The sequence below is a fragment of the Citrobacter rodentium NBRC 105723 = DSM 16636 genome, assembly GCF_021278985.1.
Taxonomy (GTDB): Bacteria; Pseudomonadota; Gammaproteobacteria; order Enterobacterales; family Enterobacteriaceae; genus Citrobacter_A; species Citrobacter_A rodentium.
The window spans coordinates 2868854-2926524 of sequence record NZ_CP082833.1 but is presented as its reverse complement, the minus strand read 5'-3'; the positions used below and the strand labels follow the sequence as shown (position 1 = coordinate 2926524).

38 protein-coding genes, 1 tRNA gene, 3 rRNA genes, 2 pseudogenes and 1 other annotated feature (2 of these 45 running past the window's edge) are annotated in these 57671 nt (G+C 57.2%); of the genes and pseudogenes, 21 read left to right on the top strand and 23 right to left on the bottom strand.

Annotated features, from left to right (window positions below):
- A protein-coding gene (locus tag K7R23_RS13820; RefSeq protein ID WP_012906708.1) for a YfiM family lipoprotein crosses the window boundary here: on the top strand, positions 1 to 82 show its 3' portion. The gene continues 242 nt to the left of window position 1, outside the view; 82 of the gene's 324 nt are visible here — the last part of the coding sequence; the start codon falls outside the window, past its left edge; its stop codon occupies positions 80 to 82.
- Here the strand turns inward: K7R23_RS13820 and K7R23_RS13815 are convergent.
- From K7R23_RS13815 to rluD, 8 genes are all read right to left on the bottom strand, one after another.
- Positions 79 to 1377 carry an MFS transporter gene (locus K7R23_RS13815; protein WP_012906709.1) on the bottom strand — a complete coding sequence of 433 codons (1299 nt, stop codon included), beginning with the start codon at positions 1375 to 1377 and terminating at the stop codon, positions 79 to 81. The genes K7R23_RS13820 and K7R23_RS13815 overlap by 4 nt on opposite strands.
- Before the next feature lie 337 nt (positions 1378 to 1714).
- Positions 1715 to 1829 (bottom strand): 5S ribosomal RNA (gene rrf, locus K7R23_RS13810).
- A gap of 199 nt (positions 1830 to 2028) precedes the next feature.
- A 23S ribosomal RNA gene (locus K7R23_RS13805) occupies positions 2029 to 5015 on the bottom strand.
- A gap of 317 nt (positions 5016 to 5332) precedes the next feature.
- Positions 5333 to 5408, bottom strand: a tRNA-Glu gene (locus K7R23_RS13800).
- 171 nt (positions 5409 to 5579) lie between these two features.
- A 16S ribosomal RNA gene (locus tag K7R23_RS13795) occupies positions 5580 to 7121 on the bottom strand.
- Together the 16S, 23S and 5S rRNA genes with 1 tRNA gene alongside form the textbook arrangement of a ribosomal RNA operon.
- Before the next feature lie 454 nt (positions 7122 to 7575).
- On the bottom strand, positions 7576 to 10149 hold the full coding sequence (gene clpB, locus K7R23_RS13790) for an ATP-dependent chaperone ClpB (RefSeq protein ID WP_012906710.1): 2574 nt from the start codon (positions 10147 to 10149) through the stop codon (positions 7576 to 7578).
- 129 nt (positions 10150 to 10278) lie between these two features.
- Entirely contained in the window at positions 10279 to 11010 is a 732-nt protein-coding gene (gene yfiH / locus K7R23_RS13785) for a purine nucleoside phosphorylase YfiH (protein WP_012906711.1), read from the bottom strand.
- Entirely contained in the window at positions 11007 to 11987 is a 981-nt protein-coding gene (gene rluD, locus K7R23_RS13780; RefSeq protein ID WP_012906712.1) for a 23S rRNA pseudouridine(1911/1915/1917) synthase RluD, read from the bottom strand. The genes yfiH and rluD overlap by 4 nt, the downstream gene beginning before the upstream one ends.
- Positions 11988 to 12119: 132 nt before the next feature.
- Here rluD and bamD point away from each other — a divergent pair, with 132 nt between their 5' ends.
- The 4 genes from bamD to pheA all read left to right on the top strand — a co-directional run bounded on the left by bamD (position 12120) and on the right by pheA (position 14877).
- Positions 12120 to 12857, top strand: a complete 738-nt coding sequence (bamD, locus tag K7R23_RS13775) for an outer membrane protein assembly factor BamD (RefSeq protein ID WP_012906713.1) — start codon at positions 12120 to 12122, stop codon at positions 12855 to 12857.
- Between the two features lie 271 nt (positions 12858 to 13128).
- Positions 13129 to 13467 carry a ribosome-associated translation inhibitor RaiA gene (gene raiA / locus K7R23_RS13770; protein ID WP_024132779.1) on the top strand — a complete coding sequence of 113 codons (339 nt, stop codon included), beginning with the start codon at positions 13129 to 13131 and terminating at the stop codon, positions 13465 to 13467.
- Between the two features lie 102 nt (positions 13468 to 13569).
- Positions 13570 to 13694 (top strand) — a sequence feature (Phe leader region).
- Positions 13571 to 13618 (top strand): pheA operon leader peptide PheL, encoded by a 48-nt coding sequence (pheL, locus tag K7R23_RS13765; RefSeq protein ID WP_187375663.1) that lies wholly within the window; start codon positions 13571 to 13573, stop codon positions 13616 to 13618. It overlaps the preceding feature by 48 nt.
- A 22-nt stretch (positions 13695 to 13716) precedes the next feature.
- Positions 13717 to 14877, top strand: a complete 1161-nt coding sequence (gene pheA, locus K7R23_RS13760; protein ID WP_012906715.1) for a bifunctional chorismate mutase/prephenate dehydratase — start codon at positions 13717 to 13719, stop codon at positions 14875 to 14877.
- Here pheA and K7R23_RS13755 read toward each other — a convergent pair.
- The 5 genes from K7R23_RS13755 to K7R23_RS13735 all read right to left on the bottom strand — a co-directional run bounded on the left by K7R23_RS13755 (position 14874) and on the right by K7R23_RS13735 (position 19403).
- Positions 14874 to 15746: an SMP-30/gluconolactonase/LRE family protein gene (locus K7R23_RS13755; RefSeq protein WP_012906716.1), complete on the bottom strand. Its 873-nt coding sequence runs from the start codon at positions 15744 to 15746 to the stop codon at positions 14874 to 14876. The genes pheA and K7R23_RS13755 overlap by 4 nt on opposite strands.
- Before the next feature lie 121 nt (positions 15747 to 15867).
- Complete coding sequence (locus K7R23_RS13750; protein WP_012906717.1) at positions 15868 to 17124, bottom strand: NAD(P)/FAD-dependent oxidoreductase; 1257 nt, start codon at positions 17122 to 17124, stop codon at positions 15868 to 15870.
- Positions 17111 to 17365, bottom strand: coding sequence for a (2Fe-2S)-binding protein (locus tag K7R23_RS13745; RefSeq protein ID WP_012906718.1), 255 nt, complete (start codon positions 17363 to 17365; stop codon positions 17111 to 17113). Before K7R23_RS13745 ends, K7R23_RS13750 begins: the two co-directional genes overlap by 14 nt.
- Complete coding sequence (locus tag K7R23_RS13740) at positions 17362 to 18465, bottom strand: NAD(P)/FAD-dependent oxidoreductase (RefSeq protein ID WP_012906719.1); 1104 nt, start codon at positions 18463 to 18465, stop codon at positions 17362 to 17364. Before K7R23_RS13740 ends, K7R23_RS13745 begins: the two co-directional genes overlap by 4 nt.
- Positions 18462 to 19403 carry a 4-hydroxyproline epimerase gene (locus K7R23_RS13735; RefSeq protein ID WP_012906720.1) on the bottom strand — a complete coding sequence of 314 codons (942 nt, stop codon included), beginning with the start codon at positions 19401 to 19403 and terminating at the stop codon, positions 18462 to 18464. Before K7R23_RS13735 ends, K7R23_RS13740 begins: the two co-directional genes overlap by 4 nt.
- A gap of 306 nt (positions 19404 to 19709) precedes the next feature.
- Here K7R23_RS13735 and K7R23_RS13730 point away from each other — a divergent pair, with 306 nt between their 5' ends.
- From K7R23_RS13730 to K7R23_RS13715, 4 genes and pseudogenes are all read left to right on the top strand, one after another.
- The gene (locus tag K7R23_RS13730) at positions 19710 to 20525 is read left to right on the top strand and encodes an AraC family transcriptional regulator (RefSeq protein WP_012906723.1); all 816 of its coding nucleotides are present in this window, start codon (positions 19710 to 19712) and stop codon (positions 20523 to 20525) included.
- Positions 20526 to 20663: 138 nt separating this feature from the next.
- On the top strand, positions 20664 to 21584 hold the full coding sequence (locus tag K7R23_RS13725) for a dihydrodipicolinate synthase family protein (RefSeq protein WP_012906724.1): 921 nt from the start codon (positions 20664 to 20666) through the stop codon (positions 21582 to 21584).
- A gap of 14 nt (positions 21585 to 21598) precedes the next feature.
- Positions 21599 to 23230, top strand: a complete 1632-nt coding sequence (locus tag K7R23_RS13720; protein WP_012906725.1) for an aldehyde dehydrogenase (NADP(+)) — start codon at positions 21599 to 21601, stop codon at positions 23228 to 23230.
- A gap of 11 nt (positions 23231 to 23241) precedes the next feature.
- Positions 23242 to 24842 (top strand): annotated as a pseudogene (locus K7R23_RS13715) (APC family permease).
- A gap of 44 nt (positions 24843 to 24886) precedes the next feature.
- Here K7R23_RS13715 and tyrA read toward each other — a convergent pair.
- Positions 24887 to 26008: a bifunctional chorismate mutase/prephenate dehydrogenase gene (gene tyrA / locus K7R23_RS13710; protein ID WP_012906727.1), complete on the bottom strand. Its 1122-nt coding sequence runs from the start codon at positions 26006 to 26008 to the stop codon at positions 24887 to 24889.
- Positions 26009 to 26018: 10 nt separating this feature from the next.
- Positions 26019 to 27089 (bottom strand): 3-deoxy-7-phosphoheptulonate synthase AroF, encoded by a 1071-nt coding sequence (aroF, locus tag K7R23_RS13705; RefSeq protein ID WP_012906728.1) that lies wholly within the window; start codon positions 27087 to 27089, stop codon positions 26019 to 26021.
- A 377-nt stretch (positions 27090 to 27466) separates the two neighbouring features.
- Here aroF and yfiR point away from each other — a divergent pair, with 377 nt between their 5' ends.
- The 3 genes from yfiR to K7R23_RS13690 are packed head-to-tail and all read left to right on the top strand — an operon-like array spanning position 27467 to position 29704.
- Positions 27467 to 27985 (top strand): regulatory sequestration protein YfiR, encoded by a 519-nt coding sequence (gene yfiR, locus K7R23_RS13700; RefSeq protein ID WP_012906729.1) that lies wholly within the window; start codon positions 27467 to 27469, stop codon positions 27983 to 27985.
- Complete coding sequence (dgcN, locus tag K7R23_RS13695) at positions 27978 to 29201, top strand: diguanylate cyclase DgcN/YfiN (RefSeq protein WP_012906730.1); 1224 nt, start codon at positions 27978 to 27980, stop codon at positions 29199 to 29201. The genes yfiR and dgcN overlap by 8 nt, the downstream gene beginning before the upstream one ends.
- A gap of 20 nt (positions 29202 to 29221) precedes the next feature.
- On the top strand, positions 29222 to 29704 hold the full coding sequence (locus K7R23_RS13690) for an OmpA family protein (protein WP_012906731.1): 483 nt from the start codon (positions 29222 to 29224) through the stop codon (positions 29702 to 29704).
- A 128-nt stretch (positions 29705 to 29832) separates the two neighbouring features.
- Here the strand turns inward: K7R23_RS13690 and rplS are convergent, their stop codons facing one another.
- The 5 genes and pseudogenes from rplS to ffh form a co-directional block, all read right to left on the bottom strand.
- A complete protein-coding gene (gene rplS, locus K7R23_RS13685) occupies positions 29833 to 30180 on the bottom strand; it encodes a 50S ribosomal protein L19 (RefSeq protein WP_000065254.1) in 348 nt (115 codons plus the stop codon).
- A gap of 40 nt (positions 30181 to 30220) precedes the next feature.
- Positions 30221 to 30986: pseudogene (trmD, locus tag K7R23_RS13680) on the bottom strand (tRNA (guanosine(37)-N1)-methyltransferase TrmD).
- 43 nt (positions 30987 to 31029) lie between these two features.
- Positions 31030 to 31578: a ribosome maturation factor RimM gene (gene rimM, locus K7R23_RS13675; protein WP_012906733.1), complete on the bottom strand. Its 549-nt coding sequence runs from the start codon at positions 31576 to 31578 to the stop codon at positions 31030 to 31032.
- A gap of 18 nt (positions 31579 to 31596) precedes the next feature.
- Positions 31597 to 31845 (bottom strand): 30S ribosomal protein S16, encoded by a 249-nt coding sequence (gene rpsP / locus K7R23_RS13670; protein ID WP_012134698.1) that lies wholly within the window; start codon positions 31843 to 31845, stop codon positions 31597 to 31599.
- Between the two features lie 270 nt (positions 31846 to 32115).
- On the bottom strand, positions 32116 to 33477 hold the full coding sequence (gene ffh, locus K7R23_RS13665; protein WP_012906735.1) for a signal recognition particle protein: 1362 nt from the start codon (positions 33475 to 33477) through the stop codon (positions 32116 to 32118).
- Between the two features lie 165 nt (positions 33478 to 33642).
- Between ffh and K7R23_RS13660 the strand changes: the two genes are divergently transcribed.
- Both K7R23_RS13660 and K7R23_RS13655 read left to right on the top strand, forming a co-directional pair.
- The gene (locus K7R23_RS13660) at positions 33643 to 34434 is read left to right on the top strand and encodes a cytochrome C assembly family protein (RefSeq protein WP_012906736.1); all 792 of its coding nucleotides are present in this window, start codon (positions 33643 to 33645) and stop codon (positions 34432 to 34434) included.
- Between the two features lie 91 nt (positions 34435 to 34525).
- Entirely contained in the window at positions 34526 to 35812 is a 1287-nt protein-coding gene (locus K7R23_RS13655) for an HlyC/CorC family transporter (protein WP_043013906.1), read from the top strand.
- 56 nt (positions 35813 to 35868) lie between these two features.
- Here K7R23_RS13655 and grpE read toward each other — a convergent pair whose 3' ends face one another.
- The gene (gene grpE / locus K7R23_RS13650; protein ID WP_012906738.1) at positions 35869 to 36462 is read right to left on the bottom strand and encodes a nucleotide exchange factor GrpE; all 594 of its coding nucleotides are present in this window, start codon (positions 36460 to 36462) and stop codon (positions 35869 to 35871) included.
- A 122-nt stretch (positions 36463 to 36584) separates the two neighbouring features.
- Between grpE and nadK the strand changes: the two genes are divergently transcribed.
- From nadK to bamE, 3 genes are all read left to right on the top strand, one after another.
- Positions 36585 to 37463: an NAD(+) kinase gene (gene nadK, locus K7R23_RS13645; RefSeq protein WP_012906739.1), complete on the top strand. Its 879-nt coding sequence runs from the start codon at positions 36585 to 36587 to the stop codon at positions 37461 to 37463.
- Between the two features lie 85 nt (positions 37464 to 37548).
- The gene (recN, locus tag K7R23_RS13640) at positions 37549 to 39210 is read left to right on the top strand and encodes a DNA repair protein RecN (protein WP_012906740.1); all 1662 of its coding nucleotides are present in this window, start codon (positions 37549 to 37551) and stop codon (positions 39208 to 39210) included.
- Positions 39211 to 39359: 149 nt separating this feature from the next.
- The gene (gene bamE / locus K7R23_RS13635) at positions 39360 to 39704 is read left to right on the top strand and encodes an outer membrane protein assembly factor BamE (RefSeq protein ID WP_012906741.1); all 345 of its coding nucleotides are present in this window, start codon (positions 39360 to 39362) and stop codon (positions 39702 to 39704) included.
- 123 nt (positions 39705 to 39827) lie between these two features.
- Here the strand turns inward: bamE and K7R23_RS13630 are convergent, their stop codons facing one another.
- On the bottom strand, positions 39828 to 40118 hold the full coding sequence (locus tag K7R23_RS13630; RefSeq protein WP_012906742.1) for an RnfH family protein: 291 nt from the start codon (positions 40116 to 40118) through the stop codon (positions 39828 to 39830).
- Positions 40108 to 40545: a type II toxin-antitoxin system toxin RatA gene (gene ratA, locus K7R23_RS13625; RefSeq protein WP_024132782.1), complete on the bottom strand. Its 438-nt coding sequence runs from the start codon at positions 40543 to 40545 to the stop codon at positions 40108 to 40110. Before ratA ends, K7R23_RS13630 begins: the two co-directional genes overlap by 11 nt.
- Before the next feature lie 170 nt (positions 40546 to 40715).
- Here ratA and smpB point away from each other — a divergent pair, with 170 nt between their 5' ends.
- From smpB to K7R23_RS13605, 4 genes are all read left to right on the top strand, one after another.
- On the top strand, positions 40716 to 41198 hold the full coding sequence (gene smpB / locus K7R23_RS13620; RefSeq protein WP_012906744.1) for an SsrA-binding protein SmpB: 483 nt from the start codon (positions 40716 to 40718) through the stop codon (positions 41196 to 41198).
- A 617-nt stretch (positions 41199 to 41815) separates the two neighbouring features.
- Positions 41816 to 54766 (top strand): BapA/Bap/LapF family large adhesin, encoded by a 12951-nt coding sequence (locus K7R23_RS13615; protein ID WP_012906745.1) that lies wholly within the window; start codon positions 41816 to 41818, stop codon positions 54764 to 54766.
- 82 nt (positions 54767 to 54848) lie between these two features.
- Positions 54849 to 56255, top strand: coding sequence for a TolC family outer membrane protein (locus tag K7R23_RS13610; RefSeq protein WP_012906746.1), 1407 nt, complete (start codon positions 54849 to 54851; stop codon positions 56253 to 56255).
- Positions 56252 to 57671: the 5' portion of an ATP-binding cassette domain-containing protein gene (locus tag K7R23_RS13605; protein WP_012906747.1), read on the top strand. 347 nt of this gene lie beyond the right edge of the window; only the first 1420 of its 1767 coding nucleotides appear in the window; its start codon is at positions 56252 to 56254; its stop codon lies beyond the right edge, outside the window. Before K7R23_RS13610 ends, K7R23_RS13605 begins: the two co-directional genes overlap by 4 nt.

The window sequence follows — 57671 nt, the reverse complement described above, 5'->3', positions numbered from 1 at the left end:
CGGCTGGAGCTGGAAGGATTTCGCATGGGACGTCGCCGGTGCGACCACCGGCTATGCCGTCTGGCAAATGGCGCATAACTAGAGGCGCAGACCTTTACCTTTGCGATGCAGCGTCAGCGAAACAAAAAACGCCACAACCGCCATCACGGTGACATACCAGAAAAAGGAGGTTTCCATGCCCACGGATTTCAGCGACAGCGCGACATATTCCGCAGAGCCGCCAAACAGCGCATTAGCGACCGCATAGGAGAGACCGACCCCTAACGCACGAACCTGCGCCGGGAACATTTCCGCTTTCAGAATGCCGCTAATTGAGGTGTAGAAACTGACAATCAGCAGCGCGCACATCACCAGCGCGAAGGCCGCATAGGGCGAACTGACATTCTGTAGCGCCGTCAAAATAGGGACCGTGAACAGGGTTGCCAGAGCGCCAAAGCACAGCATGGAGGTACGGCGGCCAATTTTATCCGACAGCGCGCCAAACAGCGGTTGCACAAGCATGTATACAAACAGCGCTGCCGTCATAATCCCGCTGGCTACGTTGGCATGCATGCCTGCGGTGTTTACCAGGTATTTCTGCATGTAGGTGGTGAAGGTATAGAAGCACAGCGATCCTGCCGCGGTAAATCCAAGCACCATGATAAATGCTTTACGATTACGCCATAGCCCTTTCAGCGACCCGGCCTCTTTTAAGGCGCGCGTTTCCTGCTTTGAGGTTTCATCCAGTTGGCGACGCAGCCAAAGCGCAACCACGGCCAGCACCGCCCCTAAGGCGAAGGGAATACGCCAGCCCCACTCTCTGAGCGCAGCGTCTTCCAACGTATGCTGTAAAACAACCACGACTAACAGCGCCAACAGCTGTCCGCCAATCAGCGTCACATACTGGAAAGATGCATAAAAGCCCTTGCGCCCTTCGACAGCCACTTCACTCATATAGGTTGCGCTGGTGCCGTATTCGCCACCAACGGATAACCCCTGAAATAAGCGCGCCAGCAGCAGCAGCGACGGTGCCCAGGTGCCAATCGTCTCATAGCCTGGCAGGCAGGCGATGACCAGCGATCCCATACACATCATACAAACAGATAAAAGCATGGATTTTTTACGTCCGTGCTTATCGGCAATCCGACCAAACAGCCATCCGCCGATGGGGCGCATTAAAAATCCGGCGGCAAAAACGCCAGCGGTTTGTAAAAGTTGAGTGGTGGTATTTCCTGAAGGGAAGAAGATGTGTGCAAAATAGAGGGAACAGAACGAATAGACGTAGAAATCAAACCATTCAACCAGATTCCCGGATGAGGCGCCTACAATTGCCCATACGCGACGACGGGTATCACTGTCGGTCAGCGACCCGCTCGCAGTTACACTGCTTTCAGTCATTAGAATTGTACTCCTGCCAAAGAGCTGATTATGCTCATCAATTGTGTTTGCTGTCTTTTTAGTAAAGGAAATGTTATGCAGTTGTTATATTCAATTATGTGACACGGATCGAGGATTTAATGCGTAATGGTGGAAATTAGGAGGAAACCCAAAGAATTAGCAACCGCTCCCAGGCCGATCGGGCCGGGTAAGATGGTGCCTCACCCGTAGGCCGGATAAGGCGAAGCCGCCATCCGGCATCATGACGTGGGCGTGCCTGATGGCGCTGCGCCTGTCAGGCCAGCGGCAAAAACGCAAAAAGCCCATCCGTCAGGATGAGCTCTTCACCTTAATTAATGCCTGGCAGTTCCCTACTCTCGCATGGGAGACCCCACACTACCATCGGCGCTACGGCGTTTCACTTCTGAGTTCGGCATGGGGTCAGGTGGGACCACCGCGCTACGGCCGCCAGGCAAATTCTGGGTCAGAAACGAATCTTTTTCACTGATGCTGCGTTACCTGCGCTCGTAAAGTCAGTCACATACTTCAGTATGCTCCTTCCTTTCCTTCGCTTGCCGCCTTGCCTCAGCGCAAAATCTTTCGTTTCCGCTAATCTGTATCAAACTGAATATTGTCTGTTTCTCTCAACCGCCAAAACATCTTCGGCGTTGTAAGGTTAAGCCTCACGGTTCATTAGTACCGGTTAGCTCAACGCATCGCTGCGCTTACACACCCGGCCTATCAACGTCGTCGTCTTCAACGTTCCTTCAGGAGACTCAAGGTCTCAGGGAGAACTCATCTCGGGGCAAGTTTCGTGCTTAGATGCTTTCAGCACTTATCTCTTCCGCATTTAGCTACCGGGCAGTGCCATTGGCATGACAACCCGAACACCAGTGATGCGTCCACTCCGGTCCTCTCGTACTAGGAGCAGCCCCCCTCAGTTCTCCAGCGCCCACGGCAGATAGGGACCGAACTGTCTCACGACGTTCTAAACCCAGCTCGCGTACCACTTTAAATGGCGAACAGCCATACCCTTGGGACCTACTTCAGCCCCAGGATGTGATGAGCCGACATCGAGGTGCCAAACACCGCCGTCGATATGAACTCTTGGGCGGTATCAGCCTGTTATCCCCGGAGTACCTTTTATCCGTTGAGCGATGGCCCTTCCATTCAGAACCACCGGATCACTATGACCTGCTTTCGCACCTGCTCGCGCCGTCACGCTCGCAGTCAAGCTGGCTTATGCCATTGCACTAACCTCCTGATGTCCGACCAGGATTAGCCAACCTTCGTGCTCCTCCGTTACTCTTTAGGAGGAGACCGCCCCAGTCAAACTACCCACCAGACACTGTCCGCAACCCCGATAAGGGGCCAACGTTAGAACACCAGCCATTAAAGGGTGGTATTTCAAGGACGGCTCCGTGCAGACTGGCGTCCGCACTTCAAAGCCTCCCACCTATCCTGCACATCAAGGACCAGTGTTCAGTGTCAAGCTATAGTAAAGGTTCACGGGGTCTTTCCGTCTTGCCGCGGGTACACTGCATCTTCACAGCGAGTTCAATTTCACTGAGTCTCGGGTGGAGACAGCCTGGCCATCATTACGCCATTCGTGCAGGTCGGAACTTACCCGACAAGGAATTTCGCTACCTTAGGACCGTTATAGTTACGGCCGCCGTTTACCGGGGCTTCGATCAAGAGCTTCTCCGCGAGGATAACCCCATCAATTAACCTTCCGGCACCGGGCAGGCGTCACACCGTATACGTCCACTTTCGTGTTTGCACAGTGCTGTGTTTTTAATAAACAGTTGCAGCCAGCTGGTATCTTCGACTGGTTTCAGCTCCGTGAGCAAGTCACTTCACCTACGCGCCAGCGTGCCTTCTCCCGAAGTTACGGCACCATTTTGCCTAGTTCCTTCACCCGAGTTCTCTCAAGCGCCTTGGTATTCTCTACCTGACCACCTGTGTCGGTTTGGGGTACGATTTCGTGTTACCTGATGCTTAGAGGCTTTTCCTGGAAGCAGGGCATTTGTCACTTCAGCACCGTAGTGCCTCGTCATCACGCCTCAGTGTTAAAGTGAACCGGATTTACCTGGAACACACACCTGCACGCTTAAACCGGGACAACCGTCGCCCGGCCGACATAGCCTTCTCCGTCCCCCCTTCGCAGTAACACCAAGTACAGGAATATTAACCTGTTTCCCATCGACTACGCCTTTCGGCCTCGCCTTAGGGGTCGACTCACCCTGCCCCGATTAACGTTGGACAGGAACCCTTGGTCTTCCGGCGAGCGGGCTTTTCATCCGCTTTATCGTTACTTATGTCAGCATTCGCACTTCTGATACCTCCAGCATGCCTCACGGCACACCTTCAACGGCTTACAGAACGCTCCCCTACCCAACGAACGTATCCTTAAACCGACTCGACTTTGTATACGCTTTGACGTCGCTTCGCTCCGTCAATCGTAAGACGCTGAATCGCTTTAAGTGATACGTTCGCTGCCGCAGCTTCGGTGCATGGTTTAGCCCCGTTACATCTTCCGCGCAGGCCGACTCGACCAGTGAGCTATTACGCTTTCTTTAAATGATGGCTGCTTCTAAGCCAACATCCTGGCTGTCTGAGCCTTCCCACATCGTTTCCCACTTAACCATGACTTTGGGACCTTAGCTGGCGGTCTGGGTTGTTTCCCTCTTCACGACGGACGTTAGCACCCGCCGTGTGTCTCCCGTGATAACATTCTCCGGTATTCGCAGTTTGCATCGGGTTGGTAAGCCGGGATGGCCCCCTAGCCGAAACAGTGCTCTACCCCCGGAGATGAATTCACGAGGCGCTACCTAAATAGCTTTCGGGGAGAACCAGCTATCTCCCGGTTTGATTGGCCTTTCACCCCCAGCCACAGGTCATCCGCTAATTTTTCAACATTAGTCGGTTCGGTCCTCCAGTTAGTGTTACCCAACCTTCAACCTGCCCATGGCTAGATCACCGGGTTTCGGGTCTATACCCTGCAACTTAACGCCCAATTAAGACTCGGTTTCCCTCCGGCTCCCCTATTCGGTTAACCTTGCTACAGAATATAAGTCGCTGACCCATTATACAAAAGGTACGCAGTCACCCCATAAAGAGGCTCCCACTGCTTGTACGTACACGGTTTCAGGTTCTTTTTCACTCCCCTCGCCGGGGTTCTTTTCGCCTTTCCCTCACGGTACTGGTTCACTATCGGTCAGTCAGGAGTATTTAGCCTTGGAGGATGGTCCCCCCATATTCAGACAGGATACCACGTGTCCCGCCCTACTCATCGAGCTCACAGCCTGTGCGTTTTCGTGTACGGGACTTTCACCCTGTACCGTGCGACTTTCCAGACGCTTCCACTAACACACAAGCTGATTCAGGCTCTGGGCTCCTCCCCGTTCGCTCGCCGCTACTGGGGGAATCTCGGTTGATTTCTTTTCCTCGGGGTACTTAGATGTTTCAGTTCCCCCGGTTCGCCTCGTTAACCTATGTATTCAGTTAACGATGATGCACCGTGGTGCACCGGGTTTCCCCATTCGGACATCGCCGGGTCAAAGGTTCATATCACCTCGCCGGCGCTTTTCGCAGATTAGCACGTCCTTCATCGCCTCTGACTGCCAGGGCATCCACCGTGTACGCTTGTTCGCTTAACCTCACAACCCGAAGATGTCTTTCTCTGTCCGGTTCGTTGCGCATCGTGAATACTGCGTTGTTCCGTACTCGCGATGCTCATGGACACTGAGTCCACTGCGCTCGCTGCGTGCGGTACGCCTTGTCTTCACTTCGCTCACGTCACCTTTTACAGTTGTCTTCATGATTGCGAAATTGAGAGACTCACGAACAACTCTCGTTGTTCTGTGTTTCAATTTTCAGCTTGATCCAGATTTTTAAAGAGCAAATATCTCAAACATCACCCGAAGATGAGTTTTGAGATACGGTTGGCAACGCCTTTCACACATTGGCCTGCAAGTGGCGTCCCCTAGGGGATTCGAACCCCTGTTACCGCCGTGAAAGGGCGGTGTCCTGGGCCTCTAGACGAAGGGGACACGAAAATTGCTTATCACGCGCTGCGTGATATTTTCGTGTAGGGTGAGCTTTCATTAATAGAAAGCGAGCGGCCTTATTTCATTCAGCCTCACTCCCAACGCGTAAACGCCTTGCTTCTTTACTTTCATCAGACAATCTGTGTGGACACTACAAAGGCAGGTTCTTTAAGGTAAGGAGGTGATCCAACCGCAGGTTCCCCTACGGTTACCTTGTTACGACTTCACCCCAGTCATGAATCACAAAGTGGTAAGCGCCCTCCCGGAGGTTAAGCTACCTACTTCTTTTGCAACCCACTCCCATGGTGTGACGGGCGGTGTGTACAAGGCCCGGGAACGTATTCACCGTGGCATTCTGATCCACGATTACTAGCGATTCCGACTTCATGGAGTCGAGTTGCAGACTCCAATCCGGACTACGACATACTTTATGAGGTCCGCTTGCTCTCGCGAGGTCGCTTCTCTTTGTATATGCCATTGTAGCACGTGTGTAGCCCTGGTCGTAAGGGCCATGATGACTTGACGTCATCCCCACCTTCCTCCAGTTTATCACTGGCAGTCTCCTTTGAGTTCCCGGCCGGACCGCTGGCAACAAAGGATAAGGGTTGCGCTCGTTGCGGGACTTAACCCAACATTTCACAACACGAGCTGACGACAGCCATGCAGCACCTGTCTCAGAGTTCCCGAAGGCACCAATCCATCTCTGGAAAGTTCTCTGGATGTCAAGACCAGGTAAGGTTCTTCGCGTTGCATCGAATTAAACCACATGCTCCACCGCTTGTGCGGGCCCCCGTCAATTCATTTGAGTTTTAACCTTGCGGCCGTACTCCCCAGGCGGTCTACTTAACGCGTTAGCTCCGGAAGCCACGCCTCAGGGGCACAACCTCCAAGTAGACATCGTTTACGGCGTGGACTACCAGGGTATCTAATCCTGTTTGCTCCCCACGCTTTCGCACCTGAGCGTCAGTCTTCGTCCAGGGGGCCGCCTTCGCCACCGGTATTCCTCCAGATCTCTACGCATTTCACCGCTACACCTGGAATTCCACCCCCCTCTACGAGACTCAAGCCTGCCAGTTTCGAATGCAGTTCCCAGGTTGAGCCCGGGGATTTCACATCCGACTTGACAGACCGCCTGCGTGCGCTTTACGCCCAGTAATTCCGATTAACGCTTGCACCCTCCGTATTACCGCGGCTGCTGGCACGGAGTTAGCCGGTGCTTCTTCTGCGGGTAACGTCAATGAAAATGGTTATTAACCATTCCCCCTTCCTCCCCGCTGAAAGTACTTTACAACCCGAAGGCCTTCTTCATACACGCGGCATGGCTGCATCAGGCTTGCGCCCATTGTGCAATATTCCCCACTGCTGCCTCCCGTAGGAGTCTGGACCGTGTCTCAGTTCCAGTGTGGCTGGTCATCCTCTCAGACCAGCTAGGGATCGTCGCCTTGGTGAGCCGTTACCTCACCAACAAGCTAATCCCATCTGGGCACATCCGGTGGCAAGAGGCCCGAAGGTCCCCCTCTTTGGTCTTGCGACGTTATACGGTATTAGCTACCGTTTCCAGTAGTTATCCCCCTCCACCGGGCAGTTTCCCAGACATTACTCACCCGTCCGCCACTCGTCAGCAAAGCAGCAAGCTGCTTCCTGTTACCGTTCGACTTGCATGTGTTAGGCCTGCCGCCAGCGTTCAATCTGAGCCATGATCAAACTCTTCAATTTAAGTTTGATGCTCGTGAATTAAACTTCGTAATGAATTACGTGTTCACTCTTCGAGACTTGGTATTCATTTTTCGTCTTGCGACGTCAAGAATCCATGTCACTTTGAGTGCCCACACAGATTGTCTGATAAATTGTTAAAGAGCAGTGCCGCTTCGCTTTTTCTCAGCGGCGCGGGGTGTGCATAATACGCTTTCCCGTCTCAGAGTCAAGCATTTATTTTGTGCTTTTCTCCGTGAGGTTCCTCTCAGAACCCCGCTGACCCGGCGGCCTGTGTGCCGTTGTTCCGTGTCAGTGGTGGCGCATTATAGGGAGTTATTCCGGGCTGACAAGACAAAAATACAAAAAAGTCATTAACCGCTCATTTTCCAGGCAATCACCCCATAAAAAGCGCATTTCAGCCTGGTTTTTAATCAAAAACGGCTCCGGAAGGAGCCGTCAGATATTTCACAGTCTGTTATTGCACTGCCACAATCTTTTCACCATTCGCTTCCAGACGAATGGTTTTGCCTGGAATTAACTCACCCGACAGGATTTGCTGTGCCAGTGGGTTTTCGATCTGCTGCTGAATAGCGCGTTTCAACGGACGCGCGCCATACACCGGATCGTAACCATTTGCGCTAAGCAGTTTCAGTGCCTCATCAGAAATGTGGATTTCATAACCGCGCTCTTCCAGACGTTTGTACAGACGCTGCAGCTGGATCTTCGCAATCGAGGCGATGTGCTGTTCACCCAGCGGATGGAACACAACAACTTCATCAATACGGTTAATGAACTCCGGACGGAAGTTGTGGCTTACTACGCCCAGTACCATCTCTTTCATATGGCTGTAGTCCAGTTCGCCGAAACGCTCCTGAATCAGATCGGAGCCTAGGTTAGAGGTCATAATAACCACCGTATTGCGGAAATCGACCGTTCTCCCCTGCCCGTCAGTCAGGCGTCCGTCATCAAGTACCTGCAGCAGAATGTTGAATACATCCGGATGCGCTTTTTCCACTTCATCTAACAGGATGACCGAATAAGGACGACGCCGTACCGCTTCCGTCAGGTAACCGCCCTCTTCATAACCGACATATCCCGGAGGCGCGCCGACCAGACGAGACACGGAGTGTTTCTCCATAAACTCGGACATATCAATACGCACCATCGCGTCATCGCTATCGAACATAAAGTTCGCCAGCGCTTTACACAGTTCCGTTTTCCCTACCCCGGTTGGCCCCAGGAACAGGAAAGAACCGATTGGACGATTGGGATCCGCCAGCCCCGCGCGGCTACGACGAATCGCGTTCGATACCGCTTCCACCGCTTCGTTCTGTCCGATAACGCGGCTGTGCAACTCCTGCTCCATCCGCAGCAGTTTTTCACGTTCGCCTTCCAGCATTCTCGATACCGGAATGCCGGTCCAGCGCGCCAGTACTTCGGCGATTTCCGCATCGGTCACTTTATTACGCAGCAGGCGCATCGTTTTTCCTTCGGACTGGGTGGCAGCCTCAAGCTGCTTCTCCAGTTCGGGGATTTTGCCGTACTGCAGTTCTGACATCCGCGCCAGGTCGCCCACGCGACGCGCCTGCTCAATCGCGATCTTCGCCTGTTCCAGCTCGGCTTTAATGGTCTGCGTGCCGGAGAGCGAGGCTTTTTCCGCTTTCCATTCTTCTTCTAACTCAGAGTACTGACGCTCTTTGTCATTCAGTTCTTCGTTGAGCATGTCGAGACGTTTTTTACTCGCCTCATCAGACTCTTTCATTAACGCCTGCTGCTCCAGCTTGAGCTGGATGATACGGCGGTCGAGTCTGTCGAGTTCTTCCGGCTTCGAGTCGATCTGCATACGAATGCTGGATGCGGCCTCGTCGATCAGGTCGATGGCTTTATCCGGCAGCTGGCGATCGGCGATATAGCGATGAGACAGCGTCGCCGCCGCGACAATCGCCGGGTCGGTAATCTGCACGTGGTGGTGCAGTTCGTAACGCTCTTTCAGGCCACGCAGGATCGCGATGGTGTCTTCCACCGACGGTTCGGCAACAAAGACCTTCTGGAAACGACGCTCCAGCGCCGCATCTTTTTCGATGTACTGACGGTACTCATCCAGGGTAGTGGCGCCCACGCAGTGCAGTTCGCCACGCGCCAGCGCTGGCTTCAGCATGTTGCCGGCGTCCATTGCGCCATCGGCTTTCCCGGCGCCAACCATGGTGTGCAGCTCATCGATAAACAGGATCACGTTGCCTTCCTGTTTCGCGAGATCGTTCAGTACGCCTTTTAAGCGTTCTTCAAATTCGCCGCGGTATTTCGCCCCGGCCACCAGCGCGCCCATATCCAGCGCCAGCACGCGACGGCCTTTTAAGCCTTCCGGCACTTCGCCATTAATGATCCGCTGCGCCAGCCCTTCCACAATAGCGGTTTTACCAACGCCGGGCTCACCGATCAGTACCGGGTTGTTTTTGGTGCGCCGTTGCAGTACCTGAATGGTACGGCGAATTTCTTCATCACGGCCAATCACCGGGTCGAGCTTGCCCTGCTCGGCGCGCTCGGTCAGATCGACCGTATATTTTTTCAAGGCCTGACGTTGGTCTTCAGCCCCCTGGTCGTTCACGCTTTCACCTCCGCGCATTTGTTCGATTGCCTGAGAGATACTGGCGGTCGTCGCCCCCGCCGATTTCAGTAAATCGGCCAGCGTGCCGCGGGACTCAAGCGCCGCCAGAACGAACAATTCCGACGAAATAAAATTGTCCCCTCGTTTTTGCGCCAGCTTGTCGCAAAGGTTGAGGACGCGCACCAGATCCTGCGACGGCTGTACGTCGCCGCCGGTGCCTTCCACCTGCGGTAAACGACTCAGCGCCTGATCGATGGCGGTGCGTAACTGGCCTGCGTTAATACCGGCAGACGTTAATAAAGGACGAACCGAGCCCCCTTCCTGATTCAGCAAGGCGCTCATTAAGTGCAAAGGTTCGATAAACTGGTTGTCGTGCCCCAGTGCGAGCGACTGGGCATCGGCAAGAGCAAGCTGGAATTTGTTGGTAAGACGATCCAGACGCATAACTCCTCCCATAACAGGTCAAAATTGCTACTGGAGATTAAATGAGGTCATCCCTCAATTATTCAAGGTGAATGACCTGAATTATGTGAAAAGAAAATTACGCGTACCGGATCGTCTTGATTCTTTAGGTTATATCAGCCAAATGAAACTTGCCATACGCCCGGTGGTCTTGTCGCGACGATAAGAGAAGAAAGTCTCATTTTCACTAAAAGTACAGCGGTCACCGCCGAAAATTTGTTCAACGCCGACATTTGCCAGTCGCTGGCGGGCAAGCTGATAAATATTCGCCAGATATTTTTCGCCGCGCGGCAGAAAGGCTTCCTGCGCTCTGGCGTCTTTTTCGATAAACGCTTCGCGCACCTCAGGCCCCACTTCAAAGGCCGTGGGACCAATCGCCGGACCTAACCAGGCAAGAATGTTCTCAGGCTTATCGTTGAAGCAGACGAGCGTCTCTTCCAGTACGCCTTCACACAACCCGCGCCAGCCCGCATGGGCCGCCGCCACTTCCGTTCCCGCCCGATTGCAAAACAACACGGGCAGGCAGTCTGCGGTCATGACCGCGCACACGGTTCCCCGCCTGTTGCTGTAAGACGCATCCGCCCGCTTCGAGGCGTAAGGCCCACCGGTCAGTTTCAGCACATTCTTGCCGTGAACCTGCTCCAGCCAGACCGGTGAGGAGGGCAGATTGCCCGCAGCAAACAGGCGGTTACGGTTCTCCTCAACATGTTCCGGATTGTCGCCGCAGTGGGCGCCCAGATTCAATGCGTCATACGGCGGCAAACTGACGCCGCCGGTACGAGTCGAACTACATGCCGCCACGCCTTCCGGCAGCGGCCACTGCGGGACAATCAGCATACTCATAGCCAGGCCACGTCATCCTTATGTTCTTCGAAATCGGCGCGCATCGCGTCGATCAGCTCAACCATATCCTGCGGGATCGGCGCATGCCATTCCATTTCGATACCGGAAACGGGATGGTACAAACGCAGCATTGTGGCGTGCAGCGCCTGGCGATCGAACTTGCGCAGCGTGGAGATAAACGCCTCCGACGCCCCTTTCGGCGGACGCGGGCGGCCGCCATAAACCGGATCGCCCACCAGCGGATGGGTAATATGCGCCATGTGCACGCGGATCTGGTGGGTACGCCCGGTTTCCAGACGCAGCCTGAGACGCGTGTGCACACGGAAATGTTCCATAATACGGTAGTGGGTTACCGCCGGTTTGCCCATCGGATGCACCGACATATGGGTACGCTTCGTCGGGTGACGGCTGATAGGCTCATCTACCGTCCCGCCGGCGGTCATATGGCCGATAGCGACCGCTTCGTATTCACGGGTGATCTCGCGCAGCTGCAGCGCCTCAACCAGACGCGTCTGCGCCGGAACGGTTTTCGCCACCACCATCAGACCGGTGGTGTCTTTATCCAGACGATGGACAATGCCCGCGCGCGGTACGTCGGCGATGGGCGGATAGTAGTGCAGCAGCGCGTTCAGCACCGTGCCGTCCGGGTTCCCCGCGCCGGGATGCACAACCAGATCGCGGGGTTTATTGATAACAATAATGTCATCATCTTCATAAACGATATCCAGTGGGATATCCTGAGGCTCGAAGCGGATTTCTTCATCAATCTCCGCGTCGATAGCGACCACTTCGCCGCCTAAGACTTTTTCTTTCGGTTTGTCGCAAATTTTATCGTTGACCAGCACGCGCCGATCGAGAATCCATTCTTTTATGCGCGAACGTGAATAATCCGGGAACATTTCGGCCAAAGCCTGATCTAAGCGTTGACCGAGTTGATTTTCGGATACCGTTGCGGTGAGTTGTACTCGTTGTGCCATATACAGCTTCTTCGTTTAACGTTGGGTTTTACGGCTTTGCCGTTTAATATAGTGTGCTATTGTAGCTGGTCTTAACCGGGAGCAGGAACAGAGAATCTCCCGCAAAAACATTTTGAGGAAAGTCAAAACGTCATGACGCGCATGAAATATCTGGTGGCAGCAGCCACGTTGAGCCTGTTTTTGGCGGGTTGCTCTGGTTCAAAGGAAGAGGTGCCCGATAATCCGCCGAATGAAATCTACGCTACTGCTCAGCAAAAGCTGCAGGACGGTAACTGGAAACAGGCAATAACGCAATTAGAAGCGTTAGATAACCGCTATCCGTTCGGCCCTTACTCCCAGCAGGTGCAGCTGGATCTGATCTACGCCTACTACAAAAATGCCGATCTGCCGCTGGCTCAGGCCGCTATCGATCGCTTTATTCGTCTGAACCCGACGCATCCTAACATCGATTATGTGATGTATATGCGCGGCCTGACCAATATGGCGCTGGATGACAGCGCGCTGCAGGGCTTCTTTGGCGTCGATCGCAGCGACCGCGATCCACAGCACGCGCGCGCGGCGTTTAATGACTTTTCGAAACTGGTTCGCGGCTATCCGAACAGCCAGTACACCACCGATGCCACGAAGCGTCTGGTGTTCCTGAAAGATCGCCTGGCGAAATATGAATACTCGGTCGCGGAATACTACACCAAACGTGGCGCATGGGTCGCGGTGGTTAACCGTGTCGAAGGTATGCTGCGCGATTTCCCGGACACCCAGGCGACGCGTGACGCTCTGCCGCTGATGGAAAACGCCTATCGTGAAATGCAGATGACCACCCAGGCAGAGAAAGTGGCGAAAATCATTGCCGCCAACAGCAGCAACACCTGATTGTGGTTTCACATGCAAAACGGCAGCCCACGGGCTGCCGTTTTTTTATCCGTTTCGCGTCGCGTTAACCACGACTTGCCGATCACTCATCTCATCAACTATGGCCTGCTTTTACCTTTTGCTCAAGCGAAATATCCGCACTTCCTGCGATGCCTCATAAAAAAGTTTCATTGACAAAAAGTGACAAAACAATGTGATTCTAATCACACATTTTGACATTAGGAACGGTATGCTGAAATTACCAAGACGGGAAAGACAAGAGGTAAAATTTATGACAATGAACATTACCAGCAAACAAATGGAAATTACTCCGGCAATTCGCCAACATGTCGCAGACCGTCTCGCCAAACTGGAAAAATGGCAAACACACCTGATTAATCCACATATCATTCTGTCTAAAGAGCCACAGGGTTTCGTTGCTGACGCCACCATTAATACACCGAACGGACATCTGGTCGCCAGCGCAAAACACGAAGATATGTATACCGCCATTAACGATTTGATCAACAAGCTGGAACGGCAGCTCAATAAAGTGCAGCACAAAGGCGAAGCACGCCGCGCAACCGCATCGGTTAAAGACGCCAACTTCGCTGAAGCAGATGAAGAATAATCCTTTATATTGAGTGTATCGCCAACGCGCCTCCGGGCGCGTTTTTTGTTGACAGCATGAAAACAGTACGGGTACTTTACTTACGTCGCTAAAGGAAACTGATATGCAACTTACGCCGTTCTTCTTCGCCTTCTTTTTTACCTTCCCCTGAACGGGAGGCTTTCGTCGTGTGAGAAAGAATGCGAAGACGAATAACAAGGCCTCCCACTCCGGGGGGCCTTTTTTATTGATAACAAGAAAGGCAACACTATGACATCGGAAAATCCATTACTGGCGCTGCGCGAGAAGATCAGCGCGCTGGATGCAAAATTGCTGGCGTTACTGGCCGAACGACGCGAACTGGCGGTCGAGGTTGGCAAAGCCAAGCTTGAATCCCATCGCCCGGTACGCGATATCGACCGCGAACGCGATCTGCTGGACAGGCTGATTCAGCTTGGCAAAGCGCACCATCTGGACGCCCACTACATCACCCGTCTTTTTCAGCTCATTATTGAAGATTCCGTTCTCACCCAGCAGGCGCTGCTCCAGCAGCATCTGAATAAAATCAATCCCCGCTCAGCGCGCATCGCCTTTCTGGGACCAAAGGGGTCTTACTCGCACCTTGCGGCCCGCCAGTACGCCGCGCGTCACTTTGAGCAGTTTATCGAAAGCGGCTGCGCGAAGTTCGCCGATATTTTTAATCAGGTTGAAACCGGTCAGGCAGACTATGCGGTGGTGCCAATTGAAAACACCAGCTCGGGCGGCATCAACGACGTTTACGATCTTCTGCAACACACGACGCTTTCCATCGTCGGTGAAATGACGATTGCTATCGACCACTGCGTGCTGGTCTCCGGTACCACGGACCTCGAAACCATCGATACGGTATATAGCCACCCGCAGCCCTTCCAGCAGTGCAGTAAGTTCCTGAGCCGCTATCCGCACTGGAAAATCGAGTACACCGAAAGCACCTCCGCGGCAATGGAAAAAGTCGCCCAGGCGAAATCTCCGCGCGTGGCGGCGCTTGGCAGCGAAGCCGGCGGCGTACTGCACGGGCTACAGGTACTGGAGCGCATTGAAGCGAACCAGTCGCAGAATATCACCCGCTTCATCGTGCTGGCGCGTAAAGCCATTGACGTCTCCGATCAGGTTCCGGCTAAAACCACGCTGCTGATGGCGACAGGGCAGCAGGCTGGCGCTCTGGTGGAAGCGCTGCTGGTGCTGCGTAACCACAACCTGATTATGACCCGCCTGGAGTCCCGGCCTATCCACGGCAACCCGTGGGAGGAGATGTTTTATCTCGATATTCAGGCCAACCTCGAATCGCCGGAGATGCAAAAAGCGCTGAAAGAGCTGGGCGCGATCACCCGCTCCATGAAGGTGCTGGGCTGCTATCCGGGCGAGAACGTCGTCCCGGTCGATCCCTCTTAACGTTCGATAAACCGGCTTTTCTTCATTCCTGCCACCGTAACAGGCAGGGTGAAGATCGCGCCGGAGAGCGGATAGCGCGCCACCTCTTCATCGCTCATATTCTCGCGCGTGGTGGTGATAAACAGCGTTTTCAGATCGTCACCGCCAAAACAGACCATCGTCGGACAGCGTACCGGCAGGCGGTATTCTTCAAGCTGTTCACCCCGCGGAGAAAAACGGGCGATCCGCCAGCCGTCAAACAGCGCGCTCCAGTAACAGCCTTCGCTGTCCATCGCCGCGCCGTCCGGAATGCCCTCTTCTTGCTGAAATCGACGAAACGCCTCACGCTTACCCGGCTCCCCCTGCGCGTCCAGCGGCGCGCGCCAGATGACGCCGTTCGGCGTGTCTGAGGTATACATCCACTGCTTATCCGGGCTGAACGCCAGGCCGTTATGCCCCTGGATATCGCACTGAATAATCACCGGGCGCAGATGGTTATCGATGCGCATCAGCATCGCGCCGTTATAGTCGCCCGGCGCCCAGAAAGTGCCAGCGTAGAAGCGTCCGAGATGATCGGTGCCGCCATCGTTAAAACGCGCCAGCTGCGGGTTCGACGGGTTATCGCATACCTTGCGCTGAAGCAGGCCGCTTTTATCGGTTAGCCAGATGGCATTGCGCAACGCCACAATAAAGCCGCCGCGTTCGCGCAGCGCAAAACAGCCGACCTCTTCAGGGAACGCCAGAACCGTATGCTCCCCTGACGGCAGATGATAACGGTGGATCTCCCCTTCCAGAATATCCGCCCAGTAGAGCGCATTCTCGCGCCCGCTCCAGATCGGGCATTCAGGCAAATGCCCGGTATAGTCGAATAACACCTGTGGTTCAGCCATAACCCATCCCCAAAAGAAAAAACCAGCGGTCGTTCCGCTGGTTTTTCAGTATAACCCTCCGGCGCTGACGTCGCTGAAAAACCACGATAATCTCTTCCGCCGCTGCGCCAGAGAGCAACAATCAGCCCTCCGGCTTCGCCAGATGGATCAGCGTGTCGATACGCGCCGGGGAAAGCGGCTCGCGCGGCTGAGGCAGCGGCCAGCCGTACAGCCAGCGGGCGCTGGTGGCGCAGGTTTTCCCCTGACAGGCTCCCATTCCGCAGCGCGAGGCGAGCTTCGCCGCCTGCCAGCTTTCGGCATTTTGTACTTCACCGCAGCGAATATCCTCGCAGCGGCAGAGCAGTGTGTCCGCCGTGGCGACTTCCTTCAGGGAATCGGGCAACGCAAAAGTGACATGCAGCGCCTCGGCAAAACGCTGCCAACGGACGCGCGCGGTAATGGCGTTTTCTGCTTTTTCAGGCTGCCCCGCCGCGCAATACCCGGCAATTTCCCCTTCTGCCAGCGCCAGTTCGCTGCCGCCAAAGCCGGTGCACTCCCCCGCGGCATAGATATCCTGCACGCTGGTGCGTTGCTCCGCATCCACCCAAATGCTCAGGTTTTCCGATTTGCAGCCAAAGAGTGCCCCTGCTTCGCTATTCGGCACCAGTCCGTAGCCGATAGCCAGCCTGTCGCAGGCTATCTCCCGGCTTTTTCCCCGATAGCGCACGGTCACGGACTGAAGATGCGAATCTCCCTGCGCATGAATAACCTGGCTTGCCGGATGATAGTGGGCCGGAAAAAGCTCACCGAACTGACGCAATTTTTCCGGCCAGCGCCAGAGTCCCGCCGCGAAACGGGCCAGCGCGCTCAGCGGCGCCTGTTCAATAATGGCAACCACGCTCCCGCCCGCGCGCTTCACCGTACTGGCGACGGCCAGCAGCAGCGGGCCACTGCCGGCAATGACCACCCGTTCTCCCCTGAGCGACAGGCCATGTTTTATCTGCGCCTGCAGGCCGCCTGCGCCCGTCACGCCGGGCAGAGTCCAGCCGGGAAAAGGCAGCGAGAGTTCCCTTGCCCCACAGCATAATATCAACCGCTGCCAGCGAATCTCTCCGCAGCCGTCTGCGGTTTCGAAAACAACGGAATGCGGCATCGGACGGGCAATCAGCCGGGCGCCGTTCAGCAGCATAATGCTTGATTGTTCCGCCACCGCCTGACGAAGCTGCCGGGCGCGCCGGGGCAGTGAAACCTGCGGCCCGTCGCGCCAGATTTGCCCGCCGGGACGCGGGTTGTCGTCAAGGACGATGACCGCTTTTCCGCAGCGTGCGGCAGCCAGCGCCGCCGACAGCCCGGCAGGCCCTGCGCCGAGGATCAGAATCTCACAGTCAAACGTTCGCATGTTGGCTCCTTTCAATCACCATTTCTGGCTGGCATTCTGTCTGGCAGGCCAGCACCCGGCGTCCGTTCACCGTCACCCGGCACTCCTGGCAAATCCCCATTCCGCAAAAGGGCGCACGCCGTTCGCCGCTGACCGAACGGCGCGTGACGCCGTAGCCCGACAGGGCCAGGGCCGCCGCAATGCTGATGCCGACGGGAACCTCACAGGTCTGCCCATCGATAGTCACCTTCAGGGTATTCATGCGATGGCCTCCTGTTTGTGCAGCCGGGCGGGTAGCCAGGCATCCGGCGACACCGCCGGGCGCTCGCCAAGGATCTGCGCGCAGAGGAGTTCAGCGGTGGCGGGTGCGGTCGTGACGCCCAGCCCTTCATGCCCCAGCGCCAGCCAGATCCCCGGGCGCGTGGGATGCGGGCCAATAAGCGGATTGCCGTCTGCCGATGCGACGCGAAAACCACTCCAGCAGCGGATGATATTAAGCGTCTCCAGCGCGGGTAAAAAATGCCGCGCGCGCGCCAGCATCTGCGCCAGCAGGGGTAAATCGATCTCGCGGTCGGTGTTATCGAACTGGCGGGAGGAGCCAATCAGCAGTTGTCCGGTGGGGCGCGGCTGGATGTTAAATGCCACTGAGGTGCCGCCCGCATGGGCGCTGGCGCCGTATCCCAGCTCCACCAGCTGGTGGCTGAGTAAGGGGCCATAGCGATCGGTGATCGCCAGCTGGCCTTTTTTCGCCCTCAGCCAGGGCTCACCTAACAGCGCGTTGGCCCCCAGACCGCTGGCGATGACGATTGCGCGCGCACGCAGGCGTTTTCCACTGTGCAGGGTGACGTAAGGGGCATCAACAGAGCGGGCGCTATCGCGAAGATGCGTTAAACCGGCATCGTCAATAAACCAGCGGGCGACGTTCGGCGCGTAAACGATGCCGTCACCGGGTACCCACAGTCCACCAGCGAGCCCGGCGGTGAGCAGAGGTTCGCGCGCGGCAAGCTGCTCGCGGGTCTGCATTTCGCTGGCGACCTGATATTGCGCCATTCGCCGCATTTTTTCCTCTGCCAGCGCAAGCTCCTGCGGCGTTTCCGCCAGCCACAGCGTGCCGCATCCGCGCCAGGCGCAGCTTTCCGGCATCCGGGGAGTCAGCGCCCGCCAGCGCGCCAGCGACCAGGCGGAGAGGGTAAGCTCCGCCGGATCGTCATCCATACACACCAGATGCCCCATGCCCGCCGCCGTCGCGCCCGCGTTGCCGTCATCGACCAGCGTGACCCGCTGCCCGTAAGCGGCCAGTTGCCAGGCGCAGGCGGCGCCGATAATTCCGCCGCCGATGACAATGACGTCGCTTTCAGTCACAGCGAGATCCCCCAGCAGAACGGGTCCTCAGGATTGAGAATCAGCCGGTTATCACCGCAGACCCACGCTTCACCGCGGATCGTCGGGACGATCCTGTCGCCATGCGGCACGAAATGGGCGGTAAATTCGCTGCCGATAATGCTCGCCTGCCGCCAGCGTTCTCCAGGTTTGAGTTTCCCCTCCTCCGCCAGACAGGCCAGCTTGGCGCTGGTGCCGGTGCCGCAGGGGGAGCGATCCCAGGCCTTACCGGGGCAAAGCACAAAGCTACGGCTGTCCGCATGGTCATCCCCGGCGAAGAGTTCTATATGGTCGATAATGCCGTCATCTTCACCACGAATGCCCGCATGTTCCAGACCTTCACGGATCGCCCATGCGTACTCCGTCAATTGAGGAATGTTTTCCGGCGTCACCGCGAACGGATGATCGTTAACGAGGAAGAACCAGTTGCCGCCCCAGGCGATATCGCCCGTTACCGTGCCGCAGGCAGTTTCGACCTGCACCTGCTTACGCCAGCGGTAAGCCGGGACGTTTTCTACCGAGACGCTGCCATCTTCGTGCAGCGTGGCGGTCACATCGCCCACCGGCGTTTCAATCAGATGTTTGCCGGGTTGAATGCGGCCAAGCCATGCCAGCGAGGCAACCAGCCCGATGGTGCCGTGACCGCACATGTTCAGAAAGCCGCTGTTGTTGAAGAAGATAACTCCGGCCGTGGCCTGCGGCGACACGGGTTCACAGAGCAGTGCGCCGACCAGAACGTCGTTACCGCGTGGCTCAAGAATGATGGCCTTACGCCAGTCGTCGTACTCACGTGAAAAGCGCTCCCGGCGCCCGGCCATGCTTCCTGCTCCCAGATCCGGAAAACCGTCGATAACCAGGCGGGTAGGTTCGCCGCCGGTATGGGAGTCAATCACTCTCAGTTCACTGTGCTGCGCTGTCATAGAATCTCCGGAAAGTTAACGCCTTGTTGCCAGATGCTGGCGCAAGCTTTGCTTTCCTGCTTGATCGCTTTCGCTACCGGAAATGACGAAATCAGCACAGTGAACGCTTTCACTCTTACGACAATTTCATATTTATTTCTTATTAATCACTTGGTTGCTTGTGTGATAAACCAAAAAGGCGATAGCGCCAGTGGTTGAAAAAGGTAAATCACAAAGCTGTGGCGGGATCGCAAAACGCGGTAAGGACGCTTGATTAGTTAATGAAAAGTTAATAAAGATGCAAATCACTAATCGGGAGGAAGCGTAATGTCCTGTGTTATTGATGATGTGGTATCCCCGTCGCCGGTACTGGAAGTCGCTGAACTGAGCCAGATATGTGAAGGGCTGGCGTATCAGCGTCCGGACAATATTCAGACGTTGCTCCATGCTATGGCGTTGATTGCGCCGCTGCTTAACGCCATTCCTGATGTGGTTTTTTTTGTCAAAGACGTACAGGCCCGCTATTTGATGGTCAATATGACCCTGGCGCGTCGCTGCGGGTTTAAGTCGGTGGCCTCTCTGCTGGGCAAAACCTCTGCCGACGTTTTCCCTTCTGCGCTTGGGCAGGGCTATACCGAGCAGGATATGCGGGTGCTGCGTGAAGGGGTAACGCTACGCGATCAGCTGGAAATGCATCTCTACAACGGTCGCCAGCGCGGCTGGTGTCTGACCCAGAAGCTGGCGCTGCGGGACACGCGGGGCCAGGTCATCGGAATGGCGGGAATTTCGCACGATCTCCAGGAAGCGCAGGCGCGCCACCCGGCGTGGCAGCGGCTGGCGATCGTCGATGAGCATATCCGCAACCATTACCACCGGCCAATCGCCATGGAAGAGTTAACTGCGCTGAGCGGCATGTCGGTGGCGCAAATTGAACGCTACTGTAAGCGTATTTTTCATCTCACCCCGCGTCAGATGATCCACAAAGTCCGGCTGGAAAAAGCCACCGAGCTGCTGGCGGGCGATACGCCGATTACCGATATCGCCCTACAGTGCGGCTATACCGATCACAGCGCTTTTAGCCGCCAGTTCAAAGCGATGACCGGCTCCACGCCGCGCGATTTTCGCCTCACGTTGGCCGGCTAAGACAAACCCACTGTGCTAATTTCGTCATCAAAGAGGAAGAAAACCACCAAGCCGTCGGTCGCCTGAAACGTCAATCTGTCAGTGAATATTCACCATTCATTCACTTTGAATTAACAAATTGACGACAAGGAACCGAACATGAGCAAGAAAGCCATTCACTGGAGCGGTGTATTCCCGGCAGTCAGCACCCAGTTTCGCAGCGATTATTCCCTGGATCTGGATGCCACCCATATGGTGATGAAAAATCTGGTCAAGGATGGTGTTTCCGGCCTGGTGGTGTGCGGCAGCGTGGGCGAGAACACCTCTCTCACCACCCAGGAAAAGCTACAGATCATCGAAGTGGCGAAAGACGCTGCGGGCGGTCAGATCCCGGTGATTGCAGGGGTAGCGGAATTCACCACCGCCTTCGCGCAGACGATGGCGAAAGAGGCCGAGCGCGTAGGCGTTGACGGCATTATGGTAATGCCTGCGCTGGTTTACTCCTCGAAACCGCATGAAACAGCGGCCCACTTCCGCAGCGTGGCAACGGCCACCGACCTGCCGATCATGGTGTACAACAATCCGCCGATTTACAAAAACGACGTAACGCCGGATATCCTGGCTACGCTCGCCGACTGCGACAACATCGTCTGCTTCAAGGACTCTTCCGGCGATACCCGCCGTTTTATCGACCTGCGCAATTCCGTCGGCGACCGCTTTGTCCTGTTCGCCGGGATGGATGATGTGGTGGTAGAGAGCATTGCCGTTGGCGCGGAAGGCTGGATTTCAGGGATGTCAAACGCCTTCCCGCGTGAAGGCGAGACGCTGTTCCGTCTGGCGAAACAGCAGCGCTATGAGGAAGCGATGGCGCTTTACCGCTGGTTTATGCCGCTGCTGCATCTGGATGCGCGTCCGGATCTGGTGCAGTGCATCAAGCTCTGCGAAGAGTTACTGGGGCGCGGCAGCGCTATTACGCGTCCACCGCGTCTGGCGCTGGAAGGTGAAACCCACGCGGAAGTCGTGGCGATTGTTGAGAAGGCGCTGGCAACCCGTCCACAGCTGCCGGACGTCGGCCTTTAAGAGCGGGAGGGATGATGACTTTACCTCTCTTCGTATCAGGTCAGCAGTTTATCGCCGGACGCCGCGTGGCAAGCGGTGAGGCAACGCTGCCGGGCCTGCGCGCCGCCGACGGCGAACCGACCGGCCACCGTTTTTACCCGGCCTCCCGCGAGGAGGCCGCCGCTGCGGCGCTGGCGGCTGAACAGGCGTTTCCGCTCTATTCGCAGACATCGCCAGAGGTGCGCGCCCGCTTTCTCGACACTCTCGCCGATGAGCTGGATTTACTCGGCGAGGACTTTTTCACTATAGCCCACCAGGAGACGGCGCTGCCGCTGCCACGGCTGCAGGGAGAGCGCGCCCGTACCAGCAATCAGCTGCGGATGTTTGCTGGGGTGCTACGTCGGGGCGATGCCTTTGGCGTGCGTATTGATACCGCGCTTCCTGCCCGCACGCCTTTACCGCGCCCGGATCTGCGCCAGTATCTGACCGCGCTCGGTCCGGTGGCGGTATTCGGCGCCAGCAATTTCCCGCTGGCCTTCTCCACGGCGGGGGGCGATACCGCCTCCGCGCTGGCGGCAGGCTGCCCGGTAGTGGTAAAAGCCCATCCCGGCCATATGGCGACGGCGGAATTGACGGCCCAGGCGATAACCCGCGCGGTAGAGAAATGCGGTCTGCCGCCGGGCGTTTTTAACATGATTTTCGGCACCGACATTGGCGCGGAGCTGGTTCGCCATCCGGCAATTCAGGCGGTCGGTTTTACCGGTTCGCTGCGCGGCGGCAAGGCGCTCTGGCAACTGGCCCAGCAGCGTGCGCAGCCGATCCCGGTGTTTGCGGAAATGTCGGCCATTAACCCGCTGATTATTCTGCCGCAGGCGCTGGTCAACCGGGCAGAAACGCTGGCGAATGAGCTGGTGTCCTCCTTTACCCTCGGCTGCGGGCAGTTTTGTACCAAACCGGGGCTGATCCTGATTTTACGCGGCGAAGGCGCTCCCCGCTTCATACAGGCGCTGAAGGAGGCGGTGAACCAGGCGCTGAAGGAGGCGGTGAACCAGGCGCCGCCGCAGACAATGCTGAATGCGCCGACGCTTGCCCATTACCAGGAAGGCGTCAGTGCGTTTGAGGCGCATGCGGATATTCAGCGGCTGGCAGGCTGCGACGAATCTGTTGCCGGTCGCGCGCAGGCCCGGCTGTATCAGGCTCCGGCTTCGCTGCTGCTGGCGCAGGATCCGCTGCTCCAGCATGAGGTGTTTGGCCCGCTGGCGGTGCTGGCAGAGGTGGCGGACGAGGCAGAGCTGCACGCTATTCTGCGCGCCATTCAGGGCCAACTGACGGCGACGGTTCACGCGGAATCGGATGACGGGCCACTGGCGCAGCGCTTGCTGCCTGCCCTCAGTGAAAAAGCGGGACGCGTGCTGTTTAACGGTTACCCGACCGGCGTGGAGGTATGCGACGCAATGGTGCACGGCGGTCCGTGGCCCGCCACCACTGACTCACGCGGCACCTCGGTAGGGACCAAAGCCATCGAGCGTTTTTTACGCCCGGTATGCCTGCAAAACGTGCCCGCCGCGCTGCTGCCGCCTGCGGTCCAGGATGCCAACCCTCTGAACCTGCTGCGCCTGATTAACGGGCAGTGGACCCGGGAAGCCATTTCCCCCTCTGTTGACTGAAGGGCATGACCATGACGATTCACTCTACGCACCAAACACAGTCCCGCGTTGTTGAGTCGGGGAAATTTAAAAAGCAGCTGACGCTAACCGACCTGACGTTTATTGGTCTCGGGGCCATCTTTGGTTCCGGCTGGCTGTTTGCCGCAAGCCATGTGGCATCCATTGCCGGGCCTGCGGGCATTGCCTCATGGGTCATCGGCGGAATTGCCGTTCTGCTGTTGGGGATTGTCTATTGTGAGCTGGGGGCGGCGCTGCCTCGCGCCGGGGGGATTATCCGTTATCCGGTATTTTCCCACGGCGAACTGATGGGGTATCTGCTTGGATTTATTACGCTGATTGCGTTTTCCAGTCTGATCTCCATTGAGATTGTCGCCGCACGCCAGTATGCGGCGGCATGGTTCCCAATGCTGACCCAACCAGGCTCGAGCGCCCCGACGCTGCTGGGCTGGGTGGTGCAGTTTTTGCTGCTATGTTTCTTCTTCGGCCTGAATTACTACAGCGTAAAAACGTTCGCCCGCTCCAACAACATCATCAGTATTCTGAAGTTTCTGGTGCCTCTGGCGGTCGTCGTGACCCTGTTTACTTTTTTCAAACCTGAAAACCTGCACGTTCAGGGATTTGCGCCGTCTGGCATGTCGGGCGTTGAGGCAGCGATCAGCGCGGGGGGATCATCTTTGCCTATCTGGGGCTGACGCCGATTATCTCGGTGGCGAGTGAGGTAAAGAACCCACAGCGGACGATCCCGGTGGCGCTGATTTTATCGGTAGTGCTGTCGACGATCATTTATGTACTGCTGCAACTGGCGTTTCTTGGCAGTATACCGACCGACATGCTGGGTAGCGGCTGGGCGGAAATCAGTAAGCAATTCTCGCTGCCATACCGGGATATCGCCATTACGCTCGGTATGGGCTGGCTGGCGTTTATGGTGGTGTGCGACGCGATTGTCTCCCCCAGCGGCACCGGCAATATCTATATGAACGCCACGCCGCGCGTGATTTATGGCTGGGCCAAAGCTGGCACCTTTTTTAAAGCGTTCACCCATATTGATAAAGAGTCCGGCATTCCGCGTCCGGCACTGTGGCTGACTTTCGGGTTGTCTATCTTCTGGACGCTACCCTTCCCGTCGTGGGAGCAACTGATCAGCGTGGTCTCGGCGGCGCTGGTGCTGAGCTACGCCATCGCGCCGGTCACGGCGGCGGGACTGCGCCGTAACGCACCGGATCTGCCGCGCCCGTTTCGCGTGCGCGCCTTCGGAATTATCGGCCCGCTGTCGTTTGTGATTTCGGCGCTGATTGTATTCTGGTCAGGCTGGGGAACGCTGTCATGGCTGCTGGGGCTGCAGATTGTGATGTTTGTCATCTACGTGCTGTGCAAAACAAAAGTGCCGGTACACACCGTAAGCCTAGCGCAGCAGGTAAAATCGTCCCTGTGGCTCATCGCCTTTTACGCGCTGATCATACTCTTCTCCTGGCTCGGCAGCTTTGGCGGTACAGGGATGATTGGGCATCCGTGGGATACGGTTGTGGTCGCGGTAATGTCGCTGGGGATCTACTACTGGGGCGAGCGAACCTGCCTGCCGCAGGCTAACTTTACCGGCGATGAAGAGGAGTAGAGGAATCGGAGCTGGTCCGGTCGACGCCGGACCAGCAGAGTAAATTACTGACGGCTGTCGTTAGCCTGTCGCAGTAACGTGCGGCTTTCGTTCTGGAACCGTTTCGCGTAGTCCCCGAACCAGTGCTCCACTTTGCGGAAGCTTGCAATAAACGCCTGCTTATCGCCCTGCTCCAGCAGGCTAATCGCTTCGCCAAAACGCTGGTAGTACCGTTTAATCAGCGCCAGATTGCTTTCCGACGACATAATGATGTCGGCGTACAGCTGCGGATCCTGGGCAAACAGGCGTCCCACCATCGCCAGCTCCAGGCGATAAATCGGCGAAGAGAGCGCCAGCAGTTGTTCAAGCTGGACGTTTTCTTCCGCCAGATGCAGGCCGTAGGCGAAGGTCGCAAAGTGGCGCAATGCCTGGATAAACGCCATATTCTGGTCGTGCTCGACGGCGCTGATGCGATGCAGCCGCGCGCCCCAGACCTGAATCTGTTCGAGGAACCACTGATAGGCCTCCGGTTTCCGCCCGTCGCACCAGACCACCACCTGTTTCGCCAGGCTGCCGCTGTCGGGGCCAAACATCGGGTGCAGGCCGACCACCGGCCCATCGTGCGCAGCCAGCATTGCCTGTAGCGGACCGTTTTTCACCGACGCCAGATCCACCAAGATACAGTCGGAGGGTAAGCGCGGTAGCCGGGCGATCACCTGCTCGGTTACGTGGATCGGTACGCTGACGATCACCATTCCGGCATCCGCAACGATCTCCGACGCGCGATCCCAGTCCTGCTGTTCAAGGATCCGCACCTGATAGCCCGACAGGGTGAGCATTTTCTCAAACAACCGACCCATCTGACCGCCGCCGCCCACGATGACTACCGGACGCAGCGCAGGACACAGCGTTTTAAATCCTTTATCGTTTTCGCTGGAGTAGGATTCGCGCATCACCCGGCGCAGCACATCCTCTATCAGATCCGGCGGCACCCCGAGCGCTTCCGCTTCCGCACGGCGCGAAGCCAGCATTGAAGCTTCACGCTCCGGGACGTAAATCGGCAGACCAAAGCGGCTTTTTACTTCGCCAACCTCGGCCACCAGCTCCAGACGGCGCGCCAGTAAATCCAGCAGCGCTTTATCCACTTCATCAATTTGATCGCGTAATGCGGTCAACTCAGCAACCATAACGAACCTCTTAAACCTGGCGCGCCGCCAGCTGACCGTTCAGGTCTTTGTTAATTTCACGCAGTAACGCGTCCGTCATTTCCCAGCTAATGCAGGCATCGGTCACCGACACGCCATATTTCATTTCGCTGCGCGGTTGTTCGGAGGACTGGTTACCCTCATGAATATTACTCTCAATCATTAAGCCGATGATTGAGCGGTTGCCATCTTTAATTTGCGCAACCACAGACTCCGCCACGGCTGGCTGGCGACGGTAATCTTTATTGGAATTACCATGACTGCAATCTACCATCAGCGAAGGCCGCAGTCCCGCCTGTTCCATCTCTTTTTCACACTGTTCGACGTCAGCCGGGCTGTAGTTCGGCGCTTTGCCGCCGCGCAGGATCACATGGCCGTGCGGGTTGCCCTGCGTTTGCAGCAGCGCAACCTGTCCGGCCTGATTAATGCCGACAAAGCGGTGCGACTGCGCGGCGGCGCGCATGGCGTTGATGGCCGTCGCCAGGCTGCCATCGGTGCCATTCTTGAAGCCGACCGGCATCGACAGGCCAGAGGCCATTTCACGGTGAGTCTGCGATTCCGTCGTGCGCGCGCCAATCGCCGACCAGCTGAACAGATCGCCCAGGTACTGCGGGCTGTTCGGATCCAGCGCTTCCGTCGCCAGCGGCAGGCCCATATTCACCAGTTCAAGCAGCAGACGGCGCGCGATCTTCAGACCGGCTTCGACGTCAAAGGAGCCATCCATATGAGGATCGTTAATTAGCCCTTTCCAGCCGACGGTGGTACGGGGTTTTTCAAAATAGACGCGCATGACCAGATAGAGGCTATCGCTGACCTCTGCGGCAAGGGCTTTAAATCGACGAGCATACTCCAGCGCCGCTTCAGGATCGTGAACAGAGCATGGGCCGCATACCACCAGCAGGCGCGGATCGCGACCGGCAATGATGTCAGAAATGGTTTCGCGCGAGCGGGCGATTTGCGCCGCTTGCAACTGGCTCAGCGAGAATTCCGCTTTAAGTTGCTCCGGGGTCATCAGAACCTGTTCGTCGGTGATATGTACGTTATTCAGCGCGTCTTTTTGCATGATGGCGATCCTGTTTTAGCTCGTTTGCGATAGTTCCTCTCGGCGAGGATGACGTAACGATAACACAACGAGTAAAGATATCAATCCAAAATACGTAAATATTACTTTACATCACACTAAGATAGCGCATTTTAACTCGCCATAGTTGTATCAATTAGTTTACACACCAGAAAATTCCCCCCATTTGCCTGTCGCGCGTTATGATCGCCATCAGAAAATGAACTTCCCGCAATAATAGGTATCATTAAGATTTAACCTAACGACAAAACAATATTAGCTTTGGCGTAATGACGACTCCGTAAAATAATGTTATTTTGCAACAAACATTCAAGGATGTATTTTGATGCTCTACGAAAGATGCGAGTGAGTGTGCCGTTATGTCATGTTCTCACCGTCTCCTGGCGTTGCTGATACTGTTGCTGGCAGGAACGCCGGTTTGCGCTCAGGAAATACCCGCTGCCGCGAAAAATGTGCGGGCGATAGTCTCAGGCATCGTCAGCTATACGCGCTGGCCTGCGCTTTCCGGGCCGCCCAGGCTGTGCATTTTCTCATCGTCCCGTTTCGCCAGCGTGCTGGGAGACAGCAGCGATACGCCGCTGCCTTATTACCCCGTGATTATTCGTACCGAACAAGAAGCGCTGGCCGCACGCTGTGACGGGATTTATTTCGGCAGCGAAACTCCGGCGGCCCAGGTTCAATTAACCAATAAGTATCCATCTAAAGCTTTGTTATTAATTGCTGAACAAAACACCGAATGCATTATTGGCAGCGCCTTTTGTCTGATTATTAACAATAACGACGTCAGGTTCGCCGTTAATCTGGATTCACTGACGCACAGCGGCGTACATGTGAATCCGGATGTACTGATGCTCGCACGGAACAAAAAGCATGGATAAGGATCTCTCCCGGACAACGCGTCCAACGTTTAAGCGGGCCCTGAGACGCATTAACATGATCAGCGTGCTGGTCACCATGACGCTGATCTGGGTGCTGCTGTGCGTCGCCTCGGTGCTGACGCTGAAACAGTATGCGCAAAAAAATCTCGAACTGACGGCGGCCACCATGACCCATAGTCTGGAAGCCGCGCTCGTTTTTGCTGACGATGCCGCCGCCACAGAAACGTTAGCGGCGCTCGGCAGACAGGGGCAGTTTTCCGCCGCTGTGGTCCGCGATAAAAATGAGAATGTCATCGCTGCCTGGCGTTATAACGCGCAGCAGACAGACGATAAGCTCAACGGCTATATCAGCCGCTGGCTCTTTCCCCTGCCGGTCACCCAGCCGGTCTGGCACAACGGCGACATTATCGGCGAGGTGTGTTTAACGGCGCGCGACAGCCTGATCGGTCATTTTATCTGGCTCTCGCTGGCGGTGCTCACCGGCTCGATTCTGCTGGCTGCCGGCATTGCCATTCTGCTGACGCGCCATCTGCACAGCGGCGTGGTCGCGGCGTTGCAGAACATCACCGATGTCGTCCACGATGTGCGCACTAATCGTAATTTTTCCCGCCGGGTCTCTGAAGAGCGCATCGAAGAGTTCCACCGCTTTGCCCAGGATTTCAACAGTCTGCTGGATGAAATGGAAGAGTGGCAGCTGCGTCTGCAGGCGCGTAACACGCAGCTACTGCGCACGGCGCTGCACGATCCCCTGACGGGGCTGGCGAACCGCGCCGCCTTTCGCAGCAGCATCAACGCGCTGATGAACGATGACGCCGCCCGCAGCAGTTCGGCGCTGTTATTTCTTGACGGCGATAACTTCAAGTTTGTCAACGACACCTGGGGCCACGCTGCGGGCGATCGTGTGCTGATCGAAGTGGCCAAACGACTGGCGGAATTTGGCGGCAGCCGCCATCAGCCCTATCGTCTTGGCGGCGATGAGTTTGCGATGGTGCTTTACGGCGTACATTCGGAATATGAAGTGCAGCGCATTTGCGCCGCGCTGTCGCAGGCGTTCGACCGTCCTTTCGACCTGCATAACGGTCATCTGGCGAGTATGACGCTGAGTATCGGCTATGCCCTGACGTGGGAACACGCTTCGGCAGAAAAATTACAAGAGCTGGCCGATCGCAATATGTATCAGGCTAAACATCAGCGCGCCGAGCGGCTGATTAAATAAAATAAATAAGGAATCCCCCCATGCTTACGCGTTTTTTATCGCCTTTTATTTTTACCGCGCTGCTCCTGACCGGCTGCCAGGCGCCGCAGGGCAAATTTTCCCCTGAGCAGGTTGCAGCCATGCAGACCTACGGATTTACTGAATCAGCGGGAGACTGGTCTTTGGGGATGTCAGACACGATTCTGTTCGATAAAAATGATTACACGCTTCGCGCGCAGAGCCGCCAGCAGATTCAGGCGATGGCCGCACGGCTGGCCTCGGTCGGGCTGAAACATGCGCGCATGGACGGGCATACCGATAATTACGGCGAAGAGAGCTACAACGAAGCCCTGTCGCTGAAGCGCGCCAACGTCGTCGCCGATGCGTGGGCGGAAGGGGCGCAGATCCCGCGCAGCAACCTGACAACGCAGGGCTTAGGCAAAAAGTACCCCATCGCCAGCAACAAGACCGCGAAAGGCCGCGCAGAAAACCGTCGCGTCGCGGTGGTTATCAGTACACCTTAAGCGCTGTCCCGCGATTCACGCCTTAACCCGTCGACTGCGATACGTGATACCACGCGCAGTCCGGTCAATAAAAAAAGGGCCAGCCATCTGGCCAGCCCTCTCTTACAGGATGTCGCCTGAGCGATATCTTAGTTAAGACGCTCTTTGATACGAGCAGCCTTACCAGTACGCTCACGCAGGTAGTACAGTTTAGCTTTACGAACGGCACCACGACGTTTGACAGTGATGCTGTCAACTACCGGAGAGTGAGTCTGGAAGACACGCTCTACGCCTTCGCCGTTGGAAATTTTACGAACAGTGAATGCAGAGTGCAGACCGCGGTTACGAATAGCGATAACCACGCCCTCGAATGCCTGCAGACGTTTTTTGGAACCTTCAACAACCCATACTTTCACTTCCACGGTATCACCCGGACGGAAGGAAGGTACGTCCTGCTTCATCTGCTCTTGTTCAAGTTGCTTAATAATGTTGCTCATAATTTAATCTCTTATCCTGGGTAAACTGATATTCGGGGGCTTAAGCCATCCCATCATGTTTATGTTGCCTGCGCGTGCTCTTTTTTGAACTCCGCCAGCAACCTTGCTTGCTCTTCAGTCAGAGCCAGGTTTTCCAGAAGTTCAGGTCTTCTAAGCCAGGTGCGGCCCAGCGACTGTTTCAAACGCCAGCGACGTATCTCAGCATGGTTTCCTGACAGCAATACTGCCGGTACTTCCATCTCTTCTAACACTTCAGGCCGGGTATAGTGCGGGCAGTCCAGCAATCCATCCGCAAAGGAATCTTCCGTTGCCGACGCCTCATGACCCAGAACCCCCGGAATGAACCGGGAAACGGAGTCAATCAGTACCATCGCTGGTAGCTCTCCACCGCTGAGAACGTAATCGCCGATTGACCACTCTTCGTCAATTTCGGTTTGGATCACGCGCTCATCTATGCCTTCGTAGCGACCGCACACCAGAATCAGCTTTTGATTCGTTGCCAGTTCGCTGACGCCCGCTTGATCAAGCTTGCGTCCCTGAGGTGACAGATAAATCACCTTAGCGCCTTCACCCGCCGCGCTTTTTGCTGCATGAATGGCGTCCCGCAAGGGTTGCACCATCATTAACATCCCCGGTCCGCCGCCGTAAGGACGATCGTCCACGGTACGGTGCCGGTCATGCGTGAAGTCACGCGGACTCCAGCTCTGGATGTTCAGCAGGCCATTTTTTACTGCCCGGCCAGTTACCCCGTAATCGGTAATTGCACGAAACATTTCTGGAAACAGGCTAACGATACCTATAAACACAGCCAATCTCCATCACGCCGTCATTTACCGCTTATCCGGTGGTTTAAAAACCAGGATCCCAATCTACTTCGATAGTACGCGTAGTGAGATCGACTTTCTTGATAACCTGCCCATCGAGGAACGGCACGAGGCGTTCCTTGATACCAAACGCATCCTTCAGGTTTGCCTTAATGACGATAACGTCATTCGATCCGGTTTCCATCATATCGACGACTTTACCGAGATCGTAGCCTTCAGTGGTCACTACCTGGCAGCCCATCAGGTCTTTCCAGTAATAGTCACCCTCTTCCAGCTGAGGCAGTTGCGATGAATCCACGACAATTTCACAATTGGTCAGCAGGTTCGCCGCATCGCGATCGTCAACGCCTTTCAGCTTGATGATCAAATCCTGATTGTGGTGCCGCCAGCTTTCCAGCTGGACCTGCTGCCACTGACCCGCCTTCTGGATAAACCAGGGCTGATAGTCAAAAATGCTTTCGGCGTCTTCAGTGGAGGAAAACACTCTGAGCCACCCACGAATACCGTAAGACGACCCCATTTTCCCTAACACGATAGGGTCGACGGGCGCTTGCGCGGTGAGTTGTTTGCTCATCATGACCACCGTGACAGATTAAGCTGCTTTGTTTGCTGCTTTGATCAGCGCTGCTACGCGATCGGAAATGGTTGCGCCCTGGCCAACCCAGTGAGCGATGCGATCCAGATCCAGGCGAGTGCCTTCTTCTTTTTCGCTGGCGATTGGGTTGAAGAAACCAACGCGCTCAATGAAGCGACCGTTACGTGCGTTACGGCTGTCAGTAACAACAACCTGGTAGAACGGACGCTTTTTAGCGCCGTGACGTGCTAAACGAATAGTTACCATAACATCCTCTTGTGTGAATAAAACAACCGGGCCCCATCGAGGAACGGAGCCCGGCGTCATATTAAAAGCCCGAAAATTTTACTGATTTCTGGGGAAATTGCAATCAGCATCTTGATGCCGGGCAGTAAACAAGGGATAGAAGGCGTATATCGGTGCAGCCAGTTTTGTTCCGGCGTGCGCGCAGAAAGCGGAGCGTACACGCAGTACGTGAGCATTTCGAGCACACCCCGGGACGAAAATGGCAAACAAGATAGCCTTATACCCTTGTTTTTATCTTCCAGGGAAGCCTGGCGGCATCATCCCCTTCATACTCCGCATCATCTTCGCCATCCCGCCCTTCTTCATTTTCTTCATCATGCGCTGCATGTCGTCGAACTGTTTCAACAGGCGGTTAACGTCCTGCACCTGCATCCCGCAGCCCTGCGCGATACGGCGTTTGCGGGAGCCTTTGATAATCTCCGGCTTCGCGCGCTCTTTCAGCGTCATTGAGTTGATGATCGCCTCCATTCGCACCAGCACTTTATCGTCCATCTGCGACTTAACGTTGTCCGGAATCTGGCCCATGCCCGGCAGTTTGCCCATCAGGCTTGCCATGCCGCCCATGTTTTTCATCTGGCGCAGCTGCTCAAGGAAGTCGGTCAGATCGAAGCCGTCGCCTTTTTTTAGTTTGGTCGCCAGCTTCTCCGCCTGGGCGCGGTCAACTTTGCTTTCGATATCTTCAATCAGCGACAGGACGTCACCCATGCCGAGAATACGCGAGGCGATGCGATCCGGATGGAACGGCTCCAGCGCGTCGGTTTTCTCGCCGACGCCGAGGAATTTAATCGGTTTGCCGGTAATGTGACGAATAGAGAGCGCGGCACCGCCGCGGGCGTCGCCGTCGACTTTGGTCAGCACCACGCCGGTCAGCGGCAGCGCTTCGTTAAACGCCTTCGCGGTATTCGCCGCATCCTGACCGGTCATCGCGTCGACCACGAACAGGGTTTCTACCGGATTGATCGAAGCATGAACCTGTTTAATTTCGTCCATCATCGCTTCGTCAACGTGCAGACGACCGGCGGTATCCACCAGCAGCACGTCGTAGAATTTCAGCTTCGCTTCTTTCAGCGCGGCGTTGACAATATCCACCGGCTTCTGGCCGACATCAGACGGGAAGAAATCAACGCCCACCTGCTCAGCCAGCGTTTCCAGCTGTTTGATCGCCGCCGGGCGATAAACGTCGGCAGAGACCACCAGCACTTTCTTCTTGTGCTTCTCACGCAGGAATTTACCGAGCTTACCGACGCTGGTGGTTTTACCGGCGCCCTGCAGGCCCGCCATCAGCACCACGGCCGGCGGCTGCGCCGCCAGATTCAGGCTCTGGTTTTCTTCACCCATCGCCGCGACGAGTTCGTTACGGACAATCTTGACGAACTCCTGCCCCGGCGTCAGGCTTTTGTTTACTTCATGGCCAACCGCTTTCTCTTTTACGCGATTGATAAACTCACGCACTACCGGCAGCGCAACGTCAGCCTCCAGCAGCGCCATGCGCACTTCGCGCAGCGTCTCTTTAACGTTGTCTTCAGTAAGGCGTCCACGGCCACTGATGTTGCGCAGCGTGCGCGACAAACGATCGGTTAAATTATCAAACATTGTCTCTCGCCTGGGGTGGAAACGGTTGGTCGCTCGTGCGACACAGGAACAGAATTTTGTCGCAGTATAACATGAAGCCGCCTTTGTTGTTATGCAACGGTTGGAGCAGCGGTCACGTAACGTTATACTGCTTCTCTTTCTCACTGGCTAACTGTCGACACCACTATGCCCGTTTTTGCTTTGCTCGCCCTGGTCGCTTACTCCATCAGCCTCGCGCTGATCGTTCCCGCACTGCTGCAAAAAAACAGCGGCTGGCGGCGGATGGCTATTCTCTCTGCGGTCGTCGCGCTGGTGTGCCACGCCTTTGCGCTGGAAGCCCGCATTCTGCCCGGAGGCGAAGGCGGACAAAACCTGAGCTTACTCAACGTCGGTTCCCTGGTCAGCCTGATGATCTGTACGGTGATGACGATTGTCGCCTCGCGCAATCGCGGCTGGCTGCTGCTGCCGATTGTGTACGCGTTCGCGCTGATCAATCTGGCGTTCGCCACCTTTATGCCGAACGAATACATCACTCATCTTGAAGCCACGCCGGGCATGTTGATCCACATCGGCCTGTCGCTGTTCTCCTATGCGACGCTTATCATCGCCGCGCTGTATGCGCTACAGCTGGCGTGGATTGACTACCAGTTAAAGAACAAAAAGCTGGCGTTCAGTAATGAAATGCCGCCGCTGATGAGCATTGAGCGCAAAATGTTTCATATCACGCAAATCGGCGTGGTGCTGCTGACGCTCACCCTGTGTACCGGCCTGTTTTACATGCATAATTTGTTCAGCACGGAAAATATCGACAAAGCCGTCCTCTCTATCGTGGCATGGTTTGTCTATATTGTTCTGTTATGGGGACATTATCATGAAGGCTGGCGCGGCCGCCGCGTCGTGTGGTTCAACGTCGCGGGCGCGGTCATTCTGACACTCGCCTATTTCGGCAGCCGGGTATTGCAGCAGTTCGTGAATTAAAAGCCTGTCCCGTCAGGCGGCGCTGCCCGGGTTCAACGCGGCAGGTAAAACAGCCCTGATGTTATTGGCTCTCAGTCTTTAAGGAAACCTAGTGGAACACATCTCCACCACCACGCTAATCGTCACATTAATTATTATGGTGGGCATTTCGGCCTATTTTTCCGGTTCCGAAACCGGAATGATGACCCTCAACCGCTACCGTCTGCGCCACATGGCTAAACAGGGAAGCCGTCCGGCAAAGCGCGTTGAAAAACTGCTGTGCAAGCCAGACCGCCTGATTAGCCTTGTCCTGATCGGCAACAACCTGGTCAATATTCTCGCCTCGGCCATCGGCACTATCGTCGGGATGCGTCTGTACGGCGATGCGGGCGTCGCCATCGCCACCGGTATTTTAACCTTTGTGGTGCTGATTTTTGCCGAAGTGCTGCCGAAAACCATTGCCGCGCTCTATCCGGAAAAAGTGGCCTATCCCAGCAGTTTTCTGCTGGCGCCGTTGCAGGTTCTGATGATGCCGCTGGTCTGGTTGCTCAATACCATCACTCGCCTGCTGATGCGCATGATGGGCATCAAAACCGATATCGTGATCAGCGGCTCGTTGAGTAAAGACGAACTGCGCACCATCGTGAACGAATCCCGCTCGCAAATTTCTCGCCGCAACCAGGATATGCTGCTGTCGGTGCTCGATCTGGAAAAGGTTACCGTTGATGACATTATGGTGCCGCGCAGTGAAATTATCGGTATCGATATCAACGACGACTGGAAATCGATTGTGCGCCAGCTGTCGCACTCGCCGCACGGGCGCATCGTGCTGTATCGAGACTCGCTGGACGATGCCATCAGTATGCTGCGCGTGCGCGAAGCATGGCGCCTGATGTCAGAGAAAAAAGAGTTTACCAAAGAGACGATGCTGCGCGCCGCCGATGAAATTTATTTCGTCCCGGAAGGCACGCCGCTCAGCACACAGCTGATTAAATTTCAGCGCAACAAAAAGAAAGTCGGCCTGGTGGTGAATGAATATGGCGACATCCAGGGGCTGGTGACGGTGGAGGATATTCTCGAAGAGATTGTCGGCGACTTCACCACTTCTATGTCGCCAACGCTTGCCGAAGAGGTAACGCCGCAAAACGACGGCTCGGTGATTATCGACGGTAGCGCCAACGTGCGGGAAATCAACAAGGCGTTTAACTGGCATTTGCCGGAAGACGATGCCCGTACCGTAAACGGTGTGATCCTGGAAGCGCTGGAAGAGATCCCGATAGCCGGCACCCGGGTGCGCATCGAGCAGTATGATATCGATATTCTCGACGTTCAGGAGAATATGATTAAGCAGGTCAGAGTCGTACCGGTAAAACCGCTGCGGGAAAGCGTGGCGGAATAAGAAACGTAACAGGCCGGGTGAGGCGCAAACCGTCACCCGGCGCTACGGATAACGAATTAGCCTTTGGCCTTCGCCACCGTCACCATCGCTGCGCGAATCGTGCGGCCATTCAGCGTATAGCCTTTTTGCATAATGCCCAGCACGTTGCCCGGCGCGACCTCTTCCGACTCGACCATCGCAATCGCCTGATGCACGTTCGGATCCAGCGCGACGTTGGTTTCGGCAATGACCTCAACGCCGAACTTACGCACCACGTCGAGCATTGATTTGAGCGTCAGCTCAATGCCTTCAACCATCGCCGCCATATCCGGGTTGGCTTTATCCGCCACTTCCAGCGCGCGATCCAGGCTATCAATCACCGGCAGCAGTTCGTTGACAAATTTTTCCAGCGCGAACTTATGCGCCTTCTCAACGTCCTGCTCGGTACGGCGACGCAGGTTTTCCATTTCCGCTTTCATCCGCAGCATGCTGTCGCGTTCACGATTCTGGGCATCCGCCAGTTGCGCTTCCAGATTCGCAATTTTTTCATCGCGCGGATCCACCTGCTCAGCAGAAGCGTCTGGTTCAACTGCCTCAACTTCTTCGTGCTGCTCCATGATAATTTCTTCCGGGGCTTGCCCCTCAGGCGTTTTCTGTTCTTTACTACTCATGAATTTCTCCGCGTTTTTTTTCGCAATCATCTCGCTAACTTCGCTTATTATGGGGATCGGATTCAGGGTTTCAAGGGAAGCACTCACATTGTCATCAATCTTCGTCACAAGGACCTCGAAAAATGAATAATCATTTCAAGTGTATTGGCATTGTGGGGCATCCACGTCACCCCACCGCACTGACGACACATGAAATGCTCTACCGCTGGTTATGCGCAAACGGCTATGAGGTCATTGTCGAGCAGCAAATCGCCCATGAACTGCAACTGAAGAATGTGAAAACCGGCACCCTGGCCGAGATTGGCCAGCAGGCGGATCTGGCGGTGGTGGTCGGCGGCGACGGCAATATGCTCGGCGCTGCACGCACCCTGGCGCGTTACGATATCAAAGTGATCGGCATTAACCGCGGCAACCTCGGTTTTCTGACCGACCTCGATCCGGACAACGCCCAGCAACAGCTCGCCGACGTGCTGGAAGGCCATTACATCGCTGAAAAACGTTTTTTGCTGGAAGCGCAGGTCTGCCAGCAGGACTGCCAGAAGCGTATCAGCACCGCGATTAATGAAGTGGTGCTGCACCCGGGTAAAGTGGCGCATATGATTGAGTTCGAAGTGTATATTGATGAGAACTTCGCCTTCTCGCAGCGTTCTGACGGCCTGATCATCTCGACGCCCACCGGCTCCACCGCCTACTCGCTCTCGGCGGGCGGCCCGATTCTGACGCCTTCTCTGGACGCGATAACCCTTGTGCCGATGTTCCCGCATACCCTTTCGGCACGTCCGCTGGTGATTAACAGCAGCAGCACCATCCGCCTGCGCTTCTCCCATCGCCGCAACGATCTGGAGATCAGCTGCGACAGCCAAATCGCCCTGCCGATCCAGGAAGGCGAAGACGTTTTGATTCGCCGCTGCGATTATCATCTGAATTTGATTCATCCCAAGGATTACAGCTATTTCAATACGTTAAGCAGCAAGCTGGGCTGGTCAAAAAAATTGTTTTAATTTTATATCAGCCTCTTTACTGTATAAAAAACCAGTTTATACTGTACGTAACTACAGTTATGGTTTTTCATACAGGAAAACAGCTATGTTGGCACAACTGACCATCAGCAATTTTGCAATCGTTCGTGAGCTTGAGATCGATTTTCAGAGCGGAATGACCGTCATTACCGGTGAAACCGGGGCGGGTAAATCCATTGCAATTGATGCGCTCGGGCTGTGTCTCGGCGGTCGTGCGGAAGCCGATATGGTGCGTACCGGCGCCACGCGTGCCGACCTCTGCGCCCGTTTTTCCCTGAAAGATACCCCTGCCGCCCTGCGCTGGCTGGAAGATAACCAGCTTGAAGACGGACGTGAATGTTTACTTCGCCGCGTTATCAGCAGCGACGGTCGTTCACGCGGCTTTATTAACGGCACCGCCGTTCCCCTCTCTCAGCTTCGCGAACTGGGGCAACTGTTAATTCAGATCCACGGCCAGCATGCCCATCAGCTGTTGATCAAGCCTGAACATCAGAAATCGCTGCTCGACGGCTATGCCAACGAAGTGCTGCTGGTACAGGAAATGGCCTCGCGCTATCAGCTCTGGCACCAAAGCTGCCGCGACCTCGCGCATCATCAGCAACAAAGTCAGGAGCGTGCCGCCCGCGCGGAGCTGCTGCAATATCAGCTCAAGGAGCTGAATGAATTTAACCCGCAGGCGGGTGAATTTGAGCAGATCGATGAGGAGTACAAACGGCTGGCCAACAGCGGTCAGCTTCTCTCCACCAGCCAGAATGCGCTGGCGCTGCTGGCGGATGGCGAAGACGTTAACCTGCAAAGCCAACTCTATACCGCTAAGCAGCTGGTCAGCGAACTGGTGAGCATGGACAGTAAGCTCTCCGGGGTTCTGGATATGCTGGAAGAAGCGACTATTCAGTTGACCGAAGCCAGCGACGAGCTACGCCATTACTGCGATCGGCTGGACCTGGATCCTAACCGCCTGTTTGAGCTTGAGCAGCGCATTTCAAAACAAATTTCGCTGGCGCGTAAGCACCACGTCAGCCCTGAAGCATTGCCGCAGTATTACCAGTCCCTGCTGGATGAACAGCAGCAGCTTGACGATCAGGCCGACTCGCTGGAGACGCTGACGCTGGCAGTCAACAAACATCACCAGCTCGCGCTGGAGTCCGCCAGAGCGCTGCATGAACAGCGTCAGCATTATGCCCGGGAACTGAGCGCGCTGATTACCGAGAGTATGCACTCACTTTCCATGCCGCACGGACATTTCACCATTGAGGTCAATTTCAATGAGCACCATCTGAGCCTCGACGGTGCAGACCGCGTGGAATTCAAAGTGACCACTAACCCCGGTCAGCCAATGCAGCCGATCGCCAAAGTCGCCTCTGGCGGCGAACTGTCGCGTATCGCGCTGGCAATCCAGGTGATCACGGCGCGTAAGATGGAAACCCCGGCGCTGATTTTTGACGAAGTGGATGTGGGCATCAGCGGCCCTACCGCAGCCGTCGTCGGCAAACTGCTGCGTCAGCTGGGCGAATCGACCCAGGTCATGTGCGTAACGCATCTTCCGCAGGTTGCCGGTTGCGGCCATCAGCACTTCTTTGTCAGTAAAGATACCGACGGTGAAATGACCGAAACGCATATGCAACCGTTGGACAAACGCGCGCGTCTGCAGGAGCTGGCTCGTCTGCTCGGGGGCAGCGAAGTGACCCGCAACACCCTCGCCAACGCGAAAGAACTGCTGGCGGCGTAAACTTTTTTGCCCCTTAACGGTCAGAGTAGACAACAAAAACGCCGGCAGACCCGTAAGCAAAAGGTTTTAAAGTGGTGAAAGGTCTATTATCATCGGCATATTACATATGAGCCACGTACTGCTCGGGCCCGAAAAGGAATCAAATCACTATGCGCTGTAAAACGCTGACTGCTGCCGCAGCAGTATTATTGATGTTGACCGCAGGCTGTTCCACTCTGGAGCGAGTGGTTTACCGCCCTGATATTAACCAGGGGAACTACCTGACCGCTAATGACGTATCGAAAGTGCGCGTCGGCATGACCCAGCAGCAGGTTGCCTATGCGCTGGGAACGCCAATGATGTCCGATCCGTTTGGCACCAATACCTGGTTCTATGTGTTCCGTCAGCAGCCGGGGCATGAAGGCGTGACGCAACAAACGCTGACGCTGACCTTTAACAGCAACGGCGTACTGACCAATATTGATAACAAGCCTGCGTTGACCAACAACAAATAGGCCAGTTTTCAGAAAGCAAAAAGGTGCTCATTGAGCACCTTTTTTGTTGTCAACTGTTCGGCATTTCGTTTGCCGGATGGCGACGCCAGCGCTTTATTACACCAGCGGGCATCGCGCCAGCCATTACTTACTGGCAGACTTTTCCGCCCGCTGACGGCGTAGCTCCTTCGGATCGGCAATTAACGGACGATAGATTTCAACCCGATCGCCATCCTGAAGCACATCCGTCAGCTTAACCGGACGACTATAGATACCAACCTTATTTTTGCTGAGATCGATATCGGTGCGCAGTTCCAGCAGGCCCGAGGCGTGGATGGCATCGGATACCGTCGCTCCCTCCGGCAAGGTCACGCGTTGCAGATACTGCTTTTCAGGCAGCGCATAGGCCACCTCAACAACAAGATTAGCCGGCACTGTAAACCTCTTTCGCGCGGACCGTAAATGCCTGCACCATATTGGCAGCCAGCTCCTTGAATATCCGTCCAAAGGCCAGCTCAATCAGCTTATTGGTAAATTCAAAGTCGAGGTGAAACTCAATACGACAGGCTTCCTGACTCAGCGGAGTAAATTTCCAGCCGCCAATCAGCTTCTTAAACGGACCATCGACCAGATTCATCAGAATGCTCTGATTCCGGGTTAACTGATTTCGCGTAGTAAACGTCTTGCTGATACCGGCTTTCGACACATCAACGGCTGCCGTCATCTGCCCCGGCGTCGATTCCAGAATACGGCTACCGGTGCAACCCGGCAGAAACTGGGGATAGGACTGAACGTCATTCACTAACTGATACATCTGTTCCGCGCTGTAAGGGACTAACGCGGTTCGACTAATCTGCGGCATAGCTATTTCCATCAACAAAAATCGAACAAATAATACCATTTATCAGATGCTAAAAAAAACGCTATCCCACACCAGGGGATAACCCTGTTCATGTTAAGATAGTCCATTACCCCCCGGAGGACGAAATGGGGGTGTTTTTCAATTCCAGTTTACCTATACTGAGCGGCACTATGACGAAGAAAAAAGCACACAAACCTGGCTCAGCCACCATCGCGCTCAACAAGCGCGCGCGACACGAATATTTTATCGAAGAAGAATTCGAAGCGGGACTGGCCCTGCAAGGATGGGAAGTGAAATCCTTGCGTGCCGGTAAAGCCAACATCGGCGACAGCTATGTCCTGTTGAGAGACGGTGAAGCCTATCTGTTTGGCGCCAACTTTACGCCAATGGCCGTCGCCTCTACTCATGTGGTGTGCGACCCTACGCGAACCCGTAAGCTGCTGCTCAACCAGCGCGAGCTCGACTCGCTGTATGGTCGCGTCAATCGCGAAGGTTATACCGTTGTCGCCCTCTCGTTGTACTGGAAAAATGCCTGGTGCAAAGTCAAAATCGGCGTGGCGAAAGGTAAGAAGCAGCACGATAAGCGTTCCGATCTTAAAGAGCGCGAATGGCAGCTGGATAAAGCCCGCATCATGAAAAACGCCGGACGCTGATCGTCCTTATTTGTGACCGATCTGACATTTTCAGGTCGGTTGCTATTAATTACCCTCTGAAACTTCAAAAATATATTCTCATTATTCCGCAGAGCAATTTTGCTGAATCGATAAAATAACCACAATATATTATTAAATATATTCAAAATGATTACGTAGCTTAAGATCATAATACTTCCAATAAAAATTTTTTTAGCTTTTATCACGCCGCAATGACATTACACTTTATGCTTGTAATTATCTTTAGCACACCGCAGAAAAACATTTAAAAAAGTTTAAATACAATAAGTTAATAAAACACCTTAAGTTTAACCTTCACGTCCCCAGCCTCATCACCGCTCCGTAGGGCCTATATCCAGGCTTCATTTAACGCCTCATCAATATTACTTAAGTTGCGAAAACAGATCTTTCTGACTATATCATCTAATACGAAAGTACCAGCACATCAAAAAACAAAAGGTTACACAGCAAACAAGACATTACCTTCTGCACGACCAGTAAACAGAAATCATCCGCGAGAATTCATCATCATGATGAACGGGAGCGTTCGTCTGCACATTTTGCCTGGTGGGTGATTTTAAAATTAACGCTTAGAGCAAGCTATCAGGAGTAAAAATATGCGTCTTCTCGCCGTTATATCGAAATTGACGGGCGTCTCCACCAGTGTCGAAGCTTCTGAATTGACACTGAATACCCCTTCCATTGTGAAGTTATCCGCACAACGGGAAGAAATTAGCCAGCTTGCTCGCGTTAATCAGGATCTGGTCATCACCTTACAGTCTGGCGAAAAGCTAACGATAAAAAACTTCTACGTCACGAACGGCCAGGGCGCGAGTCAGCTGGTACTGGAAGACAGCAGCGGCGCCTTATGGTGGATAGAGAACCCGGAAGCAGGGGTGCAGTTTGAACAGATCTCATCCCTTGATGAACTGCTGATCGCTGACGGCACCAACGAAGGCGGCGCTATCTGGCCCTGGGTGCTGGGCGGCGTGGTCGCCGCCGGGGGGATCGCGGCAATCGCCTCGTCGGGCGGCGGTGGCAGTAGCGGCAATAACGACGATAACGGTAGCGGTAATCCTGACAGCGGCACTAATATCGGCGGCGGTAATAATAATGGCGGCGGTAACACGGGAGGCAGCACTGACACTGGCGGCGGCATTACTCCCCCTCCGTCAGGCAGCATTGACACCACAGCCCCCGTTGTACCAGTCATTACCAGCGCACTGGATTCCGTCTCAGCTATCACGGGTGCGATTCAGTATGACCAGACGACCAATGACAGCCGCCCCATTTTTTCCGGCACCGGTGAAGCTGGCGCGGTGATCACCATTTATGACAATGGTCAGGTTCTCGGTACGGTGACAGCAGACTCGTCAGGTCGCTGGAGCTTCAGACCGCCGTCACCACTGACCGATGGCAAACATGAGCTGACGGTTACGGCGACGGACAAGGCGGGTAATACCAGCGAGGTGTCCGGCGATTTTACCTTTGTTGTGGATACCCAGGCTCCCGGCGCGATAACTGATCTGGCTATCTCCGCAGACGGGCTTGTTATCTCCGGGAACGCGGAGGCTGGCAGTACGGTAACCATTACCAATAGCGATGGTACGGCGCTGGGTACGGTAACCGCAGACAGCAATGGCAAATTTACTTTAACGCTCACGCAAGCGCTCCAGAACGGAGAAGTGCTGACGGCTATTGCGATGGATAAAGCAGGGAATAGCGGACCTTCCGGCACGGTGACTGCGCCGGATACTACCCCGCCGCAGCCTGCCGGTAATCTTGACGTTTCAGACGACGGTACCACCGTCACCGGCACCGCAGAGCCGGGCAGTACGATCACTATTCGCGATCCGGCTGGTAATCCGATTGGTCAGGGCAAAACGGATGACCAGGGGAACTTCAACGTCGTGCTGGATACGCCGCAGACCAACGGTGAAACGGTAACCGTTGTCGTCACCGACACGGCAAACCTGACCAGCCCTCCGGCAACCGCCGTCGCCCCGGACACCACCCCGCCGCAGCCTGCCGGCAATCTTGACGTTTCAGACGACGGCGCCACCGTCACCGGCACCGCTGAGCCGGGCAGCACAATCACCATTCGCGATCCGGCGGGTAATCCCGTTGGTGAGGGCGTAACGGATGAGCAAGGGAACTTCAGCGTCGATCTGGACACGCCACAAAAAAACGGCGAAACGCTCACGGTGACCGCCACCGATGGATCAAGCAACACCAGTCAGCCTGCCAACGTACAGGCGCCCGATATCACCGCGCCGGAAGCGCCGGTAGTGGTATCGATTGTTGATGATGCAGGCGATGTGAAAGGTGATCTGAGCGCCGGGCAAAGCACCGATGATAATCAATTAACCTTCAGCGGGACCGGTGAGCCTGGCGCGACTATTACCATTCTGGACGGGGGGACGGCGTTGCCGGGAAGCGTTATTGTCGGCAGCGACGGTACATGGACGCTCACGACACCCGTTCTTGAAGACGGCAACCATAACTTTACCGTTACGGCGACCGACGCGAATAACCAGACCAGCACACCGTCCGCTTCTGTCACTATTACGGTAGATACCAGCGCGCCCGATGCGCCGTTTATCACCTCGCCGACCACTCCGGCGGCGACCAATCAGCCAGAATTGCCCATCAGCGGCACCGGCGAACCGGGCAGCACCGTTACGCTGTCTGACGGTAATACGGTTATCGGTACGGCGGTGGTTGATGGCGACGGCAACTGGACGATCACGCCTGACACGCCGCTGACTGAAGGCTCGTATACCCTGACCGCGGTCGCCACCGATCCGGCGGGCAACCAGAGTCAGCCTTCTGCACCGATTGTTCTGGAAGTTGATACCACCCCACCTGCGGCGCCCGAAAACGTGGACATTTCTCAGGATGGCGGCACGGTGACCGGTACGGCGGAAACCGGCAGCACGGTGATTATTCGTGATGCCAACGGCGATGTCATTGGTTCCGGCGTAGCGACAGACGGCACGTTCTCCATTGCGATCACCCCTGCGCAAACCGGCAATGCCGACCTGACGGCCACTGCCCGGGATACGGCAGGCAATACCAGCCCTCCGGCAAACTTCAACGGCTCCGGCAGCGGACTGCCGGTTATCAGCGCCGTGGTCGATGATGTAGGTAGCGTTCAGGGCGATCTGAGAAGTGGGCAAACCACCGATGACACCCTGCCCGGCCTGCGCGGTACCGCCACGCCAGATTCAACGCTCAATGTTCTGGTCGATGGCGTTAATGTCGGCACGGTAACCGTTGACGGCACCGGGAACTGGGTCTGGACGACCACCACGGCGCTGGGGGAAGGCGCGCATACCTTCCAGGTTGTTGACAGCACGAATGCGGCAAATGCCTCGGCGGTAGTAAGCATCACCGTCGATCTTACCGCACCGGATCAACCGATCATCGGCGCCGTGACGGACGATGTCGCGCCGGGCACCGGCACGCTCGCCAGCGGCGATACCACCAACGATTCGCGCCCGGCCCTGAGCGGTACCGGCATCGACGGCGAGACGATATCAATCTACGATGGCGCCACGCTGCTTGGGGAAACTCAGGTGGTAAACGGCGTGTGGACCTTTACCCCAACTGACGCGCTGGGTGAAGGCAGACACAGTCTGACCATTACCGCCACCGATGCCGCAGGCAACGTCAGCGCGCCGTCAGCGGCGTTTGAGGTGGTTGTGGACACCACCGCGCCGCTCGTACCCACCATTACCTCCGCCACCGACGACAGCGATCCGCAGACCGGCATCATCGCCAACGGCGGCAGCACCAACGACACCACACCGACTTTTAGCGGCAGCGGTGAAAATGGCAGCATAATCACTATTTTCGACAACGGAGTAAGGATCGGCACGGCCACCGTGACCAACGGTAGCTGGAGCGTCACGCCGCCTGCGCTCAGCGACGGAACACACACCATAACCGTCACCGCCACCGACGCGACAGGTAATATCAGCGCCCCTTCTGCGGCCTGGACCGTCACCGTGGATACCACCCCGCCGCAGCCTGCCGGTAACCTGGACGTTTCTGATGACGGCCTCACGATCACCGGTACAGCCGAAGCAGGCGCCACCGTGACTATCTACGGCAGCGACAGCGCACCGCTGGGTAGCGTAGTGGTTCAGGATGATGGTACTTTCACCGTTACCCTGAACACGCCGCAGACCAACGGTCAGATTGTGACCGCAATTGTCACCGATCCCGCGAACCAGGAAAGTCTTCCGGCAACCGCCACCGCGCCGGACACTACTCCGCCGCAGCCCGCCGGTAATCTTGACGTTTCTGATGATGGCACCACCGTCACCGGTACTGCCGAAGCGGGTACTACCGTGATCATCTACGCCAGCGACAACACGCCGCTCGGTTCTGCGCTGGTTCAGCCCAACGGTACCTTCACCGTCACCCTGAATACACCGCAGACTAACGGCGAGATTTTAACCGCTATCGTCACCGATCCGGCAAACCTGACTAGCCCTCCGGCCACCACCACTGCGCCTGATACCACCGCGCCGCTGGCGGCAGGTAATCTGGATGTTTCGGACGACGGCGCCACCGTCACCGGTACCGCCGAAGCCGGTACTACCGTGACCATCTACGCCAGCGACAACACGCCGCTCGGTTCCGCGGAGGTACGGGCCGACGGTACCTTTACCGTCACCCTGACCACACCGCAAACCAACGGCGAGATTTTAACCGCCATCGTCACCGACGCGGTGAATCTGACCAGCCCGCCGACAACGGCGATCGCCCCGGACACCACCCCGCCGCAGCCTGCCGGTAATCTTGACGTTTCCGATAACGGCGCCACCGTCACCGGCACCGCGGAGCCGGGCAGCACAATCACCATTCGCGATCCGGCTGGTAATCCTATTGGTCAGGGCAAAACGGATGACCAGGGGAACTTCAGCGTCGTGCTGGATACGCCGCAGACCAACGGTGAAACGGTGTCCGTTGTCGTCACCGACACAGCAAATCTGACCAGCCCTCCGGCAACCGCCGTCGCCCCGGATACCACTCCGCCACAGCCTGCCGGTAACCTTGACGTTTCCGATGACGGCGCCACCGTCACCGGCACCGCTGAGCCGGGCAGCACAATCACCATTCGCGATCCGGCGGGTAATCCCGTTGGTGAGGGCGTAACGGACGATCAGGGGAACTTCAGCGTCGAGCTGGATACGCCGCAACAGAACGGCGAAACGCTTACGGTGACCGCCACCGATGGATCAAACAACACCAGTCAGCCAGCCAGCGTACAGGCCCCCGATACCACCGCGCCGGAAGCGCCGGTGGTGGTATCGATTGTCGATGATATCGGCGAGGTAAAAGGGAATCTGAGCAGCGGACAAAGTACCGATGACAACCGGCTGACCTTCAGCGGTACCGGCGAACCGGGGGCGACCATCACCATACTGAACGACGGCGTGCCGCTGCCGGGCACCGCAACCGTTGACAGCGACGGCAACTGGACACTGACGACGGACGTTCTTCCTGATGGTGAGTACACCTTCACCGTGACGGCCACCGACGCGCAGAATCAGACCAGCGCCGCGTCCGACGCCATCATCATTACGGTCGATACCACGCCTCCCGCGGTGCCGGTCCTGACTATCACTGACAACACCGGTGAAATTATCGGTGAACTGGCTAACAACGCCGTTACCGACGCCACGCAGCCGGTGCTGAGCGGAAGCGGTACCGCCGGAGACATTATCACGGTGTATGACGGCACAACGGTGATTGGCACAACCGTAGTTACCGACGCCGGAAGCTGGAGCTTTACCCCGAACCCAGCCCTGAACGAAGGCAGCCATACGCTGAGCGTCACCGCCAGCGATCCGCTGGGCAACACCAGCGCGAACTCCGCCGCGATTGTTATTACGGTGGATACCACGGCGCCAGATGCGCCAGTGCTGACCGTATCCGATGGCGATGACGCGCCGTTAAGCAACGGCCAGGCGACCAACGAAACCCAGCCGGTTCTCAGCGGAACGGGAGTGGACGGAGAGATTATTACCATTTACGACAATGGCGTTGAGGTTACCACCGTCACGATCGCCAACGGCACCTGGGAATATCCTTCCGCCGCACTGGGCGAGGGTGAGCATGTGTTCACCATCACCGTGACCGATGCGGCAGGCAACGTCAGCGATCCCTCCGCGCCAACCGGTATCGTGGTGGATACGACCGCGCCGGCGACGCCGAACCTGACGATCACGGATAACGTCGGCAGCCAGACGGGCCCGCTGGATAACGGTCAGTTCACCGACGACACGCTGCCGCTGCTGAGCGGAAGCGGTACCGCAGGCGACACGATTACCATTACTCTCGACGGCGTGGCGCTGCCGCCGCTGACCATCGATAACGCCGGAAACTGGAGCTATCAGCTGACAACGCCGCTGACGCCGGGCGATCACACCATCTCTCTCACCGCCACCGATCCGGCGGGTAACAGCACCACCTCAGCGGATCGGATCGTACGCGTTGATACCCAGGCGCCCACCACGCCTACCCTCACGGTTAGCGAGAACGGCGAGCCGCTGAGCAGCGGCGGCCAGACAAATGACACCACCCCGACCCTGAGCGGCACGGGCGAAACGGGCAGCATTGTCACCATCCTGAATAACGGCGTGGCGATCGGCACGGCAGAGGTGATCGGCGGCGTCTGGAGCTTTACGCCAGCCACCCCGCTGCCGGAAGGCAGCTACAGCTTTAGCGTAACGGCGTCAGATGCTGCCGGAAACATCAGCCCGCCTTCGGCTGAGTTTGCTGTGACGGTAGATACCAGCGCGCCCGATGCGCCGTTTATCACCTCGCCAAACAGCCCGGCGGCAACCAATCAGCCAGAATTACCAATTATCGGCACCGGCGAACCGGGCAGCACCGTTACGCTGTCTGACGGTAATACGGTTATCGGTACGGCGGTGGTTGATGGCGACGGCAACTGGACGATCACGCCTGACACGCCGCTGACTGAAGGCTCGTATACCCTGACCGCGGTCGCCACCGATCCGGCGGGCAACCAGAGTCAGCCTTCTGCACCGGTCGTTCTGGAGGTGGATACCACCCCACCTGCGGCGCCCGAAAACGTGGACATTTCTCAGGATGGCGGCACGGTGACCGGTACGGCGGAAACCGGCAGCACGGTGATTATTCGTGATGCCAACGGCGATGTCATTGGTTCCGGCGTAGCGACAGACGGCACGTTCTCCATTGCGATCACCCCTGCGCAAACCGGCAATGCCGACCTGACGGCCACTGCCCGGGATACGGCAGGCAATACCAGCCCTCCGGCAAACTTCAACGGCTCCGGCAGCGGACTGCCGGTTATCAGCGCCGTGGTCGATGATGAGGGTAGCGTTCAGGGCGATGTGAATAACGGAGGCACCACCGACGACACTCTGCCCGGCCTGCGCGGTACCGCCACGCCAGATTCAACGCTCAATGTACTGGTCGACGGCGTTAATGTCGGCACGGTAACCGTTGACGGCACCGGGAACTGGGTCTGGACGACCACCACGGCGCTGGGTGAAGGCGCGCATACCTTCCAGGTTGTTGACAGCACGAATGCGGCAAATGCCTCGGCGGTAGTGAATATCACCGTCGATCTTACCGCACCGGTTCAGCCAGCCATCGGCAGCGTAACGGACGATGTCGCGCCGGGCACCGGCACGCTCGCCAGCGGCGATACCACCAACGATGCGCGCCCGGCCCTGAGCGGTACCGGCACCGACGGCGAGACGATTTCGATCTACGATGGCGCCACGCTGCTTGGAGAAACGCAGGTGGTCAACGGCGCATGGACCTTTACGCCGCCCACAGCGCTGGATGAAGGCAGCCACAGCCTGACCATTACCGCCACCGATGCCGCAGGCAACGTCAGTGTGCCGTCAGCAGCGTTTGAGGTGGTTGTGGACACCACCGCACCGCTCGCGCCAACCATTACTTCGGCGACTGATGACAGCGATCCGCAGACCGGCATCATCGCCAACGGCGGCAGCACGAACGACACCACGCCAGCCTTTACCGGCAGCGGCGAAGAAGGCAGCACCATTACGTTCTACGACAATGGCGTCAGGATCGGTACGGCCACCGTGACCAACGGTAGCTGGAGCTTCACGCCGCCTGCGCTCAGCGCCGGAACACACAACATTACCGTCACCGCCACCGACGCGACAGGTAATATCAGCGCCCCTTCTGCGGCCTGGACCGTCAACGTGGATACCACCGCGCCGCTCGCGCCGGTGATCCAGAGCGTCACCGATGATACCGCTCCTGTCACGGGAGTGCTGGCGAACGGGCAAAGCACCAATGACAGCCAGCCGACCTTCCAGGGAACGGCGGAGCCGGGCGCAACCGTCACCCTTTATGACGGCACCACCGTAATCGGCAGCGTCGTCGCGGGCGCGGATGGCAGCTGGTCGCTTTCTCCGGATAGTCCGTTAAACAATGGTCTGCATAACCTGACCGTCACAGCGACGGATGCCGCTGGCAACGAAGGCCCGGCGGCGAGCTTCTCGCTGACCGTTGATACCCTGGCGCCATCCACGCCGGTAATCACTTCGGTCACTGATGATGTTGCGCCCAACAGCGGCGCGCTGGCGAACGGGCAAAGCACCAACGATACGCGCCCAACGCTGGCCGGGACCGCAGAAGCCAACAGCACCGTCAGCATTTTTGACGGCACAACGCTGCTGGGCACCGTCCAGGCTGACGGCACGGGCGCCTGGAGCTTTACGCCGCCTACGGCGCTCGCCAGCGGCTCACATACCTTTAACGTGACCGCCACCGATGCCGCAGGCAACGTCAGCACCGGAGCCGGTTTTACTCTGGTAGTCGATACCGTCGCCCCCACGGCGCCAGTCATCGTCAGCGTGGCCGACAACGTCACGCCCGGTACGGGCGACCTCAGCAGCGGGCAGACCACCAACGATCCTCGTCCGGTTATCACAGGTACGGGCGAGCCGGGCAGCACCATTAACGTCTATGACGGCAGCGTACTGCTCGGCACCGCTGTGGTCAGCGAAGGCGGAAGCTGGACCTACAGACCGGACGGACTGGCGCAGGGTACGCACACCCTGCGGGTGACGGCCACCGATGCGGCGGGCAATACTGGCCCGGCATCGGCAAACTTTACCCTGACGGTCGACACCGCTGCGCCTGTCGCACCGGTTATCACCAGCGTGACCGATGACGCAGGCCCGGTGACCGGCAGCCTGACCAGCGGTCAGTCCACCAACGATACGCGCCCCACCTTTACCGGCACGGGCGAACCCGGCACCACCATCAGCGTTGCGGATAACGGCGTCATCATCGGCACGGCTACGGTGGGCGACAACGGCGCCTGGACCTTTACCCCGACGAGCGATCTCGGCCAGGGCTCACATCCGCTGACCTTTACGCCGACGGATGCTGCGGGTAACGTCGGCCCGGCAGCCAGTTTCACCGTGGCGGTAGACAGCGTCGCTCCGCTGGCGCCTGCGATCGTCTCCGTGGTGGATGACAGCGCGCCGCAGACCGGCAACCTGTCGCCTGGCCAGAGTACTAACGACACCCGTCCGACCCTTAACGGGACGGGGGAAGCGGGCACCACGCTGACCTTTAGCGATAACGGCACGGTCATCGGCAGCGTCGTGGTCAGCGCTGACGGGACATGGACCTTTACGCCAACGACAGCGTTAAGCAACGGTCCGCACACGCTTTCCGTAAACGCCACCGATGCGGCGGGCAATGTTGGTCCGTCCAGCAGCTTCAACGTAACGGTGGATACCGTTGCGCCAGCCGCGCCGGTAATCACCACCATCCTTGATGACGTCAGCAACAATACGGGCGCGATAGGCAGCGGGCAAAGCACCAACGATACGCTGCCGGAGCTGCGCGGCACCAGTGAGCCGGGGGCGTTTATCAATATCTACGATGGCGCAACCCTGCTTACGCCGACGCCGATTCAGGCGGATGCGAACGGGGCGTGGAGCTTTACGCCGACGGCTGCGCTGGGCGAAGGGTCGCATAGTTTTACGGCCCAGGCCACCGATGCGGCGGGCAACGTCAGCCCGGCCTCGGCAATCTCCACCATTGTTGTCGATACCACGCCGCCTGCCGCGCCAGCGAACCTGGCGGTGGTCGCTAACGGCGCCAGCGTAACCGGTACGGCGGAAGCGGGCAGCACCATTACCATCACCGGCAGCAACGGCACGGTGCTGGGTACCGGCGTCGCCGACGGCTCCGGCAACTTCGCTGTTTTGATCAGCCCATCGCAGGTCGGCGGAGAAACCTTACAGGTTATCGCTCAGGACAGAGCCGGTAATACCGGCGCCGCGGGCAGCGTCGTCGCGCCGTTTACCGGTCTGCCCGGATCGCCGGTGATCGCCTCGCTGACCGATGATGTCGGTTCAATCACCGGATCGGTAGCCAACGGACAGGCGACTAACGACGCCACGCCGCTGATTAACGGCACCGGACAGCCGTTCGCCACCATCACTATCTACAGCGACGGCGTATCGATTGGCACCACCACGGCAAACGCCGAGGGCAACTGGTCGTTCGCCCCGTCGACCGCTATCGCTGACGGTACGCACGCGCTGACCGCCACGGCAACCAACGCCAACGGCACCAGTACCTTCTCGCCCACCTTTAGCGTGACTGTCGACACCGTCACCGCCGCCCCGACCGGCAGCGTAAGCGGTGACGGCGCCAGCATCAGCGGCACCGCCGAGGCGGGCAGTACGGTCACGATAACGCTCAGCACCGGCGAAACCGTTACCACCACCGCCAACAGTAGCGGCAATTACACCTACACCTTCGATCGCAAACAGACCAGCGGCGAGAACATCAGCGTCAGCGCCACCGACGCGGTCGGTAACGTTTCAACGCCGACGCAGGTTCAGGCACCAACGCTGCCTATCTCGGCCAGCGATAACGTAGAAAACCTGACCATCACCACCGACGCCACCGTCACCAACAGCGACTACAGCGATTACGGTCTGCTGCTGGTGGGCGCGCTCGGCAACGTGGCGAACGTGCTGGGTAACGATACGGCGGCGGTGGAGTTCACCGTACAGAGCGGCGGCAGCGCTAATCTGGTTATTGACGCCAGCACCACCGGGGTAGTGCTCTCTCTGCTGAACACCCAGGAGGTGGCGATCCAGAAATATGACGCCGCCACCAACTCCTGGACCACGGTTATTGACACCGCACAGGCGCAGTTCGCCAATCTGCTGACCCTGGGCAGCAGCGGCGTAACGGTGAACGTCAGCGGGCTGGAAGGCGGAACCTACCGGGTACTGACCTATAACACCGCGCTGCTGGCGACCGGTTCTTACACCGCCCTGAACGTCAGCGTTGAGGAGACCAGCGCGGGCACCATCACCAGCGCCGAGACGCAGACCGGCAACGTGCTGAACAACGACAGCGCGCCGCTGGATACCGTCGTAACAACCGTCACCAGCGCTAATGGCAACAGCGTCACGCTCGGTTCCGGCAGCAGCGTCCTGCAGGGCGTTTACGGAACATTGACGATTAACCCGGACGGCAGCTACAGCTACGCCCTGAACCCGAACAGCCCGGCGTCGGTGATTGGCCGGACCGAAAGTTTCACCTACACCATTACCGGCGGCGGCAACAGCACGTCGGCGAAGCTGGTGATTACTCTCGGCAATGAGACGCCGGCGAGCAGCGTTACCGCCGTGGATAACCTCGTCACCCTGCCGTACGACACCCATGTGGAAGCCATTAATAACGGGCCTTCCTCTCAGGGCGGCTTTACGGTGGTGAATGTAAGCCTCGGCAACGTGCTCGATGTTGGGGTGCTCGACAGACTGAGCAACCCAATCATCTTCGACGTTGAGGAAGGCACCACGCGCACCATGACGCTACAGTCGACCATTGGCGGCGTGGCGGTGGCGTCGAGCTTCGATCTGTATATTTACCGCTTCAATGATGTGACCCAGCGGTTTGAGCAGTGGCGGGTGGAGCCGAACTGGCTGAACGCGCCGCTGCTGGGCGGCCAGTCCAGCCAGCTGACGCTGAATCTGCCCGGCGGCGAGTATCTGTTCCTGCTGAATCCGTCATTTGGCATCACGGCGCTGACTGGCTACACCCTCAATGTGCTTGCGGATCATGTCTACAGCGTCGAAAGCCTGAGCACCGCCACCCAGGGCAACCTGCTGAACGACGACGTTGCCCCTGATGGTACGCTGGTCACCCAGGTGAACGGCGTCGCGGTCGCCGCGACCGGCACCACGACGATTGTCGGCGCCTGGGGCACCCTGACCATCGACGCGCAGGGTAATTACTCCTATACCCTGAAAAGCGGCATCGGCGCCGACAGCACCAGGACGCCGGACAGCTTCGTCTATACGGTCCGGGCGCCAAACGGCGATACCGACACCGCCTCGCTCAACATCCAGCCGACCGCCCGGACGCTGGATGCGGTAAACGACGTCAGCGACACCCTGATTGCGCCGTCGGTACAGGATACCGCGAGCTATCTGGATACCACCGTCGGCACGGCAAGCTGGGGAGCGCTTGGCAGAAGCGGCAGCGGTAGCGGCACCTTTGAGGTCGCCGATGGCACGATCCTGAAAGGCGCGGCGATAGTCTTTAACGTCTCAACGCTGATTACGCTCGGTAACCTGACCATCAACTGGACGGTGCTGGAAAACGGCGTGGTGATTCGCTCCGGTACCGCTCCGGTCGCCAATATCACTCTTGGCGGCGCCACGGTGACCGTTAACCTCACCGGACTGGAGCTGGACGGCGGCACCTATACGCTGAACTTCACCGGCAATAATACCCTGGTGGGCGCGGCAACCATCACGCCACGGATAACCGGTACGACTGTCGATCTGGATAATTTTGAAACGTCCGGCACGCATGCCGTCTCCGGCAATATTTTTGACGGCAGCGACTCCGCGGGCGCGCTGGATCAGCTGAACACCGTCGATACCCGTCTGACGGTGACCGGCGCCAGCGGCAGTTCCGCCACGCTGGATCCGTACTCCAACGCCCCGACCACCATTCAGGGTCAGTACGGCTCGCTGCAAATCCGCGCCGACGGCTCTTATACCTACACGCTCAACAACGGCGTGGCGATTTCCTCTATCACGACGAAGGAGACATTTAGCTACAAACTCGATGACACCCGCGGTCATACCGATACCGCGACCCTGACGGTGGATATTGCGCCGCAGGTCGTCAGTACCGCGCAAAACGATGTGCTGGTGGGCTCGGCCTATGGCGATACGCTGATTTACAACCTGCTTAACGCCAGCAGCGCAACGGGCGGTAACGGCGTCGACACATGGCGAAACTTCTCGCTGGCCCAGGGCGACAAGATCGACATCGGCGATCTGCTGGTGGGCTGGAACGGGCAGAACGCCTCGCTTGGCAACTATCTCACCGTGACCACCAGCGGTGGCAATACCACGATTGCCATCGACCGCGACGGCTCGGGCAGCACGTATCAGTCAACGACGCTCGTTACCCTGGAGAACGTACAGACCACGCTCAATGAGCTGATCGAACAGAACCACATTGTGACCTGACAGGAACGTAATACCGACAACACAACGACCCCGGGCGCACGTTCGCCCGGGGCGAAAAGAAGCCAGCTTAGGGAAGTAAAAAATGGGAAAACGACAGCTGACCTGTTGGTGGCTGGCTGGAAACCTGTGCGCGTTTCCGGCCATTGCCGCCGAAGAGTCACCCCGCATCGCCCCGCAGCAGTGGGTTGAGCAGCAGGAGCTGCCCTCGCTGAATGGACCAATGCCGCTAACCGGCGACAGCGCCGCCCCCGGCGAACTTACACTTTCTCAGGCGGTCAATCGCGCCGTCTCTTGGCATCCGTCGATCGCCGAAGTGGTCGGCAAACTGTATGCCCAAATCCAGCAGGTGGACGTCGCCAAAGCAAAATATTATCCGCAGATTAACGCCGGGATGAACAACGGCTATACCAACAGCTATTCCGACAGCGGCTTCAGTCCGTCGCTGGTGCTCTCGCTTTCGCAGATGCTCTACGACTTCGGCAAAGTCGCCAGCCAGGTGCGGGCGGAAAACGCCGGGGTCGCGCAGGAGCAGGCCAACGTGCTGGTGAGCATTGACAACGTCGGCCTCGAGACCGCTTCAACGATGGTGCAGGTGCAAACCTGGCAGCAGATGGTGGAGGTGGCTAAAGAGCAACTGGACGCCCTGAGCGCCATCGGCAGGCTCACCAATCAGCGTAACGATGAGGGCGCCAGTTCGCTTTCCGATGTGGTGCAGACCGATGCGCGTATCGAGGGCGCACGCGCGCAGCTCATCCAGTATCAGGCCAACCTGGAAAGCGCGCAGGAGACGCTGAAAACCTGGCTTGGCTGGAAAAACCTCAACGGGATCAGCAACGATTTTCCGGCAAAGCTTAGCCGCAGCTGCGAGCTGGCCACACCGGACGACAAACTGGTGCCCTCGGTACTCGCCGCCTGGGCGCAGGCCAACGTCGCGCAGGCGAATCTCGACTACGCCAACGCGCAGATGACGCCAACCGTCTCGCTGGAACCGGAAGTTCGCCATTACCTGAACGATAACTATTCGGGCAGCGCGTCCATCGACCGCACCCAGTATTCGGCATGGGTCAGGGTTGAGATGCCGATTTACCAGGGCGGCGGCTTAACCGCGCGCCGCAATGCCACCAGCCACGCGGTGGAATCGGCGCAGTCCGCCATTCAGCGCACCCGACTGGATGTGCGCCAGAAACTGCTTTCCGACCGCAGCGAAGCGATGAATCTCGCCACCTCGCTGCAAATCCAGCAACGCCAGCAGACGTTGAGCGAGCGGACGCGGGAGCTGTATCAGCAGCAGTATCTCGATCTCGGCTCCCGCCCTCTGCTGGACGTGCTCAACGCTGAGCAGGAGGTATATCAGGCCCGCTTTGCGCAGATCCAGACCGAAAGCCAGCTGCATCAGTTGCAGTTGAACTGCCTGTACAACAGCGGTCAGATGCGTCGGGCGTTTGGCCTGGAAAATCGCACCATCCAGTCCGTGGAGATCCAGCCATGAGCCATGCCGACATTCCTGCCAATGAACCGATTAGCGCCCCGGCGCTGGCCAACTGGGCGCGGGCGATGAACCACATCGCCGCCCATTACCGTATCGCCTGTTCTCCCGGCGCGCTACAGGCCAGCGCGCCGTGGTTTAAAGATAAACCGATGACCCAGGCGCTCACCCAGCTTGCCCGCCAGGCCGGCCTCTCTTTTCAGCCGCTGACGCCTACGGAGCAGTCACTCAGCCGCTGGAAACTGCCGGTGGTGATTCAGCTGCAGGATGGCGATCTGGTGCTGGTGGAGCAGTTTGATGGCGATAACCAGCTTGATGTCTGCTTTGTTAACGGCGAGCTGCAGCGCAACCGGATTACCCTCAGCGAACTGTTGCCGACCATTCGTTTTATTATCGCGCTGCGCCCGATCTCGGCGATGAAAGACAGCCGGGTGGACGCCTACGTTTCGCGCTTCAGAGCCGACTGGCTGAAAAGTCTGGTGCTGAAGGATCTGCGCCCCTACGGTCCGGTCATGCTGGCGGCGCTGCTGATGATCCTCCCCGGCCTGCTGCTGCAAAAGAAGCTGGCGGAACTGGCGAACCAGTCAGCGCATGAGGCCACGCTGCGTAACGCGGTGCTGGTGGAGAGCGTACAGGGGCTGGAGGATATTAAGCTGATGCAGGCGGAGAATCGCTTTCTGCAACAGTGGAACAGCTATATCCGCATCACCGCCGAGTCCGGTCTGCGCACCCGCGAGCTGTCGCAGGGGTTGATCAACTGGGGAGTGACGGTCCAGGGGCTGGTGTACGCGGCGGTGGTGATGTTCGGCGCGCCGCTGGTGATTGAAGGCACGCTGACCACCGGTTCGGTAGTGGCCGCCTCCATGCTCGCCTCGAGGATGATCGCCCCGATGGGCAACCTGTGCGGCGTGCTGGCGCGCTGGCAGCAGGTAAAAGCGGCTAAAAAAGGGCTCGACAGCATTATGGAGCTGCCTGTCGAGACTCAGCGCGACGAGACGCTGGTGCACCAGGACATTTTTCACGGCCACTATCTGTTTGAGAACGCTCAGTTCCGCTATCACAGTGAAGATCAGCGGGTGCCGCTGCGCATTAACCGACTGGAGATTGCCGCCGGTGAGCGCATCGCGGTCCTGGGGCGCAACGGCGCGGGTAAGTCGACGCTATTGCAGGCGCTGGCGGGAGGGGTGGATTTGGTGGAAGGCGATGCCCGGCTCGACAACATCAGCCTGCCGCACATTGATATGGCCGATTTACGTCGCAACGTCGGCCTTCTCAGCCAGAACGCGCGCCTGTTTTACGGCACCCTGCGCGAGAACCTGACGCTTGGCGCGCCGCACGCCAGCGATAACGAGATTTTTGCCGTGCTGGACATCTGCGGTGCGGCGAACTTCGTAAAGCGTCTGCCCAAAGGGTTAGATC

Coding starts and splice junctions, on each gene's coding strand:
- K7R23_RS13815 (WP_012906709.1), bottom strand. CDS start 1,377: ATGACTGAAAGCAGTGTAACTGCGAGCGGGTCGCTGACCGACAGTGAT.
- clpB (WP_012906710.1), bottom strand. CDS start 10,149: ATGCGTCTGGATCGTCTTACCAACAAATTCCAGCTTGCTCTTGCCGAT.
- yfiH (WP_012906711.1), bottom strand. CDS start 11,010: ATGAGTATGCTGATTGTCCCGCAGTGGCCGCTGCCGGAAGGCGTGGCG.
- rluD (WP_012906712.1), bottom strand. CDS start 11,987: ATGGCACAACGAGTACAACTCACCGCAACGGTATCCGAAAATCAACTC.
- bamD (WP_012906713.1), top strand. CDS start 12,120: ATGACGCGCATGAAATATCTGGTGGCAGCAGCCACGTTGAGCCTGTTT.
- raiA (WP_024132779.1), top strand. CDS start 13,129: ATGACAATGAACATTACCAGCAAACAAATGGAAATTACTCCGGCAATT.
- pheA (WP_012906715.1), top strand. CDS start 13,717: ATGACATCGGAAAATCCATTACTGGCGCTGCGCGAGAAGATCAGCGCG.
- K7R23_RS13755 (WP_012906716.1), bottom strand. CDS start 15,746: ATGGCTGAACCACAGGTGTTATTCGACTATACCGGGCATTTGCCTGAA.
- K7R23_RS13750 (WP_012906717.1), bottom strand. CDS start 17,124: ATGCGAACGTTTGACTGTGAGATTCTGATCCTCGGCGCAGGGCCTGCC.
- K7R23_RS13745 (WP_012906718.1), bottom strand. CDS start 17,365: ATGAATACCCTGAAGGTGACTATCGATGGGCAGACCTGTGAGGTTCCC.
- K7R23_RS13735 (WP_012906720.1), bottom strand. CDS start 19,403: ATGACAGCGCAGCACAGTGAACTGAGAGTGATTGACTCCCATACCGGC.
- K7R23_RS13730 (WP_012906723.1), top strand. CDS start 19,710: ATGTCCTGTGTTATTGATGATGTGGTATCCCCGTCGCCGGTACTGGAA.
- K7R23_RS13725 (WP_012906724.1), top strand. CDS start 20,664: ATGAGCAAGAAAGCCATTCACTGGAGCGGTGTATTCCCGGCAGTCAGC.
- K7R23_RS13720 (WP_012906725.1), top strand. CDS start 21,599: ATGACTTTACCTCTCTTCGTATCAGGTCAGCAGTTTATCGCCGGACGC.
- tyrA (WP_012906727.1), bottom strand. CDS start 26,008: ATGGTTGCTGAGTTGACCGCATTACGCGATCAAATTGATGAAGTGGAT.
- aroF (WP_012906728.1), bottom strand. CDS start 27,089: ATGCAAAAAGACGCGCTGAATAACGTACATATCACCGACGAACAGGTT.
- yfiR (WP_012906729.1), top strand. CDS start 27,467: ATGTCATGTTCTCACCGTCTCCTGGCGTTGCTGATACTGTTGCTGGCA.
- dgcN (WP_012906730.1), top strand. CDS start 27,978: ATGGATAAGGATCTCTCCCGGACAACGCGTCCAACGTTTAAGCGGGCC.
- K7R23_RS13690 (WP_012906731.1), top strand. CDS start 29,222: ATGCTTACGCGTTTTTTATCGCCTTTTATTTTTACCGCGCTGCTCCTG.
- rplS (WP_000065254.1), bottom strand. CDS start 30,180: ATGAGCAACATTATTAAGCAACTTGAACAAGAGCAGATGAAGCAGGAC.
- rimM (WP_012906733.1), bottom strand. CDS start 31,578: ATGAGCAAACAACTCACCGCGCAAGCGCCCGTCGACCCTATCGTGTTA.
- rpsP (WP_012134698.1), bottom strand. CDS start 31,845: ATGGTAACTATTCGTTTAGCACGTCACGGCGCTAAAAAGCGTCCGTTC.
- ffh (WP_012906735.1), bottom strand. CDS start 33,477: ATGTTTGATAATTTAACCGATCGTTTGTCGCGCACGCTGCGCAACATC.
- K7R23_RS13660 (WP_012906736.1), top strand. CDS start 33,643: ATGCCCGTTTTTGCTTTGCTCGCCCTGGTCGCTTACTCCATCAGCCTC.
- grpE (WP_012906738.1), bottom strand. CDS start 36,462: ATGAGTAGTAAAGAACAGAAAACGCCTGAGGGGCAAGCCCCGGAAGAA.
- nadK (WP_012906739.1), top strand. CDS start 36,585: ATGAATAATCATTTCAAGTGTATTGGCATTGTGGGGCATCCACGTCAC.
- recN (WP_012906740.1), top strand. CDS start 37,549: ATGTTGGCACAACTGACCATCAGCAATTTTGCAATCGTTCGTGAGCTT.
- bamE (WP_012906741.1), top strand. CDS start 39,360: ATGCGCTGTAAAACGCTGACTGCTGCCGCAGCAGTATTATTGATGTTG.
- ratA (WP_024132782.1), bottom strand. CDS start 40,545: ATGCCGCAGATTAGTCGAACCGCGTTAGTCCCTTACAGCGCGGAACAG.
- smpB (WP_012906744.1), top strand. CDS start 40,716: ATGACGAAGAAAAAAGCACACAAACCTGGCTCAGCCACCATCGCGCTC.
- K7R23_RS13615 (WP_012906745.1), top strand. CDS start 41,816: ATGCGTCTTCTCGCCGTTATATCGAAATTGACGGGCGTCTCCACCAGT.
- K7R23_RS13610 (WP_012906746.1), top strand. CDS start 54,849: ATGGGAAAACGACAGCTGACCTGTTGGTGGCTGGCTGGAAACCTGTGC.